Below are 57,671 nucleotides of genomic sequence, written 5' to 3'. Positions count from 1 at the left end.
CGCGTCGAGCGCACGGCCGACCGCGCGCAGGAGGTCCCAGCGGCGGGCGCCGTCGACGGGCAGTTCCGCCATCAGCTCACCCAGCACCTCCAGGTCCTGGACGAGCTGCCACACCGTCTCGTCGAAGACCGCCAGGTCCATCCGGGCCAGCTTGTACTGCGGTTCGGTGCCCGCCGTCTCCTTGTCGCCCAACCGGGTCGGCAGGAAGGGGTGGTAGTCGAGGATCACCGGGTTCGACGCGCCCTCGATGTGCAGCCGGACCTCTTCGCCGCCGCTGACGGGCGCCCCGATGCGGACCCACTGGTTGCGCGGGTTGAGCCCCTTCACGGGCGTGCCGTCGGGGCGGTAGACGAGCCCCTCGCACTGGAAGCCGGGCATGTTCTCGTCGAAGCCGAGGTCGAGGATCGCCTCGACGCTCTTCCCCGCCCACTCGGCGGGGACGGTGCCGGTGACGCGGAACCAGCTGGTCCCCCAGGGAGCCCCCCACGCGTCGCCGACCGCGATCGGTTCGGGCGTGGCGGCAAGCCCTTCGGCGACGGGGACGGGCTCGCCCGGTGCGTTCCACACCGCGACGTCCAGCGGTACGGACTCGGGGTACACGGCGGGGCGGATGCGCTCGTCGAGTACGCGCTTGAGGCGGCCTTCGACCAGGGCGCGGTCGTCATGCATGAGGGGGTACTCCGTTGTGAGTGGGGGTGCGGGTCGGTACTACCGGTGGTGCGAGGGCGGGGCAGGTCACCGGTCAGCGAACCTGGTCCGGGGTGAGGACCTCGGTGATGCCCCGGGCAGCCAGGTGCTCCTGGTCGGCGGCGAGGCTCGCGAGTACGGCGGTGGGGCGGACACCCTCCGCCGTGAGCCGGAAGAAGGCCTCGAAGAACTCTCCGCCGGGGGCGCAGGTCGAGCGCCGGGGGGCGGTCTCGTCGTCGCCCGCGTCGACGACGAGGGCGGTGGCGCGGGGCGCGGGACGGTTCTCCTTGCCGCGCCACTCCTCGACGATCCGGGCGATGGACCGTCCGGCGGGCTTGATCTGCCCGTCGTTGGTCAACAGGCCGAGGCTGTACTCCAGTTCGGGGAAGTCCGCCAGCGAGCGTGACACGTCGTGGGAGCACCACCAGGTGACACCCCAGACGTCCTCGCAGTCCAGCGCGTTCGCCACGGTCGCCTCGGTGAAGGCGGCGGCGTGCTCGGCCGGGACGAGCGGGGCGGGGGCGCCGACCTCCTGCAGCCACACCGGCCGGTGCGGGTCGAGCGCCCACGCCTTGGAGAGCTCGATCATGTACGCGCCGTGGTGCTCGGTGGGCACGGCGGTCCGGCCGTGCCGCTGCGCGGTGCCGTTGAAGACCCAGGAGTGCACGGTGGTGGCGGCGCCGAGGCGGGCCGAGTGCGCGGGGGTGAACGGCTGCTCGTTCTGGTACCAGGCGGCGTCGTACTCGGCGTGCAGATGCATCTTCCCGGGCGCGCCCTCCTCGCAGGCCTCCAGCATCCGGCGCAGCCAGCTCTCCGCCTGGCCGGTCGAGATGCGGTCCGGATCGGGGTGGGGGCCGCTCGCGAACTGGTTGATCTCGTTGCCGAGGGTCATGCCGATGAAGTTCGGCCGGTCGGCGAGGGCAGCCGCGAGCGTACGCAGGTACTCGGCCTGCCCGGACACGACATCCGGGTCGGTGAAGATGTTGCGCCGGTGCCAGGTCCGGGTCCAGGCGGGCAGGAAGTCGAAGCTCGACAGGTGGCCCTGCAGCCCGTCCACATCGACGTCGAGGCCGCGCTCCCCGGCCGCGTCCGCGAGCTGCACCAGCTGCTCGACGGCGCGTGGCCTGATCAGGGTGCGGTTCGGCTGGAAGAGCGGCCAGAGCGGGAACACCCGGATGTGGTCGAGGCCGAGGCCCGCGATCGCGTCGAGGTCGGCGCGTACGGCGTCGATGTCGAAGTCGAGCCAGTGGTGGAACCAGCCCTGGCTGGGGGTGTAGTTGGCGCCGAAGCGCGGAACGGAGGAGCTCATGGGGGAGGAAGTGTCCTGGTTCTGTGGTGCGGCACGGATGGGGTGGGGCTCAGCCCTTGACGGCGCCCTCGCCGACCCCGCGGAAGAAGAAGCGCTGCAGTCCGGCGAAGAGGATGATCAGCGGGAGTACGGCGATGATCGTGCCCGCGGCGACGAGGCGTTCGTCGTTGGCGAAGGTGCCGTGCAGATAGTTCAGGCCGATGGTCAGGGTGAAGTGGTCCGGATCGCTGAGGACGATCAGGGGCCACAGGAAGTCGTCCCACGAGCCCATGAACGCGAAGATCGCGACGACCGCGAGGGTCCCCTTCACCGCGGGCAGGGCGATGCGCAGGAACCGCTGCCAGACGTTCGCCCCGTCGACGAAGGCCGCTTCCTCCACCTCCTGCGGGAGGTTGAGGAAGGCGTTGCGCATCAGGAGGACGTTCATCGCGCCGATGCTGCCGGGCAGCAGCACGGCGATCAGGGTGTTGTTCAGGCCGAGGTCACGCATCGTCGTGAACTGGGCGATGATGATGCCCTCGACGGGGACGAGCATCGCGAGGATGAACGCCAGGGTGGCGGCCTTGCGCCCCCGGTAGCGCAGCCGGGCCAGCGCGTAGCCGGCCAGTGCGGCGCCGACGCAGTTGGTGACGACGTTGGCGGCGGCGACCTTGACGGAGTTCAGCGCGTAGTCCCACACGGGGATGGTGTCGGCGACGCGTGTGTAGTTGCCGAAAGTGGGGTGGCTGGGCAGGAACTTCGGCGGTGAGCTGAAGATGTCCTCGGTCGGGCCCTTGAGCGAGGTGGACAGCTGCCACACGAACGGGCCCACGGTCAGGGCGAGCACCGCGAGCAGCAGCACATAGCGGAGGACGAGTTGCCAGCCGGGGACGCGCTTCCCGTCCTTGTCCGTGATCGTCATGGTCTTCACGCGTCCTCCCTGCGGTCGGCGCGGAGCACCAGAAGCATCAGTACGACGGTGACGACGAACACCACGACCGAGATGGCCGAGGCGTAGCCGACGCGGCCGGAGAGTCCGGTGCCCACCCGCTGGACGAGCATCACCAGGGTGGTGTCCTCGCCTGCCGGGCCCCCGCTGGGTCCGGCCATCAGATAGACCTCGGAGAACACCTTGAAGGAGCTGACCGAGGCGAGCGCGGCCACCAGCACCATGGTGGAGCGGACCGCGGGAACGGTGACGGCGAAGAAGCGGCGTACGGCGCCCGCTCCGTCGACCGAGGCGGCTTCGTGCAGTTCGCGGGGGACGTTCGACAGCGCGGCGAGATAAATGATCATGTAGTAGCCGAGCCCCTTCCAGACCGTGACCGCCATCGCGCTGCCGAGCAGCAGCCACTGGTCGCTGAGGAAGCCGACCTTGCCGATCCCCACCGCTTCGAGGAGCGCGTTGATCAGTCCGCGGTCGTCGAGCATCCACACCCAGATCAGGCCGACGACGACGATGGACGCGACGACCGGGGTGTAGAACGCCGCGCGGAAGAAGGCGATTCCGGGGATGTGCCGCTGCACCAGCATCGCGAGGAGCAGCGGCAGGATCACCAGTGCGGGGACGACACCGACCATGTACAGGACGCTGTTGCGCAGCCCGATCCAGAACATGTCGTCGTGCAGCAGTTCCTGGAAGTTCGCGAGCCCCACGAAGTGGCCGGGCACGAGGGTCCGGCGGTCGGTGAAGGCGTTGACCAGGGTGCTGAAGAACGGATAGAGGATGAACACGCCGACGACCAGCAGTCCAGGCGCGGCGAACAGCCAGGGACTGAAGGGAAGTTGGCGCCTGATGCCACTGCGGGCCGCACGGCCGCCGGAGCCGTGGCTCCGGTCGGCCGGGCCCGCCGGCGTACTGACCGAGGAGATCACCTCGGGGGCGGTGGAGGAGTTCATCGCGGGCTCGGCTCAGCTCTGCTGCAGGAGGCGGTCACAGGCCTTGACAGCGTTGTCAAGGGCTTCCTTCGGGCTCTCCTTGCCCTGCAGCGCCCGCGCCACCGCGTTGCGCAGCTCGGTCTTCATCTGGTCACTGAACAGGACCGGCGTGTAATTGACCGCCGTCTTCAGCGACTTGGCGGCGGCGACGCGCACCCGGGTCACGTCGGTGCCGTCCTCCTTGGTGAAGTACGGGTCGTCCAGGGAGCCCTCGGTGCTCGGGAAGATGGCCACCTTCTTGGCGAACTCCATCTGCCGGGTCGCGTCGGTCACGAAGTGGGCGAAGGCGACGGCGGCGGGCTTCTTCTTGGTCCTGGAGTTCACCATCACGCCCATGACGTACATGTTGGCGTGGCCCGTGCTGCTGACCTGGTCGGTGATCCCGATGTTCTTGTAGAGGCTCGGGGCCTGCTTCTTGAAGTTGTCCAGGTCGAGCGCGCTGCCCGGGTTCATCGCGACGGACCCGGTCTGGAACTTGTGGCCCGTCGACTCGGGGGTAGCGGTCAGCGCCTCCGGGTCGAGCGCCTTCGCGTCGTACAACTCCTTGTAGTGGGTGAGGAGTTCGACACCCTTGGCGTCGTTGAAGGCGAAGCCGGTGCCCGCCTTGTTCATGAGCTGCCCGCCGTAGCGGCCGAAGTCCTCGATGGTGGGGATGTTCGCCAGGGTCGCGATCTTGCCCTTGCTGTTCTTGGCCATCTTCAGCCCTGCGGCGAAGACCTCGTCGTACGTCTTCGGCGGGTTCGCGGGGTCGAGGCCCGCCTCCTCGAAGAGGGTCTTGTTGTAGAAGAGCGGCCCGGTGTTGAGGTACCAGGGGAAGGCGTAGGTGCCCTGCATGCCCGGTATCTGATGGCTCTTCCAGGCGCCGGGCAGGTACTCCTTGGCGTACTTCGCCGCCGTCTTGTCCTTGTCGAGGTCCATCGCGATGCCGGCCTTGGCCAGCGGGGCCACCAGGTCGGGCGAGACGTTGACGACATCGGGGAGCGTGCCGCCCGCGGCGTCGGCGCTGATCTTGTCGGGGTACCCCTCGGCCGGACGGTCGACCCACTTCACATGGGTGCCCGGGTACTTCTTCTCGAAGTCCGCGACGACGCCGTTGAAGTAGTCCTTGAAGTTGGCCTGCAGGTTCCAGGTCTGGAAGGTGATGTTGCCCTCGATCTTGCCCGAGGAGTCGGCGGAGCCGGAGTCGGCCCCACCGCCACAGGCGCTGAGCGGCAGGACGGTGGCAAGAACGACGGCAGCGGCGACTGCTCTGCGGGAGATACGCACGGTGAACGGCTCCTTTGCTCGGACCAGGCGTGAAGGCGCAGGCCGACGCTGCGAGGCCGCCGGACGTCTACACCCAGCAGACATTGCAATGCCTGCTGCGGAAAAGTCAATACATTCGCCCGACCGAACTCGCTCCCGGGTCCAACTGTGCAGGTCAGGCAGGTGCACATCAAGGGTTGCGCTGAACTACTAATGCGCTTTAGGTTGCTTGCACTCAAGCGCATTAGTCCACGGAACGAACAGCGTCGGCCGACGCGTGCCAGGGGCCGTATGATGCGCGACAGAGCGCACACGCGGAGTAATCGGAACGCTGGGAAGGCGAGTACGGGTGACAACGAACCTCCCGTCGGGCGACGGCACTCCGCCGGCCAGACGCAGCGCGGCACGCCGTCCGACGATGAAGGACATCGCCCGCCGCGCCGGTGTCTCGGAGAGCGCCGTCTCGTTCGCGCTGAACGACCGGCCGGGCGTCTCGGAGATCACCCGCGACCGGGTGCGCCGGGTCGCCGAACAGCTGGGCTGGCGCCCGAACACCGCGGCCCGCGCGCTCTCCGGCGAGGGCTCCGCGACCGTGGGTCTGGTGCTGGCCAGGCCCGCGGCGATGCTGGGCGTCGACTCGTTCTTCCTTCAGCTGATCTCCGGCATCCAGGAAGTTCTGGCGGAGCGTCACCTGGGCCTGCTGTTCCAGGTGGTGGAGGACACGGCAGCCGAGTGCGCGGTCTACCGGCGCTGGTGGGCCGAGCGCCGCGTCGACGGCGTCCTGGTCGTCGATCTGCGGGTCGACGACCCCCGCCCGGAGTTGCTGGACGAACTCGGGCTGCCCGGGGTGGTCATCGGCGGACTGCCCGGTTCCCACCCGAATCTGTCGCAGATCCGGGCCGACGACGCAGGCGCGATGGCCTCCGTCGTCGGCCGTCTGCACGCACTCGGCCACCGGCGCATCGTGCACATCGCGGGCCTGCCCTCACTCGCCCACACCGAGCGCCGCATCCGCTCGCTGCGCGCCGAGGCCGACCGCCGGGGCCTGGCCGAGGTCCGCTCGGTACCGACGGACTACTCCGACACGGAGGGCGCTGCGGTCACCCGCCGGGTCCTGCTGGGCGACGCACCGCCCACCGCTCTCGTCTACGACAACGACGTGATGGCGGCGGCCGGGGCCGCGGTCACGACCGGCCTCGGCTTCGGCGTTCCCCGTGACGTGTCCATCGTCTCCTTCGAGGACTCGGCACTGTGCCGCATGGTCCATCCGTGGCTGACGGCGCTCTCCCGGGACACGGTCGCCTTCGGCCGGGCCGCGGCCCGGGAACTGACCGCACTGGTCGACGGGGGGCCCGCCCGCGCCGTGCAGGTACCGCTCCCCCAGTTACTGGAACGGGAGAGTACGGCCGTCGCATCGCGGTGAAGGCGCCCCCGGACCGCGGGCGGTGAAGGCGCCCCCCGGACCGCGCTTCCCGCCGGGGGCGTTCCTCAGCCGCCCGGAGTACCCGGACCGCCCGTCACTCGGTGGCGCCGGCGGTCCGCCGGGAGGTACCGGTGGGCCGGGGCCGCCCCGTCTCCGCCGGGGGCCAGGTGGGCCAGCCGTGCTCGGGCAGCGCGGCGACCGACCGCCACCACGGCGTCACCTCCGGCCGGTCCGCCGGTTCGAACGGCTCGCCCGGCCGTGGCGCGGCCGTGGCGACACCGGCCTTGTGTCCGGCCAGCATCGTCCGCTCGGCAGGTTCCGCCCACGGGTGGAACGCCAGATTGAACGTCCCCCAGTGGATCGGCATCATCACCCCGTGCGGGCCGCCCTGCAGGTCCAGGTGGGTACGGATGCCCTCATCAGGGGTCATGTGGATGTCGGGCCAGTACTCGCTGTACGCCCCGACCTGGATCATCGTGGCGTCGAACGGCCCGTGCTCCGCGCCGATGTCCTTGAAGCCGGGGAAATACCCCGTGTCGCCGCTGTGGTAGATCCGGTGGTCCGGACCCGCGACGGCCCAGGACGCCCAGAGCGTGTGCTGCTGATTGCGCAGGCCACGTCCGCAGAAGTGCCTGGCGGGGGTGGCGGTGAGCCGGAGCCCGGCCACCTCGGCGGTCTCGTTCCAGTCCAGCTCGTGCATCCGGTCCGGGGTCACGCCCCAGCGCTCCAGATGGGCGCCGACACCGAGCGGCACCACGAAGACCGTGTCCGTACGTGCCAGGGCCTTGATGGTGGGGAGGTCGAGATGGTCGTAGTGGTCGTGGGAGATCACCACGACGTCGACGGACCCGACCGTGGCGAGCGGCACCGGAACGGGGTGCAGCCGCTTCGGCCCGGCGAAGGAGAACGGGGAGCAGCGCTCGCCCCAGACCGGGTCGAACAGCACCCGCCGCCCGTCGATCTCGGCGAGCACGGTGGAGTGCCCCATCCAGGTGAGCCGCAGCCCCGAAACGGGCGGCTTGGCGAGGTCGGCGAGGGTCGTGGCGTGTACGGGCACGGTCCCGCCGGGAGACCTGAGGACCCGCTCCTCCTTGCGGAAGTAGACCTTCGCGAACTCCCCCATGGATCCGGCCGGTCGCGTCCTGGCCCCCACCGGGTTCTGGAACACCCCGTCGGCGAAGTTGGGCGAGCGGCGGATGCGCGCCATTCGCTCCCCGGCCGGGTCCGCACCGAAGCCCTCCGGCCGCAGTGCGCGGAGCCGTGGCCGCAGAGAACGGGAATCGGGCACAGGGACCTCCTGGTGTTCGATGTCGATCCATTATGTGCGGACGACGCGACGGAGGAGGGACGGGCCCGTGAACGATCCCCGAACCGGACGGCCCGTCGGCGCCCCGGCGCGGCCCCTCGGAGGCTGTCGGGTGACCTCTCGGCCGGGACCGCGCCGGAGGCCGGTCACAGCGGCAGCAGGTCGGGGCGCTTCGCCTCGACATGGTCCCCGGAGGACTCGCCGCGCAGCCGGCGGCCGATCCACGGGACGAGGTGCTCGCGCGCCCAGTGGATGTTGTCGCGGCGCACCTCGGCCGAGCCGCGCGGCGGCTCCGGCGGCCACGGCTGGTCCGGGTCCGCCGGTACGTCGAGTCCCAGCACCTGGGCGGCGCGGAGCGCGACCCGGGTGTGCCCCTCGGGCGAGAGGTGCAGCCGGTCGTCGTCCCAGGCCCGCCTGTCCTGGATGGTCTTGAGCGACCAGAGGTCGAGCACCGGGGCGCCGTGCCGTGCGGCGATGACCCGGACGTGTTCGTTGTACGTCGCTATCTTGCCGCGCAGATGGCGCAGGACCGGAACGCCCCGGGTGTCGAAGCCGGTGGTCACCATGACGGTGCGGACCGAACCGCACAGGTCGGCGAGGGCCCGCTCGAAGCGCTCGGCCGCGTCGTCCGGGTCGGAGCCCGGACGGATGATGTCGTTGCCGCCCGCGGAGAAACTGACCAGGTCGGGGGCGAGCTCCTTGGCGCGCGGGACCTGCTCCTCGACGATCTGGTCGAGGAGGCGTCCGCGCACGGCGAGGTTCGCGTACCGGAAGGTGTGCTCGGGGACGCGGTCGTCGAGAAGCACGGCGAGCCGGTCGGCCCAGCCCACGAAGGTTCCGTCGGGGCCGGGGTCGCCGACGCCCTCGGTGAAACTGTCGCCGATCGCCGCGTACGACCCGATGATGTCGCTGTTTTCTGTTGCCGAATCGTCTGCCACAACGGCTCATCCTGCACCGCGCGATGTGACCTACGCGACCGTAATAGGGGGGTGACAGGCCGTGAGATAGACCACCCGGTCAGTTTTGGTAAAGCTGGAATAAGACCGCCGCCCCCGCGGCACCGGGCGAGATGGTTGCATGAGGAACCGATGTCGTATCGTCGGAAATCGCAGGGCCGTAGGACGCGGCCCGGATCAGCAGGTCCATACCGCGCCGACGGCGGCCACCGGCCCTCGTCGGCAGACACGGAGGAGCCCCCGTGACACAGCAGCTGCCGCAGGTCCCGTCGACAGAACCCGAGCTGGCCGGGGTACGCAACTTCCGTGACGTGGGCGGGCTGCCGACCGTGGACGGGCGTCGGGTGCGGCAGGGAAGGCTGTTCCGCAGCGGTCACCTCGCGCACGCCACGGAGCAGGACGCGGCCTTCCTGTCCTCGCTCGGGCTGCACACGATCTTCGACTTCCGCAACGCGGCGGATCTGGCGCTCGACGGCCGGGACGTGGAGCTGCCCGGGGTGCGCCACGTGAACATCCCGCTGACCGACCCGGCGGACGGCTCCGAGTTCTGGAAGATGGTCCGCGACGGCAAGCTCGACAAGCTGCGGGAGGCCCTCGGGGACGGCCGCGCCGCGGACGGGATGGCCGACTCGTACCGGACCATCATCACCACCCGTACCGCCGAGCACAGCCAGGTTCTGCACGCCCTCGCCGAGGACAGTGTCCCCGCCCTGCTGCACTGTGCGGCGGGCAAGGACCGGGCCGGGCTGTCCATAGCGGTCTCGCTGCTCGCGGTGGGCGTGGAGCGGGACGCCATCAAGGCCGACTACCTCAAGTCGAACGAACCGCACCGGCGGTACAAGGTCAAGCGCGGCGACCAGTCGGCCGCCGCACGGTCCCCCGAAGTGATGAGCCTGCTGAGCCCGCTCTTCGAGGCCCGCGCCGAGTACCTGGACAGGGCATTCGCCACCATCGACGAGGTGTGGGGCACCACCGACCGCTATATCGCCGAGGGGCTGAAGGTCACCCCGCAGACGCGGGAGAAGCTGCGCGCCCGGCTGCTGGACGACGCGTCCTGAGCCGACCGCGCCCCGTTCCCCGCCTCCGCCCGCCGGGTGCGCCTACTGCTGGCCGCCCAGCGTGAACAGCAGGTAGATGAACCCGGCGAAGAGATGGCCCGCCACCAGGTAGGCGAACAGCCTTATGACGAGTCCCCGCGGGAACTTCTTCTCCTCGTTGTTCATGGCGGACATGGCAGGCCTCTCGTCGGAACTGATCTGGTTGCGGGGCATCAGTGCAGATCCGGGCTCTGCAACAGGGTGTGCACGAAGAGCAGTTCGGCCCCTTCGCGGGTGGCCGCGGCGATGCGGTGCGGGGTGAGCGAGTCGAAATGGGCGCTGTCCCCGGGGGCGAGTTCGTGCACGGCGTCCCCGAGGCTCAGCCGCAGCCTCCCGGTGAGGACGTACAGCCACTCCTCGCCGGGATGGACGCGGACGAGCTCGCCCTGCGCCCCGTACGGGACCTGCACCCGCAGGGCCTGCATCGCTCGCCCGGAGCCGCCCGCCGTGTGGTACGTCCAGCCGTCGGCCTCGACCGGCTCGCTCCTCCCGCCGCGGATGACGGGCTCCCGCTCGGGCGGCATTTCACCGAGCAGCTCGGAGACGGTGGTGCCGTAGATCCGGGCGAGGGAGAGCAGCATCGGCAGTGAAGGCTGCCGCGCGCCCGTCTCCAGCCTGGAGAGGTGCGCCGGGGAGAGACCGGCCCGGTGGGAGGCGGCCTCCAGCGTGAGACGTCCGCGGCGGCGCAGTTCACGCAGGCGCGGCGCGACGTCGGGGAGTTCCTCGGCGGGAGTGCTCATGTACCCATTGGGACAGCAAAATGCCTCAGAGGCAAATTTCTTGCCTCTGAGGCAAAATCCATGGGTCCAGCAGGACGGGTCAGCGGTTGGCTACGGCCTGCTTCACCAGTGTCCTCCCGAAGTCCCACATCAGACCGCCCCCGCCGTGTGCGTCTTCCATCACAGCGGTGAAGGCCTCGACGAAGCGGTCCACCTCGGGTTCACCGATGGTCAGCGGCGGGATGAGCTTGATCACTTCCAGATGGTCGCCGGAGACCTGGGTGAGGATGCGGTGCTTCTGCAGCAGCGGTACGACGACCATCTGCGCGAAGAGTCCCTTGCGGGCGGCCTGGAGCATCGTCCACCTGCTGCGGAGCTTCAGCGACGAAGGACGGCCGAACTCGATACCGATCATCAGCCCGCGCCCGCGGACGTCGTGCAGCAGCTCGTACTTCGGAATCAGCGCCGCCAGCCGCGACTTCAGCAGCTCCCCCGTCACCCGGGCGTTGGCGACGGTCTGCTCGTCCTCCATGACCGAGAGGACCGCGAGCCCGGCGGCCATCGCCTGGGCGTTGGATCCGAAGCTGGCCGAGTGCACGAGCACCCGGTCCATGGACGAGTAGACCTTCTTGAAGATCCAGTCCTTGCCGAGGGTCGCGCTGACGGGGACGTATCCGCCGGAGAGGGCCTTGGCCACACAGACCAGGTCCGGCTCGACGCCCTCCTCGTGCTGGTAGGCGTAGAAGTCCCCGGTCCGGCCGAGCCCCGTCTGCACCTCGTCGGCGATCAGCAGCGCCTTGCGACGGTGCAGCAGCTCCTGGGCGGCCCGCAGGAATCCGGGCGGCGACGCCAGGACGCCCTTGCCCTGGATCGGCTCGACGACGAAACCGGCCACGTCCCCGCGCTTCAACTCCCGCTCCAGCGCGGCGAGATCGCCCATCGCGATCGCGGTGTCGGGCAGCAGCGGCGCGAATCCGTCCCGGAAGCCGTCCTCCCCGTTGACCGAGAGCGAGCCGGTCGTCAGCCCGTGGAAGGCGTGGGAGCAGTAAAGGATCCTGGGCTTCCCGGTGGCGTACCGGGCGAACTTCAGCGCGGTCTCCACCGCTTCCGTGCCGCTGTTGCCGAAGAACACCCGGTCCAGGTGCGGCGAGTGCTCCAGCAGTTTCTCGGCGAGCAGGCCGGGCAGCGGCTGGCAGTCGAAGCGCGTCAGATCGGCGAGCGAGGCGTCCAGCACGTCGTGCAGTGCCTTGCGTACGACGGGGTGGTGGCGGCCGAGCCCCATCACGCCGAAGCCCGCGAGCATGTCCAGGTAGTCGTTGCCGTCCGCGTCCCAGAAGTGGGCTCCCTCGGCCCGTTCGTAGACACGGTCGAAGCCGATGGTGTGCAGCATCCGCGGCAGCTGGTGGTTCAGGTACCGCGCGTGCAGCTCGTAACGCTCACCGCCCCGCTCGGCCAGCAGGGTCGCCAGGTCGAACCCCTTGGGCGCGCCTTCCGTCATTCCGTCTTCTCCTTGGCTTTCAGGGCGGCGCTGATCCGTCCTGCGATCTCGACGGGCGTGAGCCCGATGTCGGCCAGTACCTCGCCTCGCTTGGCGTGCGGGAGGAACTGCTCGGGGATTCCGAAGGTCCGCAGCGGTACGTCCACGCCCGCGTCGCGCAGCGCCTGCCCGACGGCCGAACCCACACCGCCGCTGCGGCTGTTGTCCTCGACGACCGCGACCAGCCGGTGCCCGGCGGCGAGCGGGGGCAGCTGCTCGTCCACCGGCTTGACCCAGCGGGGGTCGACGACCGTACAGCCGATCCCCCGGCCCTCCAGGAGTTCGGCGGCCTGCAGGCAGACCGGCGCGAGTACGCCGACGGCCACCAGAAGCACCTGGGGGCGGTCGGCGCGGTGCAGTACGTCCATCCCGCCCACCCGGTCGATCGCCGGAACCGGCTCGCCCACGGATTCCTTGGGGAAGCGCAGCACGGTCGGCGCGTCGTCGACGTCGACGGCTTCCCGCAGCTGGGCCCGGAGCTGGTCGGCGTCGCGGGGCGCGGCTATCCGGAGGCCGGGCACGACCTGGAGGAGGGACATGTCCCACATGCCGTTGTGCGAGGCCCCGTCGACCCCGGTCACACCTGCCCGGTCGAGTACGAACGTCACCCCGCACCTGTGCAGCGCCACGTCCATCAGCAGCTGGTCGAAGGCCCGGTTGAGGAAGGTCGCGTACACCGCGACCACCGGATGGAGTCCGCCGGTGGCGAGTCCGGCGGCGGAGACCGTCGCATGCTGTTCGGCGATGCCCACGTCCCAGACCCGGTCGGGGAACCGTTCGGCGAATTCGGTGAGCCCGACCGGGTGCAGCATCGCCGCGGTGACCGCCACGACGTCGGGGCGTTCGGCGCCGATCTCGGCGATCTCCGCGCCGAACACCGAGGTCCAGGACGGGCCGCTGGACGCGGCGAGCGGCTCGCAGGTCAGCGGGTCCATGACGCCGACGGTGTGGAAACGGTCCGCGTCGTCCTCCAGGGCGGGCCGGTATCCGCGGCCCTTCTCGGTCAGACAGTGCACGAGCACCGGACCGTGGAAGCGTTTCGCGCGGACCAGCGCCGTCTGGACGGCTTCCAGGTCGTGCCCGTCGATCGGCCCGACGTACTTGAGCCCCAGGTCCTCGAACATCCCCTGGGGTGCGAAGGCGTCCTTGAACCCCTTCTTCGCGCCGTGCAGCGACTCGTAGAGCGGCTGCCCCACGACGGGGGTGTGGTGGAGCACGTCCTTGCCCCAGGCCAGGAAGCGCTCGTAGCCGTCGGTGGTCCGGAGCGTGGCGAAGTGGTGGGACAGGCCGCCGATCGTGGGCCCGTACGACCGTCCGTTGTCGTTGACGACGATGATCAGCGGGCGGTCACCGGCCGCCGCGATGTTGTTCAGCGCCTCCCACGCCATCCCGCCGGTGAGCGCTCCGTCGCCGGTCACCGCGATCACATGGCCGGTCCTGCCCCGCACCTCGTTGGCCTTGGCGAGGCCGTCGGCCCAGCCCAGGACCGTGGAGGCGTGCGAGTTCTCGATGACGTCGTGTTCCGACTCCGCGCGGGCGGGGTAGCCGGAGAGGCCCCCCTTGCTGCGCAGTTTGGAGAAGTCCTGCCGCCCGGTGAGCAGCTTGTGCACGTAGCTCTGGTGGCCGGTGTCCCACAGGATGCGGTCGGCGGGCGAGTCGAACACCCGGTGCAGGGCGATGGTGAGTTCGACGACCCCCAGGTTCGGTCCCAGATGTCCGCCGGTCCTGGCCACCGCCTGGATCAGGAACTCCCTTATTTCCTCGGCCAGTTCACCGAGTTCAGTGTCTTCCAGCGCCTTCAGGTCGCGCGGCCCCCGGATATTTTCCAAGATCGACACGCTTGGGCCCCCTCTCGGATTTCTTGTCGCTCACAGCGGCGTCGGGAACCCCGGCGCGACCGCCACCGGCCCGGCCTGGATGCGCCGCGAGGGGCGGCGCACCGCGACAGGCCGGGCCGGCGGCGCGGGGAGAGCCGGTGTCACCGGCTCCCCACCGGTCATCACGTCACCCGCGGTTTCCGGAGACCGTCTCGCGGGCGGCACGGATGGTCTCCTTGAGCGAGCCCATCGTGGCGAGTACGGCGGTCGGCTCGTAGCCGCAGTGCGCCATGCAGTTGGCGCAGCGGTCGTCCTTGCCGCGTCCGTACTTGTCCCAGTCGGTCTTCTCGACGAGCTCCTTGTACGTGGGGACGTACCCGTCGTTCATCAGGTAGCAGGGGCGCTGCCAGCCGAAGAGCGAGTAGTTGGGGATCGCCCACGCGGTGCACGGGAAGTCGACCTTGCCTTCCAGGAAATCCAGGAAGAGCGGCGAGTGGTTGAGACGCCACCGTCCCCTGTTCCCGCCGGCGAACGACTTCTTGAAGAGTTCCCGGGTCTGCTCGACACCCAGGAAGTGTTCCTGGTCCGGTGCCTTCTCGTAGGCGTAGGCGGGCGAGATCATCATCTCGTCCACTTCGAGATCGTCATTGAGGTAATTGAGTACCTCGATGATGTTCTGCGGAGTGTCGGTGTTGAAGAACGTGGAGTTGGTGGTGACCCGGAATCCGCGCTTCTTGGCTTCCTTGATGGCCTCCACGGCCTCGTCGAACACCCCCTCCTTCGCCACGGATTCGTCGTGCCGCTCGCGCAGCCCGTCGATGTGCACCGTGAACGCGAAATAGGGCGAGGGGGTGAACTTGTCCATCTTCTTGCGCATCAGCATCGCGTTGGTGCAGAGGAAGACGTACTTCTTCTTCGCCACCAGCTGCCGCACGATCTCATGGATCTGCGGGTGCATCAGGGGCTCGCCACCTGCGATGGAAACCATCGGGGCGCCCGATTCGAGCACCGCGCCCACGGCCTGTGCCACCGGCATGCGCTGCTTGAGAACTCCCGCCGGGTGCTGGATCTTCCCGCAGCCCTCGCACGCGAGGTTGCAGGCGAAGAGAGGCTCCAGCTCGACGATCAATGGGAACTTCTCGCGCTTGCGGAGTTTCTGTTCGAAGAGATACGTCCCGACCCTGATGGTCTGACGGAGCGGCATGGCCATCTAGCTCACCTCCTGGGGAGCAGCAAAGAACGGTGCCATTCATAGAAAGCTGGAAGGACGGCACGGAGAACGCGGAAGGCCGATATTCCACCGCGTACCGTCCCGATTCGGACGAGTTCATGTTCTGGAGCGTCCACGACCACTCGTACGGCCGCAACCGGGCGGGGCCCGGCCCTTACGGCGCTCCAGAGCGTCGCCGCGGATTCCATGTCCACGGCGATCGCCCCTGTGGCACGCAGCTCGGCCCTTTCGTGGCCGCGTACTACATGGTCTGAGCCGGTCATCGGACCGGTGTGCACGGTTCGGCCGGGCAGGGTGGCGGCCAACGCCTTGGCGAGGAGTTCGGTGCCCACACAGGGGGTGACCCCCGCGGCGTGCCTGGTCTCGTCCGCGACGATCACGTCGCCCGGGTTCATCCCGGGCAGCAGACCGGCGCAGAAGCCGGAGGCGATCACGGCGGAGTCCCGCGCGGGGGCCTCGCCGAGCGTGCGGGTGACGGCGTGTGCCGCCGCCTCGGGCCCCATGCCCGTACGGAGTACGGTCACCGGACCCGGTGCGCCGCCGCGCCCGCCGGTGCGCAGGGCGAACTTCTCGATGCCGAGCGCACAGGCGATCAGCAGCGGCGCACTGTCAGGGGCCTCCGCCATCAGCTCCCCTGCCGGGTCGCGGCGAAGGGCTCACCGTGGACGTACCGTCCCAGTGCGGTGAGCGGGAAGACCTGCCGGTAGAGGTTGTAGTTGATCGAGAAGTCCCAGGGGAAGCCGGTGCCGGTGAAGAACGGCTCGTCCCAGGCGCCGTCCGGACGCTGTGTCTCGGCGAGCCAGCTGACGCCCCGCTCCACGGCCTTGTTCTCCCGCTCCCCCGCCGCGAGCAGCGCCAGCAGTGCCCAGGCGGTCTGCGACGCGGTCGAGGCGCCGTGCCCGATCCACTCCTCCTCCTTGTAGGAGCGGAGGTCCTCGCCCCAGCCGCCGTCCTCGTTCTGTACGGACTCCAGCCAGGAGACCGCACGGCGGATGGCCGGATGGGAGGTGGGCAGCCCGGCCGCGGTGAGTGCCGGGATCACCGACCCGGTGCCGTAGATGTAGTTGACGCCCCAGCGCCCGAACCAGGCCCCGGTCGCCTCCTGTTCGGCGAGGAGCCACTCGATCCCGCGCCGGGTGCGCGGGTCGTGGGCCTTCCCCTCGATGGCGAGCATCTCCACGACGTGCCCGGTGACGTCGGCCGACGGCGGGTCGATGACCTCACCGAAGTCGCAGAACGGCAGCCGGTTCGGGAACGGACTGTCGTTGTCGGCGTCGAAGGCTCCCCAGGCGCCGTCCTTGGACTGCATACCGAGATTCCAGCGCACGCCCCGCGCGATGGCACCTTCCAGGCGCCCCCGGTCCGGCACCTGAACGCGACGCAGGGCCAGGACGACCTCGGCGGTGTCGTCGATGTCGGGGTAGTTGTCGTTGTGGAACTCGAACGCCCAGCCGCCGGGGGCCAGTTCGGGACGGCGTACGGACCAGTCGCCGGGCCGGTCGATCTCTTCGCCGAGCATCCACTCGGCGGCCTTGACGAGCGCCGGGTGATCGGGGCTCAGCCCCGCGTCCGCCAGCGCGATGGTGGCCAGGCAGGTGTCCCAGACCGGGGACTGGCACGCCTCGATCATGCGGGCGCCGTCCTCGCGCCAGATGGCGAACCGGTCCAGCGACGCGAGGCCCGCCCGCATCACGGGGTGGTCGATGTCGTATCCCAGCAGGTGCAGGGCGATCACCGAGTACACGGCGGGCGGCTGGATACCGCCCCAGCAGCCGTCGTTCTCCTGCCGCTCGATGATCCAGCGGGCCGCCGCGTTCATCGCCGCCTTGCGGAATCTTCGCGGTGCGATGCGGTGGTAGACGTGCAGCGCCTTGTCGAGACGCTGGAACGCCCCGTCCCAACTGGACACGGATGCAAGCGGTTTGGCCGGATTGGGGTCGCCGGGGTCGATGTGCAGCTCGTCCAGGGCGAAGGGGGCCGGGCGTACCGGGCGTTTCGCCGAGACGACGGTGAGCGGCACGATCGTCTGCCGGGCCCAGCAGCCGAAATCGTAGATGTTGAGCGGGAACCACTTCGGCAGGAAAATCATCTCAGGTGGTAGCTCGGGGAGGTCGTCCCATTTCCACCAGCCGAAGAGCGCGAGCCAGATCCTGGTGAACACCCGGCTCGCGGCGACCCCGCCGTGGGCGCGGATCCAGGAGGAGGCGAGTGCCATGTGCGGTGCGTCGGGTGCGTCCCCGGCGAGCCGCAGGGCCACGTACGCCTCGATGGTGGTGGAGAGTTCACCGGGGCCCTTGAAGAAGGTGGCCCAGGTGCCGTCCTCGCGCTGCTCGCCCCGGATGAACCGGCCCGCGGCCTCGGTGGTCCGCGCGTCCTGGATTCCGAGGAACTGTCTCAGCAGCAGATCCTCGGCGTCCATGGTGACGTTGGTTTCCAGATCGCCCTTCCACCAGCCTTGGGCGTCCTGGGCTCGGAGCAGGTACTCGACGGAGTTCGCTGCGGCCCGCTCGGCGGCGTCACGTACCGGATCGCCGACGGGGATAGTTTCGGTTGTTTCACTGGCCGAGGCTGCGCGGGGCTCCATGGCTCCGGGGCTTCCGTCGGTCGTCGCTGTCATGGCTTCCCCTTCGTGCAGTACTTCCTCTGCTGTGCTGGGGTCTCCGTCGGCCGGCGTCCACGGACGCCGGCCGGCGACTGCGAATTATGTGGCGATGGTGATCATCTCTTCCGTACTACGACGAAGTCGGCGAGCGCGATGAGCTGCGCCCGTACCCTTTCCGGCATTTCGACACCGGTGAGCGCGTCGATGGCGATCGCGTGCTGCCTGCGGGCTTCCTGGGAGGTCCACTCCCGGCCGCCCGCCTCTTCGATGAGAGCCGCCCGTGCGGCGAACTCCTCCTCGGAGAAGGTGTCGAAGTCATTGCTCTTGGCGTCGGCAGCGAGCAGTTCGCCCAGCTGTTCCGACGCCGGTCCGCCGGCCGCGAGTGCCGCGACGACCGGCAGGGACTTCTTGCGCTGGCGCAGGTCGCTCCAGGTCTGCTTGCCGGTCGCCTCCGGGTCGCCCCAGATGCCGAGCAGGTCGTCGACGGCCTGGAACGCCAGGCCGAGGTGGTAGCCGTACGCCTCCAGCGTGTCGGCCGTCCGGTCGTCGGCGCCGCCGAGCACCGCGCCGATGGAGACGGCGCAGGCGAGCAGGGCGCCCGTCTTGTTGCCCTCCATCTCCAGGCACTCCTCGACGGTGACCCGTTCGCGGTGCTCGTAGGAGATGTCCTGGGCCTGACCGTCGATCAGCTTGCGGGTGGCGGTGGTGAGCCGGCGCGTGGCGCGCCCGGCCTCCACGGTGCCGAGCTCCAGCAGGATCTCGTTCGCCAGTGCGAAGAGCGCGTCGCCGACGAGGATCGCCTGGGCGGGGCCGTGCACCTTCCAGACGGTGTCCCGGTGGCGGCGCTGCTCGTCCCCGTCCATCAGGTCGTCGTGCAGCAGCGAGAAGTTGTGGACGAGTTCCACGGCGACGGCGCCGGGAATGCCGACCTCCGCCGCGGCGCCCGCGGCCTCCGCCGAGAGCAGCGCGAGTGCCGGGCGCACGGCCTTGCCGCCGTCCCCGTCGGAGGGGCGGCCCTCGGCGTCGATCCAGCCGAAGTGGTAGGCGGCGACGGTGTCCATGGGTGGTGCGAGCCGGTCAACGGCAGCGCGCAGCACCGGTGAGGACAGGGCCCGTCCGCGCTCCAGAAGCGCGACGATGTCGACGGTGTCTGCGGCCGGGGTCACAGGCTCTCCTCTTGTTCCAGTAACAGTGCTCATGCCGCCTCCTGAAGCGGATGATCGTGGGGGCGGCCGAGTCCGGAGAGCGCGGCACCAGCGGCGCTGAAGCCGCTGCGCACTGCGCCTTCCATGGTCGCCGGCCAGCCGGTGGCGGTCCACGCACCCGCCAGATAGAGCCCGGGTGTCCTGGTACGTGCACCCGGGCGCAGTCGCCCGACACCCGGGGCGGGCGCGAACGTCGCGGTCCGTTCCCTGGTGACGAAGAAGTCCCGTACACCCGCGCCGCGCGCGGCGGGGAGCAGCCGTTCCAGCTCGGGAAGATAACGCTGCCGCAGCACGGACACAGGCTGGTCGATGTCGTCGTCCGCGACGGACTGGGAGAGCGCCAGGTACTGCCCGCCGCCCTTCAGCCCCGAGGCGTCCGTGCGGTCGAAGACCCACTGCACGGGGGTGCCGAGCGCGGCGAAGAAGGGCTTCCGGAGTACTTTGCGGTCGTACACGACATGGACGTTGAGGATCGGTGAGGTTCCGATCTCCAGCAGATTCCCAGGGGTTTCGAGCGCGCCTTCGGGGAGCAGGGCATGGGTCTCACGCTGCGGCACCGCGAGCACGACGGCGTCGGCCGTGAGCGTCCCGCCGTCCACCTCGACGCGCCAACTCTCCTCGCCCGCACCGGAGTTGTCGTCACGGGAGATGTCCGTGACACGGGTACGCAGTTCGGTGCGCACCCCCGCGGAGTCGAGCGCCTTGCGGGCGAGTGTGTCGTGCAGTTCGCCGAGCGGTACGTGGGCCCAGCCGATGTCGGCGGCCCCCGCCTCGGAGAGCAGCCCGGTCTTGAAGACCATCGCGGCGAGTCCCAGCGAGGCGTGGGGCGCGGTGGCGTTGAGCGTGGCGACGCCCACCAGGTCCCAGAGGGCCTCGATGGTGCGGTCCGACTGGCCGTGGCGGCGCAGCCAGCTCGCGAAGTCGACGGCATCGAGGGCCGGGTCGGCCAGGTCGAGTCCCTTGAGAGCCAGCGCGGCGCGGCCGACGCTCGCCCGCTCGGCGAGCGAGAGATGCGGATAGGTCGCGAGGCTCCTGGCGAGGTGCAGCGGCACGGGCAGCGCGCTGCGGCGCAACCGGCCCAGCCGCGGGCCACCGGCCGGTGCGACGTCGAGTACGGGAACGTCGAGCCGGTCCTGCAGCGGAGCCAGGGCCGTTCCGTCGACCCGGTCGAGGAACCAGCGGTAGGCGGTGCAGCAACGCAGGTAGACGTGCTGGCCGTTGTCCACGGTGAGCTCGCCGCGCTGGAAGGAGAAGGCGAGGCCGCCCAGCCGCGGCCGGCCTTCGAGCAGGGTCACCCGCACTCCGGCGTCGGCGAGTTCGAGCGCGGCCGTGACCCCGGCGAGGCCTCCGCCGATCACCACCGCGTGCGCGGAGCGCGTTCCTCCGGCTGTCATACGCCCTCCTTCTCGGCCCCGGCGGCCGGGTCCGGACAGCAGGGCATCGCAGTCAGGGACGCGCCGGTCCCCCGGGAGGTTGAGTGCCGCCGGACCGCGGTTCGCGGAGCGGGTCTGTCGAGGGGCATCAGGCGCGCCTCCGGGCGCTCTGCCGCGAGATGTGCCTGGTGTCGAGGCCGGAGAGGCCGCGCACCGCGACGTACGCCTTCTCCCGGCCGGGGAGCGAGACACGTCCGCGCAGGACCGCCTCGGGGTCCCTTTCGATGCGGTCCAGGAGACGGCGGTAGATGCCCGCCATCGCGGCGACACAGGCTCCGCTGCGGCGGTCGAGGTAGGGCAGCAGCCGGTACCCCTCGGCGAAGAGCGCGCGGGCGCGCCGCACTTCGAAGTGCACCAGACCCGCGAAGTCGGAGCCCTCGGGCGGCGTCGCGCTGTGGAAGCCCGCGGAGCAGCCGAACTTGGCGAGGTCGTCGGCAGGCAGGTACGTGCGTCCGTTGCCCGCGTCCTCCCGGACGTCGCGCAGGATGTTGGTGAGCTGGAGGGCGAGACCGAGCGTGTCGGCGTACTCGGAGGCCCGCTCGGCGTCGGCCGTGCCGGTGCCGCTGCCGAAGACGCCGAGCGAGAGCCGGCCGATCGCACCGGCCACACAACGGCAGTAGACCTCCAGGTCGTCCCAGGTCTCGTAGGTCTCGCCGCGCACGTCCATCAGTACGCCGTCGATGAGCTCGTCGAGCCCGCCGAGCGGAATCGGGAACCGTCGTGCCGCGTCGGCGAGGGCCACCGCGACCGGGTCGGTGTCGTCCTCGTCGACGGCTCCTTCACGGATCCGTCCGAGCAGTTCGCGGGTCGACTCCAGCCGCTCCTGCTTGACGTCGGGTGCCAGTTCGCCGTCGCCGATGTCGTCGACGCGGCGCGAGAAGGCGTACAGCGCGGACATCGCCTGCCGCTTGTCTGCGGGCAGCAGCCTGATGCCGTACGCGAAATTACGCGCCTGCTGCCCCGTGACTGCCTCGCAGTACGTGTATGCAGCCATTACGGGCCCGGAGACCAGCGTGTGTCCCTCCACTGTCCGGCTCACCCCTCTCTACGCGTTCCTCGCAAGACGGCTCCCACTTCGCGCAACAGCGTGAGCTTCGTGGGCTTGGGCGGTCCGGGAAGCACGTCGAATCCGGCGGCGGAGACCGCCTGGAGAGCGGCGCTTCCACCGGCGACGAACCCGGCGAGCAGCAGCTTGAGCCTGCCGTGGACGCTACCCACCAGCGGGGTGCCTTCATTCAGCAGACCCCGGGCGCGTTGGGCTTCGTAGGCGATGAGCGCCCGCACGGAAGCACCCGCGCTCGGCACGGCCAGATCCGCTTCCCGGACGTGGAATCGCTTCATGTCCAGGGCGGGGAGATAGATGCGGTCGCGGCCGAGGTCCTCGGCGACGTCCTGGAGGTGTTCGACGATCTGCAGCGCGGTGCAGATGGCGTCGGAGCGCCGGATGCGTTCCGGGCTGGCGGTACCGGTGATCTGCAGGACGAGGCGGCCGACGGGATTGGCCGAGAGTTCGCAGTACGCGAGGAGGTCCTCGTACGTCTCGTAGCGCCGCACCGTCTGGTCCTGGCGGTTGGCCCGGATCAGCCCGAGGAACGGCTCGGGTGTCAGGGCGCAGCGGCGGACGGTCGGCCGGAGCGTGCGCAGGATGGGGTGGCGCGGCTGTTCCTGCGCGTCCCCGAACACCCGGTGGAGGTCGGCCTCGAAGGCGTCGAGCATCGCGAGCCGGTCGTCGGCCAGCGCGGGATCGAGGCCCAGGAGGCGGGCGTCGGTGGCGGGTGAGGCGAGGTCGCCGTCGCCGATGTCGTCGACGAGGCGGGCGTACCCGTACACGGCCATCAGGTCGTCGCGCCAGGCACGTGGCAGGAAGAACGGGGCCACCGGGAAGTTCTCGCCGGAGGCCTTGTCGAGCGTGGTGCGCGCATGGCTGTCGGTGCCCGCGTCCCGGACGCCCGTCACCGCATGCTGCCAGGCGCGGGAACGGCGAGAACATCTCGGAGCTGGGACACGTCCGTTGCCATTGCCGTCACATCTCCCGTTCTACACTGCTGACTCAATACATCCCATTTCGGACACGCCGCGCGGACCTTCAGGCAAGGCGACGCCGGGATGGCGACGCGGGGTTATGGCCCCACTTGCCGTGAATCAGCACCGGTACAGCTTACGTTGTACAACGCCTGGCACGTCGGCGGGGTGCAGCGCACATCACAAGAACACTTCAATCGCCGACAACCTTCCCTGCGCGCACAGTACTTGACGATCACTTGACTCATCAGGAGCAGTGCGTGACGCGCCGCCGGACGCCCGGATCCCGCCGCGGCCGGCGGGTCCGTCCGGCGATCCGCAGACGAGAAGCCCCCCGCCGGAAAATCCGGCGGGGGGCTTCTGCGGTGGACCGGTTACTTGCCGGTCTCCTTCTCGTACGCCTTGACGACCTCTTCGGTCGGACCGTCCATCAGCAGCTCGCCCTTCTCCAGCCACAGGACGCGGTCGCAGGTGTCCCTGATCGACTTGTTGCTGTGGCTGACGAGGAAGACCGTGCCGGCCTCCTTGCGGAGTTCGCGGATGCGCTGTTCCGAACGGATCTGGAACTTGCGGTCGCCGGTCGCCAGCGCCTCGTCGATCATGAGGACGTCGTGGTTCTTGGCCGCCGCGATGGAGAACCTGAGCCTGGCCGCCATGCCGGAGGAGTACGTCCGCATCGGCAGGGTGATGAAGTCGCCCTTCTCGTTGATGCCGGAGAAGTCGACGATCCCCTGGTACCGCTCGCGGATCTCCTCGCGCGACATGCCCATGGCCAGGCCACCGAGGATGACGTTGCGCTCGCCGGTGAGGTCGTTCATCAGCGCGGCGTTGACCCCCAGCAGGGAGGGCTGGCCGTCGGTGTAGACCTTGCCGCTCTCGGTCGGCAGCAGTCCGGCGATGGCCCGCAGCAGGGTCGACTTGCCGGACCCGTTGGATCCGATGAGACCGATGGCCTCGCCCCGGTACGCCGTGAAGGTCACCCCGCGTACGGCGTGGACCTTGCGGACTCCGCGCGACGCGCTCTTGTCCTTGCCCACGATCCGGCTGAGCGCCGCGGTGGCCGCGCCCTTGCCGCCGCCACCGGCGTTGACGCGGTACACGATGTGCACATCGTCGGCGATGACCGTGGGGATGCGCGCCTGGTTCATTTCCTCAGCCACGGCCGTACCGCTCCTCAGCCTTCCAGAAGTACACGAAGCCCACGACGCCCAGCAGAACCGCCCAGCCCGCTGCGGCCACCCAGACGTGCGGAGGCAGATTCTCGGATCCGTACCCGTCGATCATGGCGAACCGGACCAGGTCCATGTAGACCGTGGCCGGATTCCACTGGAGCACGTGCGCGATCCACGGCGGCTTGCCCTTGAGCATCACCGAGATGGAGAACATCACGCCGGACGCGTACATCCAGGTGCGCATCACGAACGGCATCAGCTGCGCCAGGTCGGGGGTCTTGCTGCCGAGCCTCGCCATGATCAGCGCGAGTCCCGTGTTGAACACGAACTGGAGCGCGAGCACGGGGATGACGAGCAGCCAGGACAGCGACGGATAGCTGTGGAAGCCGACGGCCACCACCACGAGCACGATCATCGAGTACAGCAGCTGCTGGAGCTGCTGCAGGGCGAACGAGACGGGCAGCGAGGCGCGCGGGAAGTGCAGCGCCCTCACCAGCCCGAGGTTGCCCGAGATCGCGCGGACGCCGGCCATCACCGAACTCTGCGTGAAGGTGAAGACGAACACCCCGGTCACCAGGAAGGGGATGAAGACGTCGTGCGACAGCCCCCTCTTGGTGTTGAGGAGCAGGCCGAAGATGAAGTAGTAGACCGCCGCGTTGAGCAGGGGGGTGGCCACCTGCCACAGCTGCCCCAGCTTGGCCTGGCTGTACTGGGCCGACAGCTTCGCGGAGGAGAAGGCCAGGATGAAGTGGCGTCGGCCCCAGATCTGGCGGACGTACTCCAGGAGCCCAGGCCTGGCACCGCTCACCGACAGGCCGTACTTTCCGGCCAGCTCGGCCGAGGACAGACCGTCGTCGGGAGACGGGCGGTCGCTCAGCGCGACCGCACCGCCATGGGTTGTGTCACTCACAAGTTGAAACTTTCGTGTTCAAGATGCGCTGCCGGAATCGGGTGCAGGCGAGGCGCAGGGGCCAGGTCCCAAAAATACGCCCGATGCTCTCAGGGTGGAGCTTCTCAGATCACCGGGGGCCGACCCAGTCGGGTCAGCCGCCAGACGGTACGCCATTTCATGGGACGACGGGGTCCGCAGGGCGTCGTCCAGCCCTCCTTGAACCCCCCGAACCAGGCCTTGAGCGCGGCCCCGGAGGGCCGGCGGAGCAGCGTGAGCAGCATCCAGACGCCCAGATAGACCGGCACCAGTGGTGCGGGAAGGTTCCGGCGGGCCAGCCAGACCCGGTTGCGGGCCACCATGCGGTGGTAGACCGCGTGCCGGGAGGGGGCGGTCGTCGGGTGGTGGAGGACCATGTCGGCGCGGTAGTCGATCATCCAGCCCGCGTCGAGGGCCCGCCAGGCCAGGTCGGTCTCCTCGTGCGCGTAGAAGAACTCGCCGGGGAGCGGGCCGACCTCGCCGATGACCTTCGACCGTACCGCGTTGGCCCCGCCGAGGAACGTCGTCACGCGAGAGGAGTGCATCGGGTCGGAGGCGCGCAGCCGCGGGACGTGGCGGCGCTGGGTGACTCCGGTGTCCGGGTCGGCGATCCGGAAGCTGATGATGCCCAGCTCGGGGTCGGCGGTGAAGGCCTGGCGGCACAGCTCGGCCGTGTCGGTGTTCGGCAGCAGACCGTCGTCGTCGAGGAAGAGCAGGACGTCCATGTCACTGCCGCCCGGCCCGAAGGCCTCGATGCCGACGTTCCGGCCGCCGGGGATGCCCAAATTCTCGGGCAGCTCCACGGTGCGTACGCCGTCGGGGACGTCCGGCACCGGGGCGCCGTTGCCGACCACGACGACCTCGACGTGGTCGCCGTCCTGCTTGGCGACCGAGTCGAGCAGGGCGCGCAGCTCGTCGGGGCGGTTGCCCATGGTGATGATCACCGCGCCGACCTTCATCGGGGCGCTCACTTGAGCCTGCTCGAAGCCAGGATGGACACGAGGTGGAGCACGCTCTGCAGCAGCGCGATGCCGGCCAGTACCGCGACACCGAGCCGGGTGAAGAACAGGTCTCCCCTGATCTGGTCCACGATCGCCAGGACCAGGATCAGCAGGGACGCCTCGATCCCGAGGACGAGCCGGTGGAACTTCAGCGCCCCGGCCGCCCGGCGGGCCAGTGCCATGCCGGAGGAGCGCGGTTCGGACGCCGTCTCCTTGACCGGCGGCATCCCCTGCTGGTGACGGGCGACGCCGACGAGGTCGGTCTCGGACTTGATCATGACGGCGCCGAGGGCGGCGAGGGTGCCGAGGAAGGCCCACAGCCAGTCGATCCGCCCGGAGCCCCAGAGGTCGGCGGCGCGCAGACCGAAGCCGACCAGCACCGCGGCGTCGAGCACATAGGCGGCTACGCGGTCCACGTAGACGCCCACCATCGAGTACTGCTTCTTCCAGCGGGCGACCTCGCCGTCGACGCAGTCGAGAAGCAGATAGAGCTGAGCCATCAGCACGCCGAGCACCGCGCCCCAGATCCCCGGTACGAGGAGGGCGGGGGCGGCGAAGGCGGCGGCGACGGTCATCACATAGGTCAGCTGGTTGGGCGTGATGCGCGTGTTCACCAGGTGGCGGTCGATGCGCAGCGATACCTCGCGCATGTAGAACCGGCCGCCCCAGTGCTCGCCGCTCCGCCGGTCCTTGACGCCCGGAGGGTGAACGACCGGGCGGAGTTCAGCTACCGATGGCTTTTGCATAGTCGGCGTAAGCGTCCTTGATCTGGTCTGTGGACAGGTTGAGGTGTTCGAGGATGGTGAAGCGCCCGGGGCGGGTCTGCGGGGCGTACTCGACGGCCTGGACGAACTCGTCCACGCTGAAGCCGAGCTCCCCGGGCAGTACGGGCAGGGCGTGCCTGCGCAGGACGTCCGCGAAGAGTCCGGCCTCGTCGGCCGCGCCGCGCAGGTGCATCGCGAAGGCGGCACCGAGGCCCACCTGTTCGCCGTGGCTGCCCGCACGCTGGGGGAAGAGCAGGTCGAAGGCGTGGCTGATCTCGTGGCAGGCGCCGGACGAGGGCCTGGTGTCGCCGCTGATCGAGATCGCGATGCCGGAGAGGACGAGCCCCTCGGCGAGCACCATCAGGAACTCGTCGTCGCCGACCCCGCCGGGGTGGCGCAGGACCGCCTCGCCCGCGGTGCGGGCCATGGCCGCCGCAAGTCCGTCGACCGCTTCGCCGTTGACCTGGTGGGACAGTTCCCAGTCGGCGATGGCCGAGATGTTGGAGATCGCGTCGCCGACGCCGGAGCGGATGAAGCGGGGCGGCGCCTCCCGGATCACGTCGAGGTCGACGACGATCGCGATGGGGGTCGGTACCCCGTAGGAGCCGCGTCCGTTGTCGTTGTCCAGAGTCGATACCGGCGAGCAGATGCCGTCGTGCGAGAGGTTCGTCGCGACGGCCACCATCGGCAGACCTACCCGTGCCGCCGCGTACTTCGCCACATCGATGATCTTGCCGCCGCCGAGGCCGACCACCGCGTCGTACCGCTTGCCCTTGATGCCGTCGGCCAGCCGCACCGCCGAGTCGATGGTGCCGTCGGCGACCGAGTACCAGTCGGCGCCGGGCAGCACCGGCGCGAGCTTCTCGCGCAGCGCCTGGCCCGAGCCCTCGCTTATGGCGAAGGCGAGCTTCCCCGACGCGGAGATCCGCTGGTCGGCGAGGAGCCCGGCCAGCCCGTCCAGGGCGCCGCCGCTGATGTCGACGACGACCGGGGACGGGATGAGCCTCGTCAGTACTGGCACGCGATCTCACGGCCCTTCGCCAGGTCCTCGTGGTTGTCGATCTCGACCCACTTCAGGTCACCGATCGGGGCCACGTCGACGCGGAAGCCGCGGTTCACCAGCTCCTGGTAGCCGTCCTCGTAGTACAGGTCGGGGTCGCGCTCGAAGGTGACCTTGAGGGCGTCGGCGAGCTCGTCGGCCGCCTCGGGCTCGATGAGGGTGACGCCGATGTACTCGCCGGTGGCGGACGCCGGGTCCATCAGCTTGGTGATCTTCGAGACGGCGTCGTCGCCGTCCGTGATGACCTTCATCTCCTCGTCGGCGAGGTGCTTCACCGTGTCGAGGGCGAGGATGATCTTCTGGCCCTGTCCACGGGCGGCGAGCAGGGTCTTCTCGACGGAGACCGGGTGCACGGTGTCGCCGTTGGCGAGTATGACGCCCTGCTTCAGGACCTCACGGGCGCACCAGAGGGAGTAGGCGTTGTTCCACTCCTCGGCCTTGTCGTTGTCGATCAGGGTGATCGTGACGCCGTACGTGGCTTCGAGCTCCGCCCGGCGCGCGTACACGGCCTCCTTGCGGTAGCCGACCACGACCGCGACCTCGGTGAGTCCGACCTCCGCGAAGTTGCCCAGGGCGATGTCGAGGACGGTCTTCGCGCCGCCGTCCTGCTCGGGGCCGACGGGCACCAGGGCCTTGGGAAGCGTGTCGGTGTAGGGGCGCAGACGCCGGCCGGCGCCGGCCGCCAGTACGAGGCCGATCATGCGGGTTCTCCTTCGTCATGTACAGCGGGTGCTCCGGAGGACACCCAGAAACGGATGCTCTCCGCGAGCACCACCAGCGCTACGGCCACGGCGAGCACCGTGAGCGCGACGGTGAAGCGGGTGTTGTCGGTGTGCTGCGTCGTCAGTACGGCGGCGAGTACGGTCACCACCAGCGTCCGGCCCTCGTGGCCGCCGACCGTACGCACCAGCCACCGGGGCGGCGCGCCGGTGCCGCCGCGAATGCGGTACACCGTGTCGTAGTGATGGTAGGCGACGGCCGCCACCAGGCCGAAGGCCGCGGGCAGGGCCCCGGGTACGCCGGAGCGGTCGGCGAGAACGAGGACCGTGAGGTACTCGGCCGCCCGGAACACCGGCGGCACCAGCCAGTCGAGCGCGCCCTTGAGGGGGCGGGAGACGGCGATACCGGAGAGGACGCAGTACACGGCGGCGCCCACGACGGGCCACCAGCTGCCGACGGGGGCGAACAGCGAGGTACCCACGACCACCGCGCCGCCGACGAACGCGATCACCGGCAGGGCGTTGCGGGGGCCCTTCAGGACCTGGCCGAAGAACTGGGCGAGCGGGCCGGAGTCGGCGAGGTCGGCCAGTGCCTGGGCCGCGCGGTCGGTACGGGTGGCCTTGCGGGTCAGCGAGCGCAGGACCCGGCCCGCCGTGGTGTAGCAGGCGGCGAGTGCGCAGCCGATGAGCAGTGCGTAGAAGACGATGCGGGGGGTGGTCACCGCGGTGAGCACGGCGATCATCGCCCAGCGTTCACCGATCGGCAGCACGATCATGCGGCGGACCCAGACCGTCCAGCCGACGCTGTCGAGCTTGTCGGAGAGGGCCGCGGTGGGACTCGTGTTGGCAGAGGCGTCGTGGTTGGCCTCGTTGAAGGAGAAGTCCACGACATGGCGGCAGGTCTGGAGCACCATCGCGCCGAGCGCGAGGACCCAGATGTCGTCGCCGTTGCGGGCGGCTCCCAGGGCGAGGCCCGCGTAGTAGGCGTACTCCTTGGCCCGGTCGAAGGTCGCGTCCAGCCAGGCGCCGAGCGTGGAGTACTGGAGCGAGTAGCGGGCGAGCTGCCCGTCGGTGCAGTCGAGGACGAAGGAGCAGAGCAGCAGCAGGCCCGCGGCGATGTAGCCGCCGCGGGTGCCGGTCGCCGCGCAGGTCGCCGCTATGAGCGCGGTGATCAGCGAGGCGGTGGTGACCTGGTTGGGGGTCAGTCCCCGGCGGGCGCACCAGCGTGCGATGTACCGCGAGTAGGGGCTGATGCAGTACGTCGTGAAGAAGCCGTCGCGGGACTTCACCGCCGTACGCAGCCGTACCGCCTCGTCGTCGACCGCGGCGACGGCGGCCCTGGCTTCGTGCCGGGTCTGCGGGTCGGTGGGGACGGCGGCGACGAGCGTGCCCAGTTCGGGGCGCTGTACGGCGGTCCCCGCGTCGTCCAGTGCCGCGGCGAGGGTGTCGGGGCCCGGCTCGGCGGTGGCCAGCGCGCGGGTGAGCGCGGGGCGGGCCTCGGGCTGGACGGTGAGCGCCCCGGGGACGGCGGCAGCGGCGAAGCGCGGGTCGGTCAGCGCCAGGCGCAGCGCGTGGAGGTGACCGACGAAACGGGTGTCGACCACCGCCACCCGCTCGTCGGCGGGGGCCGCGGTGAGCAGCTTCACGGTTTCTTCGGCGTCGGCTGCGGTGCATACGTCAAAGCCCAGCGACCGCAGATCGCCGTCGAGCGACGATCCGGGTACCGGCACACCGGCGAGGATGGCGGTCGACAGACGAACTCACTCCTTGGAGCTGGCGTGACACACGCGGAGACGGCCCGTTCCCAGCAGGGGCGGGCGGCATGTCGGCAGAGGCTATCGGATGGACGGAAGCAGGAGTTCACGGGCCGTTTACGTCCCGAAAAGACCGGGCCGGGCTGTGCGCAACCTGCCGCGGTCATCATGATCGATCGATGCCTCGCCCCACAAACCGCGGCCCCCGGGGATCTATAGGGTGGCCGGTATGACATGGCTGATCACAGGTGGGGCGGGGTACATCGGGGCGCACGTGGTGCGCGCGATGGCGGCGGCCGGCGAGCGGGTGGTCGTCCTCGACGATCTCTCCAGCGGCCTGGCCGAGCGGCTCCCGGACGGTGTCCCCCTCGTCCGCGGATCGGTGCTGGACCGCGGCCTCCTCGATGCGGCGCTGGCCGGGTACGAGGTCAGTGGTGTGGTGCATCTCGCGGGCAGGAAGCAGGTCGGTGAGTCCGTCGAGCAGCCGCTGGGTTACTACCGGGACAATGTGTACGGCCTGACGGTGCTGCTGGAAGCCGTGGCCGCGGCGGGGGTACGGCGGTTCCTGTTCTCCTCCTCGGCCGCCGTCTACGGCGTGCCGGACGCGGAGCTGATCCCCGAGTCGACCGCCTGCGCCCCGATCAATCCGTACGGCGAGACGAAGCTGGCCGGCGAGTGGCTGGTCCGGGCGGCGGGCCGGGCGCACGGGCTGTCCACGGCCTGCCTCCGCTACTTCAACGTGGCGGGAGCGGCGGCTCCGGAGCTGGCCGACCTCGGGGTGTACAACGTCATCCCGATGTTCTTCGACCGGCTGACCCGCGGTGAGCACCCGCTGATCTTCGGCGACGACTACGCGACCCCCGACGGCACCTGCGTGCGTGACTACATCCATGTCGCCGATCTCGCCGACGCCCATCTCGCCGTGGCCCGCAAGCTGTCCGCCGACAGCCACTCCGGGGACCTGACGGTCAACATCGGCAGCGGCGAGGGCGTATCGGTACGCGAGCTGGCCGACCTGGTGGGCGAGGTCAGCGGGCGGGCGCTGCCCCCCGTGATCGGGCCGCGCCGCCCCGGCGACGCCGCGAAGGCCGTCGCGTCGGCCGAGCTGATCGGCGGCGAGCTGGGCTGGTCGGCGTCGCGCGGGGTGCGCGAGATGGTCGAGTCGGCCTGGCAGGGCTGGTGTCTGCGACACCCCGACGCGCGGGGCGAGCTGCCGGTCGCAAGGCTCTGACCTGCAATCATTTCCGCAGGTCAGAGCAGCTGACAACGGTGTTCAGTCCCGTGTTGCCCGATACCCCTACCCCGTAGTTAGCTGACCTCTCGGACAGGAACGCTCACGATCCGGAAGGTGGTTCCTCATGGGGGCTGGGCACGACCACGGGCATACGCACGGAGGGCCGCCCCTGACGGGCACCGCGGGGGCCGCCCACCGGGGGCGGCTGCGTATCGCGCTCTGCATCACGCTGGTCGTGATGGTGGTGGAGATCACCGGCGGCCTGCTGGCCGACTCGCTGGCACTGATCGCGGACGCCACGCACATGGCGACGGACGCCCTCGGGCTCGCCATGGCGCTCCTGGCGATCCACTTCGCCAACCGCCCGGCCGGCGGGAACCGCACCTTCGGCTACGCACGGGCGGAGATCCTCGCGGCGCTCGCCAACTGTCTGCTGCTACTGGGCGTCGGGGGGTACGTCCTCTACGAGGCGATCCAGCGGTTCATCACCCCGGCCGACACCGCGGGCGGCCTGACGATCGTCTTCGGTCTCATCGGGCTGGTCGCCAACATGATCTCGCTGTCCATTCTCGTCAGGGGGCAGAGCGAGAGCATCAATGTCCGGGGCGCCTATCTGGAGGTGCTGGCGGACGCGCTCGGTTCGGTCGCGGTACTGATCGCGGCCGGGCTGATCCTCACCACCGGCTGGCAGGCGGCCGACCCGGTCGCCTCGATCGTGATCGGTCTCATGATCGTCCCGCGTACGGTCAAGCTGCTGCGCGAGACGCTCGACGTCCTGCTGGAAGCGGCACCCAAGGACGTCGACATGGCAGAGGTACGGGCCCACATCCTGGCCCTGCCCGGTGTGGCCGACGTACATGATCTCCATGTGTGGACGATCACTTCGGGAATGCCGGTCCTGTCCGCGCACGTGGTGGTCAGTCCCGATGTCCTCGACTCGATCGGGCACGAGAAGATGCTCCACGAGCTGCAGGGCTGTCTCGGCCATCATTTCGATGTCGAGCACTGCACGTTCCAACTGGAGCCGGGCGGCCACGCGGAGCACGAGGCGAAGCTCTGTCACTGAGAGTGCACGGGTGAAACCCCTTGCGCGACAGGCTCGTTGCACCTGGTGGAAACGGCGGGGAATGTGGTTGCGCCGCTCCCGCACGGTGCTCCCGCAGCCGGACCGGTTTCCCGGCGACCGGCGAATTCTGATAGTCCGGTCGGTGCCCCTGCCGCACGGTGCGGCGGGGGCACCGACACGTCTTGCGCTCCGAAGTGCGGACAAGCCGCTTTTGTACGGCAGACTGAGGAGCCGGTGACGCCCGATGCGAAGGATGGTTATGTCGAACGGCGCAGCAGAAGCGATCATGCTCGAACTGGTCGATGAGAGCGGCAGGACCATCGGGACGGCGGAGAAACTCTCCGCCCACCAGGCCCCGGGTCAGCTGCACCGGGCTTTCTCGGTGTTCCTCTTCGACGAGTCGGGGCGGCTGCTGATCCAGCGTCGGGCGCTCGGCAAGTACCACTCCCCCGGAGTGTGGTCCAACACCTGTTGCGGGCACCCGTATCCGGGCGAGTCCCCCTTCGCGGCGGCGGCCCGTCGTACGTACGAGGAGCTGGGCATCTCGCCCGCGCTGCTCGCCGAGGCGGGCACGGTCCGCTACAACCACCCGGACCCCGATTCGGGCCTGGTGGAGCAGGAGTTCAACCACCTCTTCGTCGGGCTGGCGCAGGCGGCGCTGCGTCCGGACCCCGAGGAGGTCGACGACACGGCCTTCGTCACCGCCGCGGAGTTGGCCGAGCGGCACGCCTCGGCGCCGTTCTCCTCGTGGTTCATGACGGTGCTGGACGCGGCGCGCCCCGCGGTCAGAGAGCTGACGGGGTCGAACGGGGGCTGGTGACGGTGACGACGAGCGGCAGGGCGGCCCAGACGACCTTGCCGCCGTTCGCCGTCTGCTCGACCCCGCAGGTCCCGCCCGCTTCCCCGGTGATCTCCCGTACGAGCATCAGCCCCCGGCCGCCCGTCTGACCGTGGTCCGCCTCCAGCGCCTTCGGCCGGTAGGGGTGGTTGTCCTCGACGGACACCCGGATCCACGACGTCCCGACGGCCACCTCCACGGCGATCTCCGGTGAGAGCAGCGCGGCATGCCGTACGGCGTTGGTGACGAGTTCGGAGACGATCAGCAGCAGGCCCTGGACGGTGTCGCCGCCGACCGGGACCTGCTGGCGTTCCAGCAGATCGCGTACGGCGTGCCTCGCCTGCGGTACGGAGACGTCCACCGCGGGGGCGGTGAACCGCCAGACACCCTCGTACGGCAGGGGGCCGGCGACTGCCGGGTCGGGCGGGCTGTTGCTCCCGCGGCTCTCCATGTCCCGGCTCCCGCCCTCGCGCTCGATGGTGACCACACGACGAGTGTTGGGAATGACCGGGTCGGTGCCGGGCAGCTGAACAGAAGTCAGCGCCTATCGACGCAATTCGACTGGATTTGCTGCATCGTAGCGCGCGCATGACCGATGCCGGCCTCTCTCTGACGTCTACGGAGACGTCTACGGACAGCATCCAAGGACGACATCCACGAACGGCATCCTCGGGCGCTGCCTGCGGACAGCAGATGCCTGCGGACAGCATCCGCCGATGACGTCCGCGGATTCGGCCCCGATAGCATCCGGCCATGGAACCGCAGCTGGAGCACACCGTCGCCGACGGGGTCGCCACCGTCGTGATCAGCCACCCCGCCAAGCGCAACGCCATGACGGCCGGGATGTGGCGGGCCCTCCCCGGGCTGCTGGACACACTGGCCGCCGACCCGGCCGTACGGATGATGGTACTGACCGGCGCGGGGAACACGTTCTGCGCGGGCGCCGACATATCGACACTGCGTGGTCCCGGTGCGGCCGGGGAAGAACCTCAGCGGCTCGCGGTCGGAGCCGAGGAGGCACTCGCCGGATTCCCCAAGCCCACGATCGCCGCCGTGCGCGGGTACTGCGTGGGCGGCGGCTGCCAGTTGGCGGCTGCCTGCGATCTCCGGTTCGCGGAGGAGGGAGCCTCCTTCGGGGTGACCCCCGCGAAGCTCGGGATCGTCTACCCCGCTCCGTCCACCGCCCGGCTGGTGTCGCTGGTGGGCCCGGCGACCGCCAAGTACCTGCTGTTCTCGGCCGAGTTGATCGGAACCGACCGGGCGCTGCGCACCGGGCTGGTGGACGAGGTACTGCCTCCCGGTCAACTCGACCGGCGCATCGCCGAGTTCAGCCGGGTGCTGGTGTCCCGCTCGCAGCTGACCCAGACCGCGGCCAAGGAGTTCGCCGACGGGCGGGGCGACCGGGACGCGTACTGGCGGGCGCGGGCCCGCGCCGCCGACGACCCCGTGGAGGGGGTCACCGCCTTCCTGGAGCGGCGCGAGCCCCGGTTCACCTGGAGTCCGGCCGTCACTGAAGGATGAAACGGCTTCTGTTCCGGAGCTTCTCGACCAGCGCGGCGGGGGCCTTCTGCGGCGAGCCCGCGTCGTACGGGGGCTGCGGGTCGTACTCGGTGAGCAGCTGGACGGCCTGGGCGTGTTCGTCACCGGCGATCCGGCCGACCAGGGAGAGCCCCATGTCGATGCCGGACGACACCCCGGCCGCGGTGATGAACTTGCCGTCGGTGACGACGCGTTCGCCGGTCGGCTCGGCTCCGAACGTGCTGAGCGTGGGGAGCGCCAGCCAGTGCGAGGTGGCGCGGCGCCCCTTGAGCAGACCCGCCGCCGCCAGCAGCAGTGAGCCGGTGCACACCGAGGTCGTCCAGGTGCTGGTGCTGTCCGCCGTCCGCAGCCAGCCGAGCAGCGCCTCGTTCTCCATCTGGGCGGACTGCCCGGGGCCGCCCGGCACCACGACGATGTCGGGGTGCGGCACCTCGTCGAGCCTCTTGTCCGCGACGAGCGCGAGGGCGCCCCTCTCGTTGCGTACCGGCCCGGTCCGCTCGGCGACGAAGACCGTCTCGGCGCCCGGGATGCTGCTGAGCATTTCATAGGGGCCGACCGCGTCGAGTGCGGTGAAGCGGTCGAAGAGGACGATGGCGATCTGCACGGGGTGCCTTTCAGCCGACGGGACAGGGGACGACGGGTGGGGTGCTGCCGGACGGCGCGGCGCGGAAGCGGCGACGGTATTCGGCGGGTGCGGTGGCGAGCGCCCTGACGAAGGCGCGGCGCATGGCCTCGGGGGTGCCGTAGCCACAGGCGCGGGAGATCTCCGTGACGCCGGCCGCCGTGTCCTCCAGAAGGCGTCTGGCCTGTTCCAGGCGGACGCGTTCCACGTACCGGCCCGGCGTCGTGCCGGTCTCCGCGTGGAAGGCGCGGGCGAAGTGCCGGGGTGAGAGGCGTGCGCGGGCGGCGAGGGACTCGACCGACAGATCGCCGCCCGGGTGTTCGCTGATCCACTGCTGGACCTCACGGAGCGGTTCGCTCCGGGCTGTCTGGGCGGCCAGCTGCGCGCTGAACTGGGCCTGGTTGCCGGGGCGTCGGAGAAAGACGACGAGGTGCCGGGCGACGGTCAGTGCCGTGTCCCGGCCGTGGTCCTCCTCGACCAGGGCGAGCGCGAGATCGATGCCCGCGGTGACTCCGGCGGAGGTGGCGAGCTTCCCGTCCCGCACAAAGATCGGATCCGGGTCGACGTCCACGGAGGGGTACGACCTGGACAGGTGGTCGCAGACGGACCAGTGCGTGGTGACCCGATGGCCGTCCAGCAGTCCGGCCGCGGCGAGCAGCAGTGCCCCCGTGCAGACGGAGACGATGCGCTCGGCGCGCGGGGCGTGCTCGCGCAGCCAGTCGGTCAGCCGGGGGTCGGGGTGGCGGGTGCCCCGGCCGCCGGGGACCAGCAGGGTGTGCGGGTCGTCGGCATCGGCCAGGGAGCCGTCCGGGACGAGGGTGAGGCCGCTGGAGGTACGGACGGCGGAACCGTCGACGGAGGCCGTACGGATCCGGTACGGCTCCCCCCGCACCTGTCCGGCACCCGAGAACACTTCCACCGGGCCGGTCACATCCAGGCTCTGCAGATCGTCGAAGAGGACGACCAGCACGGATCGCTGAGGCATGCCTCTCATCATTCGCGGCCTTGGTGGTGGCCGCAATGACGAACTTCCCACCTTTCCTGCCATCGGCTCTCCACCCCGCGTACCGGCCCGACCCTTCCCCGTGCATCAACCCGTCAGTAACATGCGGCTCATGACCTCTCTCCCGCCCCGTGCCGGCCGTCGCTGCCACAACGTGCTCAACCCCCTGCACTCGACGGTGTTCTTCTCCCCCGAATTCACCGAGGAGCTCGCCGGAATCGGGGTCGACGACGCGGGCTCCGCCTACTTCGGCGCGCGGGGCGCCGCCATGGGGGCCGTGGGGCCCGGCACGATCGCCGCCGCGTTCTACAACTTCAACCCCGAGCTGATCGCCCGGTACGTCCCCGCGGTGTGGGAGACGGCCTCGCCCGAGGCCGTGCTCGGCGCCCGGCTGCGCGCCGCGGACCGCACGCTGCGCCGGGTGCTCGGCGAGGAGGCCGTAGCCTCCGCCGAAATGGCGGAGGCCGCGCGGCTCGCGCAGCGGGCCACCGAGGCCTGTACCCGACACGCCCGGCCGCTGTACTCCGCCCATGCCGATCTGCCGGTGCCCGAGCAGCCGCATCTGGCGCTCTGGCACGCGGCGACACTGCTGCGCGAACACCGCGGCGACGGGCATCTCGCGGTGCTGCTCACTGCCGGAATGGGCCCGCTGGAGGCGCTCGTGAGCCACACCGCGACCGGCAAGGGCATGGCCCGCAGCTGGCTCCTCACCACCCGGGGCTGGGGCCAGGAGGACTGGGACTCCGCCGCGGAACGACTGCGCGGACGTGGGCTCATGGACGCCGGGGACGGGCTCACCGAGGCGGGGATCCAGCTCCGCAAGGACATCGAGTCGCAGACGGACCGGCTCGACCTGGCACCGTACGCGCACCTGGGCGCCGAGGGCGTGGAACGGCTCACCGAGCTCGTCCACGACTTCGTGGTCACCGCGGCGGGCGCGGGGGCCTTCCCGTCGTACCTGCGAGACTGACGGACTCGCCGCGACCGGCCGCCGGACCGGCGCTCCGCCGCCTCCGCGGAGCGTGGCCCCCGGCCTGTCGGTGCCGCCTGCCACAATGCTGGTGCACTGTTTTCCCTCTCGTGACGGCGGTCCGGCCAGGACCGGCGGGCCGCCCGTCCGAAGGGGTTCCGGGGACTTCCCCGGAGGAATGCGGCAAGCCCAGCGAGAAGGCGGTACGGGATCGTGACCACGACCACCCCAGGTTCCATCGAAGGCAGGATCGCCGACGAACTCGGCGTCCGGGAACGGCAGGTGAAGGCCGCCGTCGAGCTGCTCGACGGCGGCTCGACCGTGCCGTTCATCGCTCGCTACCGCAAGGAAGCGACCGAGATGCTCGACGACGCGCAGCTGCGCACGCTGGAGGAGCGGCTGCGCTACCTGCGGGAGCTGGAGGATCGGCGGACGGCAGTTCTGGACTCCGTACGGGAGCAGGGCAAGCTCGATGCCGCGCTGGAGGCGCAGATCCGGGCAGCGGAGACCAAGGCGCGGCTGGAGGACATCTACCTGCCGTTCAAGCCGAAGCGCCGGACCAAGGCGCAGATCGCCCGCGAGGCCGGTCTCGAACCGCTCGCCGACGGGCTGCTGGGCGACCCCTCGGTGGAACCGCTCGTGGCCGCCGCCGCGTTCGTCGACGCGGACAGGGGCGTGGCGGATCCCGCCGCCGCTCTGGAGGGCGCGCGTTCCGTCCTCACCGAGCGGTTCGGCGAGGACGCCGACCTCATCGGTGAGCTGCGTGAACGCATGTGGTCGCGCGGGCGGCTGACGGCGAAGGTGCGGGAGGCCAAGGAAGAGGCCGGTGCCAAGTTCGCCGACTACTTCGACTTCGCGGAGCCGTTCACCGCGCTGCCCTCGCACCGGGTGCTGGCGATGCTCCGGGGCGAGAAGGAGGACGTACTCGACCTGGTCCTCGAACCGGAGGAGCCCGGGGACACCGCGGGACCGTCGACGTACGAGGCGATGATCGCCCGGCGCTTCGGAGTGGCCGACCGGGGCAGGCCAGGCGACAAGTGGCTTGCGGAGACGGTGCGTTGGTCGTGGCGCACCCGGATCCTGGTACATCTGGGGATCGACCTGAGGCTTCGGCTGCGGACCGCCGCGGAGGACGAGGCGGTGAAGGTCTTCGCCTCGAACCTGCGCGACCTGCTGCTGGCCGCACCGGCCGGGACCCGCGCCACGCTCGGCCTGGACCCCGGGTTCCGTACGGGCGTGAAGGTGGCCGTCGTCGACGCGACCGGCAAGGTCGTGGCGACCGATGTGATCCACCCGCACGTCCCGGCCAACCGGTGGGACGAGGCGCTCGCCAAGCTGGCCCGGCTGGCGAAGGAGCACGCGGTGGACCTGATCGCGATCGGCAACGGTACGGCGTCCCGGGAGACCGACAAGCTGGCGGGCGAACTGTGCGCCAAGCACCCCGAGTTGAACCTGACGAAGGTGATGGTCTCGGAGGCGGGCGCTTCCGTCTACTCGGCTTCCGCGTTCGCCTCGCAGGAGCTGCCGGACATGGATGTGACGCTGCGCGGCGCGGTGTCGATCGCCCGCAGGCTCCAGGACCCGCTCGCCGAGCTGGTCAAGATCGACCCCAAGTCGATCGGCGTGGGCCAGTACCAGCACGACCTGTCCGAGGTGAAGCTCTCCCGCTCGCTCGACGCGGTCGTCGAGGACTGTGTGAACGGCGTGGGGGTGGACGTCAACACCGCCTCGGCGCCGCTGCTCTCCCGGGTCTCGGGCATCGGGTCGGGGCTCGCCGAGAACATCGTGGCGCACCGCGACGCCAACGGCCCCTTCCGGTCCCGCAAGGCGCTCAAGGACGTGGCGAGGCTGGGCCCCAAGGCGTACGAGCAGTGCGCGGGCTTCCTGCGCATCAGGGACGGCGACGACCCGCTGGACGCGTCGAGCGTGCACCCGGAGTCCTATCCGGTGGTGCGGGCCATGACCAGGTCGGCGGGCGGAAGTTCACTGGTGGGCAACGCGCCGCTGCTGCGTTCGCTGGATCCGGCCGACTTCGTGAACGACAAGTTCGGGCTGCCGACGGTGTCGGACATTCTGCGCGAGCTGGAGAAACCGGGACGCGACCCGCGGCCCGCGTTCAAGACGGCCACCTTCAAGGAAGGTGTCGAGAAGCTGGGCGACCTGACGTCCGGGATGGTCCTGGAGGGCGTCGTCACGAATGTCGCGGCGTTCGGCGCGTTCGTCGACATCGGTGTCCATCAGGACGGGCTCGTGCATGTGTCCGCGCTGTCCAAGACCTTCGTCAAGGACCCGCGTGACGTGGTCAAGCCCGGCGACATCGTCAAGGTGAAGGTGATGGACGTCGACATCCCGCGCAAGCGCATCTCGCTGACGCTGCGGCTGGACGACGAGGCGGCGTCCAAGCCGGCCAGGTCGGGTGGTGGCGGGGAGCGCCGGGAGCGCGGGCAGGACGGCCGGCCCCCGCAGCAACGGCAGGGAGGCCGCGCGCAGCGTGGTGGTGGCGGCAGCGGCGGACGGCAGTCCTCGGCCCCGGCTCCCGCCAACAGCGCGATGGCTGACGCACTGCGGCGGGCCGGACTGAGCGGGCCGGAGCGCGGGCGCCGCTGAGCGGTGTCCCGGCCGGCGGACGGGACGGTGCGCGCGGGTAGCAGCGCGTACCGTCCCGTCCCGTCCGGCGGAGCGTTCGGCACCCCGCCCTCAGCACATCCGTCGGCCCGTCCGACGGGCCGACCGTCCGTCGGCCGGGGCTAGCGGGGCGTCCGCTCAGAGTTCGGTGAGCTTGCCCTCCGCCACCTCGATGCGACGCGTCGTGCGGACCGCGTCGAGCATCCGGCGGTCGTGGGTGACCAGCAGCAGCGTGCCCTCGTACGAGTCGAGGGCCGACTCCAGCTGCTCGATGGCCTCCAGGTCGAGGTGGTTCGTCGGCTCGTCCAGGACGAGGAGATTGACGCCACGACCCTGGAGCAGCGCGAGCGCGGCACGGGTGCGTTCGCCCGGCGACAGGGTGTTCGCGGGGCGCAGGACGTGGGCCGCCTTCAGGCCGAACTTGGCCAGGAGCGTGCGGACTTCGGCCGGCTCCGTGTCGGGGACGGCCGCGCAGAAAGCCTCCAGGAGCGTCTGCGTACCGTAGAAGAGGCCGCGCGCCTGGTCGACCTCGCCGACCACGACCCCCGGGCCGAGCGCCGCATGGCCTGTGTCGAGGGGGACCCGGCCGAGCAGCGCGCCGAGCAGGGTGGACTTGCCCGCGCCGTTGGCGCCGGTGATGGCGACCCGGTCCGCCCAGTCGATCTGGAGGTGCGCCGGCCCGAAGGAGAAGGCGCCCCGGGCGACCCTCGCGTCGCGCAGCGTGGCCACGACCGCGCCGGAGCGGGGGGCCGCCGCGATCTCCATGCGGAGTTCCCACTCCTTGCGGGGTTCCTCCACGACGTCGAGGCGCTCGATCATGCGCTGCGTCTGGCGGGCCTTCGCCGCCTGCTTCTCGCTCGCCTCGCTGCGGAACTTACGGCCGATCTTGTCGTTGTCGGTCGCCTTGCGGCGGGCGTTCTTGACGCCCTTGTCCATCCAGCCCCGCTGCATCTGGGCCCGCCCTTCGAGCGCCGACCGCTTGTCCGCGTACTCGTCGAAGTCCTCGCGGGCGTGCCGGCGGGCCGTCTCCCGCTCCTCCAGGTACCCGGCGTAGCCGCCGCCGTACAGCGTGATCTGCTGCTGGGCAAGATCCAGTTCGAGGACCTTGGTGACCGTGCGGGTCAGGAACTCACGGTCGTGGCTGATGACGACCGTGCCGGCGCGCAGCCCTGCGACGAATCGCTCCAGCCGTTCCAGGCCGTCCAGGTCGAGGTCGTTCGTCGGCTCGTCGAGCAGGAAGACGTCGTACCGGGAGAGCAGCAGCGAAGCGAGACCGGCGCGGGCCGCCTGGCCTCCGGAGAGGGAGGTCATCGGCTGGTCGAGCCCGACGGTCAGACCGAGGGATCCGGCCACTTCGTCGGCGCGCTCGTCCAGGTCGGCGCCGCCGAGATCGAGCCAGCGTTCGAGCGTGGTGGCGTACGCGTCGTCCGCGCCGGGGGTCCCGTCGACGAGGCCCTGGGTGGCTTCCTCCATGGCGCTCTGGGCGGCGGCGACGCCCGTACGGCGGGCCAGGAAGGCCCGTACGGTCTCGCCGTCGCGCCGCTCCGGCTCCTGCGGGAGATGGCCGACGGAGGCGGTGGGCGGCGACAGCTTCAGCTCGCCGTCCTCGGGGGTGTCGAGCCCGGCGAGGAGGCGCAGCAGCGTGGATTTTCCGGCGCCGTTGACTCCGACGAGACCGATCACGTCCCCCGGCGCGACGACGAGATCGAGGCCGGAGAAGAGCGAGCGGTCACCGTGGCCCGCGGCGAGGTCTTTGGCGACAAGGGTTGCAGTCATGAGGGGACCGATCTTAGACCGACCGGCAATTGGAGGGTGGGAGAGGAGGACGGCGCAGCGGGGACTCGGCTACGGTCCGCAGGATGAGCAGCGAAGTGATCGTGGTGGGCGGCGGGGTCATCGGTCTGACGACGGCCATCGTCCTCGCGGAGGGCGGCCACCCGGTGCGGGTGTGGAGCCGGGACCCGGCCGGGCGGACGACGTCGGCGGTCGCGGGGGCCCTGTGGTGGCCGTACCGCATCGAGCCCGAGGAGCTGGTGGGCCGCTGGTCGCTGGAGTCACTGCGGGAGTACGAAGCGCTGGCCGCGGACCCGCGACGGACCGGGGTCCGGCTGGTCGACGGGGTGCACGTCGGGGCGGGGATCGCCGAACTGGGCCCCTGGGCCGCGCAGCTGACCGGGCTGCGGGAGGTCGCGGAGGGCCTGCGGGCCCGGCTTCCGCTGATCGACATGCCGGCCCATCTGGGGTGGCTGCGCCGCAGGCTGGAAGCGGCGGGCGGCCGGGTGGAGGAGCGGACGGTGACGGAGCTCGCGGAGGTGCCGTCCCCGGTGGTGGTCAACTGCACCGGGCTCGGCGCGCACGGCCTGGTGCCGGACCCCGAGGTGCGGCCGGTGCGCGGGCAGCTGGTACTCGTCGAGAATCCGGGGATCGACGAGTGGTGCACGGTCGTCGACCACACGTCGAGCGATACGACGTACTACTTCCCGCAACCCGGCGGCCTGCTCCTGGGCGGCACGGCGCAGGAGGACGACTGGAACCTCCGGCCGGACCCGGCGACGGCGGAGGCGATCGTCGCCCGGTGCGCGCGGCTCAGGCCGGAGATCGCGGACGCGAAGGTCCTGGCCCACCGGGTCGGCCTCCGGCCTTCCCGGTCCGCGGTGCGTCTGGAGGCCGAGCGGCCGGCCCGTTCACTGCCGGGACGTGTCCGGCCGGTCCCCGCCGGGCCCGGAACGCCCGGCACGGCGCCTGACGACCCACCGCACCGGACGCCCCGGACCGATCCGACGGGACCGTCCGGCCAGGTCCTGGTGCACAACTACGGCCACGGCGGCGCGGGCGTCACCGTGGCCTGGGGCTGCGCCAGGGAGGCGGCCCGGCTGGTGGACGCGGGGGCAGCCGCGTAGGACCTGTCCGTTGCGGGCGCACGAGGGGACGGGTACCCGGCGGGCGGCACATGACGGCCGGATGGCGATCCTGTGACAGCAGTGACCGTGGACATGACCAGTGGTTCATGGGCTGAATAGGGTCGAAGGGATCCACGACTCCCACGACTTGGAGCATCCGTGCACCGCAGACTCATCGTCCCGAGCGTGCTCGCGGCCTCACTCATGCTGGCGATCCCGGCATCGGCCGCTGCCCGAGGGTCCGCGCCCAGCGACGCCACGCCCGGCGCCCCCGGCATCGGCGACCCCTACTACCCGGCGTACGGCAACGGCGGCTACGACGTCTCGCACTACGACCTGAAGCTGAAGTACGAGCCGTCGACCGACCGGCTGGACGGCACGGCGACGATCCTCGCCACCGCCACCCAGGACCTCTCGCGGTTCGATCTGGACTTCCTGCTCGATGTGAGCGAAGTACGGGTCAACGGCGCGAAGGCCACCTTCGCCACGTCCGGGCAGCACGAACTGGAGGTCACTCCGGCCCGGTCGCTGGCCAAGGGTTCCTCCGTCACCGTCGTCGTGCGCTACAGCGGCGTGCCGTCCACGAAATCGGCGTACGGCTTCTCGACCTGGCACCGGACCCCGGACGGCGCGGTCGCGGCGGACGAACCCGAGTCGGCCTGGTGGTGGTTCCCGAGCAACGACCACCCGCTCGACAAGGCCACCTTCGATGTGTCGGTCTCCGTGCCGGACGGTACCCAGGCCATCAGCAACGGTGTGCTCCAGTCGCAGCGCTCGAAGCTCGGCAGGACCACGTTCAACTGGCGGTCCAACAAGCCGCAGGCGACGTACCTGACCACGCTCGCGGTCGGCAAGTTCGACATCACCACGGACACGACGGCGGCGGGCGTGCCGATCGTCAACGCGTACAGCAAGGACCTGGGCGACAACTACGGGGCGGCCCGCGCCAGCGTGGAGCGGACCGGTGAGGTCGCCGACTGGCTGAGCGGCTACTTCGGCCCGTACCCGTTCAGCGCGCTGGGCGGCTACGTCCCCAACACCACCACGGGCTACGCGCTGGAGACCCAGACCCGGCCGTTCTACAGTCCCAAGCAGTTCGCGAACGGCGCCAACACCTCGGTGATCGTCCATGAGTTGGCGCACCAGTGGTACGGGGACAGTGTGTCCCTCAAGGGCTGGAAGGACATCTGGATCAACGAGGGTTTCGCCAGCTACGCCGAGTGGCTGTGGTCGGAGAGCGAGGGCCAGGGCACCACACAGCAGCTCGCGGACTACGTGTACGACTCGCACCCGGCCGACGACGCCTTCTGGACGGTGAAGCCGGGCGACCCGGGCGCGGACAACCAGTTCGACGCCGCCGTGTACGACCGGGGCGCGCTCGCCATTCAGGCACTGCGCAACAAGATCGGTGACACCGCGTTCTTCCGGATCCTGAAGGGGTGGCCCACCGAGCACGCCTACGGCAATGCCTCGGTGGCCGACTTCGAGAAGTACGCCGAGCGGATCTCGGGCAAGCCGCTGGCCGAGTTCTTCGACACCTGGCTGTTCACCACCGCCAAGCCGGCCGCGCCGGCGGCGGCGAAGGCGCGGATCGCCCGCCCGGACGCGAAGCCGGTCCGGCCCAGGTCCTGGGAGCAGATCGAGCGCACGCACCGCACCGTGCACGCGCACTGACCTGCTTGCAGCCCCTGCCGCGCCGCCCGTTCCCGAGGGCGGCGCGGCTTTCCGCGTCCGGCGACAGGTGGTGACAGTCTGATCAACCGCCTATCGTGCACCAGGTCGTTACGCTGCTCCCACCGCGAGCACCACCCGACCAGCAACTACGCCGACGAGGAGCTCCCGTGCCCGATCCGATCCCCGGCTCCCGTCCGACCCTGGAGGCCGTAGCGGCCCGCGCGGGTGTGTCCCGGGCGACCGCGTCGCGCGTCGTCAACGGCGGCGCCGGGGTGCGGCAGTTGCTGGTCGAACGGGTCCAGGAGGCCGTCGACGAGCTGGGCTACATCCCCAATCACGCGGCCAGGACACTGGTCACCCGGCGCAACGGCGCGGTGGCCGTGATCATCGCGGAGCCCGAGATCCGGATCTTCTCGGACCCGTTCTTCTCCCAGCAGCTGCGCGGCATAAGCCGCGAACTGACGGCGCACGACTCGCAGTTGGTTCTGCTCCTCGTGGAGGGAAGCGGCGACTACGACCGGGTCGCCCGCTATCTCGCCGGCGGCCATGTGGACGGCGCGCTGGCGTTCTCGCTGCACACCGAGGATCCGCTGCCCGCCGTCATCCACAAGGCCGGGATCCCGGCGGTGTTCGGCGGCCGTCCGGTGTGGAAGGGCCCGGAGTCGGACCTCGCCCTGCCGTACGCCGACTGCGACAACCGGGGCGGCGCCCGCCAGGCCGTACAGCACCTGGTCGGGCTCGGGCGCCGCAGCATCGCGCACATCGCGGGCCCCCAGGACCAGACCTCCGGCATCGACCGGCTGGACGGGTACCGGGACGTGCTGCTGGACGTCGATCCGGGGCTCACCGCCCAGGGCGCCTTCACCGAGGAGAGCGGAGCCGCGGCCATGGCCGAACTGCTGGCGCGCCGGCCGGAGCTGGACGCCGTGTTCGCGGCCAACGACCTGATGGCGTCCGGCGCGCTCCAGGTGCTGCGGAACCACGGCCGGCGGGTGCCGGAGGACGTGGCGGTGGTCGGCTTCGACAACATGGAGAAGGTCGCGGAACTCACCGACCCTCCGCTGACGACGATCCGTCAGGACATCGAGGGGATGGGGCAGTTGATGGTGCGGATGCTGATCCGCGGCCTGGACCGGGAGACCGTCACCCCGCCGGATTCAGTGATCATGCCGACGGATCTGGTGCGCCGGGCGTCCGCCTGACCCGGTGGCGGGCCCGCGCCGCGCGGGCCAGGGGGAGGTAGCGCAGCCGCTCGGGAAGCACCGGCACCACGGCTCCCACGAACCGGCCGAAGCGGCGCAGTGCGCGCTCCTGGGAGTCCGTCCATTCCAGCCCCATGGCCTCGCGGGCGTCCGGCGGCATCAGCCCGACGGTGACGAAGCGCCGGAAGCGCGCCAGGGGCGGCAGCAGTACGGGCCACAGCGCCCGTACGAGCAGCCGGACCACCCGGGGCCCCCGGTCGGGGGCGGGTACCGGGCTGCGGACATCGGTCAGTTCCCGCACCAGGGGGGTGGCCTCGATCTCGTCGGCCAGCATCCTGCGGTAGTACGGCCAGAACGCCTCGACGGTCTGCGGCATGTCCCGGTCGTCGATGCCGAGGACCCGGCCGACCTGGAGCCACTCCCCGTAGAGCTGCCGCTGCTGCGCCTCGGTGTAGGGGCGGCCGAGGTACGTCCGGCGCCGCAGGAAGACCGGGAAGCCGGTGGCGTGCACCCAGGCGTAGGTGTGCGGAGCGAGCGCGCGGTAGTGGCGGCCCCGGGTGTCGGTGCCCTCGATACCCCGGTGCAGCGCCCGGAGGCGGCTCCCCTCCTCGACGGCCGCGTCACCGCCGTACACCCAGAGCTGCAGCGACCACAGCGAGCGCTCGGCGCGGCCCCACGGGTCCGTACGGAAGTCGGAGAACTCGTCGACCCCGGCGCCGACGGCCGGGTGCGCGACCTGCATGGCCAGCGCCGCGGGCAGGGTGAGCAGCGTCCTGATGTCGCCGACCTCGCTCCACAGCACGCCGCCCGGCGGGGGCGGCGCCGGTTCGGCGGGCCTGCTGGGGCTGCTCATGGTGATGCTCCTGAAGGTCGTGGGACGGAGGCGTGCCGTCGGACCAGGCCCCGTCCCCCGGGCCACCGGGAAACAGTTCGCTATATGTCCGGTTTGTGCATTTTCCAGTATGCAGCCGGGCCGACCGCTCCGCCAGGACATCCACGAGCACCCGGCCGCACCACCTCAGCAGACCGATTCAGCCACATCCCTGAAGGTCCGTCAGGGGCGTTGACGTGCGCTGTGAAACAAGTCGATAGTTTCTGTAACATTGACTCTCCGGCATCGGGGGGGCTCGTCAACACGCTGCGTACCAGGGCAGGTTGAGCAGCGCGGGCCTTCACGCACCCTCCGTTCCGGGCACCCGAGGAGGCGAAGCCATGGGCCGCTACAGTCGCCTGCGCGAGATCCGCGCCATGGACCCCGCGCGGGATTTCGAACACATCCACCGGCTGATCTCGCAGTACGAGTTCCCCTGGGACTACGCCCAGGGGGTGAGCGTCGCCTTCCTGCGCGACTACGGCGTCCCCCGGATATCTCAACTGCTCGACCGCACACAGGAGTTCGAGAAGGCCGGGCAGAAGCGGTACGACGACACCGTGCTCATCGGCTACGAGATGGTCCGGGACGGGTTCGACAGCGCGCGCGGCCGGGCCGCCGCCCGCCATCTCAACCGCATCCACGGCAGGTACCGCATCCCCAACGAGGACTTCCTGTACGTCCTCGCCACGACCGTCGTCGGCCCGAAGCGCTGGATCGACCGCTTCGGCTGGCGAAAACTCTGCGCCAACGAGGCCGAGGCCCTGGCCCTGGTCGGCCACCGGACGGCGCTGATGATGGGCATCGACGGCGCCCCTTCCAGCTACGCCGGTTTCGAGAGATTCCTCGACGCCTACGAGGCGGAGATGTTCGCGTACCACCCGGCCAACCGCCGGGTCGCGAACGCCACCTTCCGGGTGATGGCGGGCTGGTATCCACGCTTCATGAGCCCCCTGGTGGCCCGGCTGGCGCTGGCGCTGCTCGACGAGCCACTGCTGCGGGCGCTCGGTTTCCGCCCGCAGCCGCAGTGGGTACGGTCGGCCGCCGTCCGGGCCGTGCGGGCCAGGTCGTACGTCGTACGGGCTCTGCCCGCGCGGCCGGGGCGGCGGCCCGCGCTGCCCAAGCCGCGCTCCTACCCCTTCGGCTGGACGCTGGACGACCTCGGTCCGCACTGGACGCAGAACCGCCCGCTGCATCCGCTCCCCGACGAGCAGGAGACGGACGGCCAGGAGACGGACGGCCAGGAGACGGACGGACGGCGGACGGGCGACGGTCCGCACGCGGTACGCCGGGTCAGCGCCCCAGCAGCGGAATGAGGTACCGGCGGGCGAAGTCCCGTACCTGGTCGTCGTCGTCGAGCTCGAAGCAGCTGACCGGGTTGAGCAGGAACGAGACGGTGATCCGCACCATCAGTTCGGCGACCGGCGTCGGATCGGTCACCGGCCTGCCCTCCAGCCGTTGCGCGTGCCGCAGCCGGTCGGCGAGATACGACCGGACGGCCAGGAAACCAGGGCCGCTCTCCACCGTCAGAAAGGGCAGCAGCGTCTCGGGCTCCAGCCGCAGCAGCCCGCCGATCAGCGGGTGTTGCCGGATGTGCTGGAGCACCACGAGGAACCCCTCGACCAGCCGGTCCTCCACGGTGGGCAGGCCGGCCACGGTCGCGTCGACGTCCATGACGAACCTGCGGTACTCGCGGATCAGGCAGGCGGAGACCAGCCCGTCCTTGTTGCCGAACCGCCGGTACACGGTGACGCGTGAGACCCCGGCCCGTTTCGCCACGTCGTCGACGGTCGACCGGCGCAGACCGAAGGTGGTGAACTGCTCACGTGCCGCGTCGAGTATCTGCTCGGTGAGCGGGTCCGCGGGCGCCGGCTCACCGTCCAGCGCGTGGGTCAGCAGCGCCGCATCGGCGGTACTCCGTGGAGCCATCAGGCCCTCCCCGTCCGTCCTTCGGCCACCCGGCCACAGCCCGACGACAGTAGCCCAACCAGGGCACTTTCACAGGAGTGGTGAGACAGCAATACTGTTGCACCGGACCGACCGCGTACCGGTCCGGGGAAGAGAGGCACCGCCATGTCGACGGAGACCGGGGAGACGGCCCTCACGGTCGACGAACTGGCCGCGCGTGCCGGGGTCACGGTGCGTACGGTCCGCTTCTACAGCACCCGCGGTCTGCTGCATCCACCGGTGATCGGTCCCCGCCGCGTCGGTCTGTACGGCCCCGCCCATCTCTCCCGCCTCGCGCTGATCGAGGAGCTTCAGCACCACGGGCTGACGCTGGCCGCGATCGAGCGCTACCTCCAGCAGCTGCCGGAGGACCTGAGCGCGCACGACCTCGCCATCCACCGTGCCGTGGTGGCCTCGTGGGCGCCGGAGGGCGCGGACGACGCCACCCGGGCCGAGCTGGAGCGGCGGGCCGGGCGGGCGTTGTCGGGAGGGGACATCGACCGGCTGGCCGCGATGAACGTGCTGGAGAGGGTGACCGGCGACCCGGATGCCTTCCGGGTCGACCCCGGGTTGCTCGCGCTCGGTGTCCAGCTGCTCGACGTGCCGATCGAGCACGAGACGATCCTGGCCGCCCGTACGGTGGTGCTGGAACACACCCGGGCCGCGGCGAAGGAACTGACCCGGCTCTTCCAGGACGAGGTGTGGGGGCCCTACCGGGAGCGCGAGCGCGATCCGGCGGCCGTGGAGGCGATGAAGTCGCTCTCCGCCTCCATGCAGCCGATGGTCGTGCAGGCGCTGGTGACCGCGTTCCAGCGGTCACTGAAGGAGGAGCTGCGGGCCCGTTACGTGGACGGACCCGCAGCGACCGGCGCCCCCCGCTGACCGGTCCGACCGGCGGCACGGCGGGCCGAGCGGGTCAGCTGTCGCTGAACTGCTCGCCCTTCTCGGCCTTCTCGACCAGCAGGGCGGGCGGGGCGAACCGCTCCCCGTACCGCTCGGCGAGCGCACGCGCCCGTGCCACGAAGCCGGGCAGACCGCCCGGGTATCCGTTGATGTACTGGATGACGCCCCCCGTCCAGCCCGGGAACCCGATGCCGAAGATCGAGCCGATGTTGGCGTCGGCGACCGAGGTCAGTACGCCTTCCTCGAAGCAGCGGACGGTGTCCAGCGCCTCCGAGAAGAGCATCCGCTCCTTCATGTCGGTGAACGGGATGTCCACCCCGGCCTCGGTGAAGTGCTCGCGCAGACCGGGCCAGAGACCGTCCCGCTTCCCGTCGGTGTACTCGTAGAAGCCCGCTCCCCCGCTGCGGCCCGTGCGGCCGAACTCGTCGACCATCCGGTCGATGACCTCGTCCGACGGGTGCCCGGCCCAGGTGCCGCCCGCCTCCTCGACGGCCCGCTTCGCCTCGTTGCGGATCTTGCGCGGCAGGGTGAGTGTCAGCTCGTCCATCAGGGAGAGCACCTTGGCCGGGTAGCCGGCCTGCGCCGCCGCCTGCTCCACCGACGCGGGGTCGACGCCCTCGCCGACCATCGCCACGCCCTCGTTGATGAACTGTCCGATGACCCGCGACGTGAAGAAGCCGCGTGAGTCGTTGACGACGATCGGGGTCTTCCTGATCTGGCGTACCAGGTCGAAGGCGCGTGCCAGGGCCTCGTCGCCGGTCCGCTCGCCCTTGATGATCTCGACGAGCGGCATCTTGTCGACGGGCGAGAAGAAGTGCAGACCGATGAAGTCGGCGGGCCGTGTCACGCCCTCGGCGAGCAGCGTGATGGGCAGGGTCGAGGTGTTGGAACAGAGCAGCGCGCCGGGCTCGATGATGCCTTCGATCTCCTGGAACACCTTGCTCTTCAGCGCCGGGTCCTCGAAGACCGCTTCGATCACCGCGTCGCAGCCCGCCAGGTCGGCGGGGTCACCGGTCGGGGTGATGAGAGCGAGCAGCGCGTCGCGCTTCGACTCGGTGGTGCGGCCCCGGGAGAGCGCCTTCGCGAGGAGCTTCTCCGCGTACGCCTTGCCCTGCTGCGCCGCCTCGGACGACACGTCCTTGAGGACGACCTCGATGCCTGCGCGGGCGCACGCGTACGCGATGCCCGCCCCCATCATTCCGGCGCCGAGGACGGCGACCTTGCGGACCGGGCGTGGCTCGATGTCCCGGGGGCGGTTGGCGCCGGAGTTGACGGCCTGGAGGTCGAAGAAGAACGCCTGGGTCATGTTCTTCGAGATCTGGCCGGTGACCAGCTCCACGAAGTACCGCGCCTCGATGGTCTGCGCGGTCTCGAAGTCGACCTGGGAGCCCTCTACGGCCGCCGCGAGGATGTTGCGCGGGGCGGGGTAGGGGGCGCCGTTGATCTGCTTCTTCAGATTGGCGGGAAAGGCGGGGAGGTTGGCGGCGAAGCGCGGGTCGGACGGGGTACCGCCGGGGATCTTGTAGCCCTTGACGTCCCACGGCTGCTGCGACTCGGGGTTCGCGTCGATGAACGCGTGGGCCTTGGCGAGCATCTCGTCGGGGGTGGCGGCGATCTCGTGGACCAGGCCGTTGTCCAGGGCGCGCCGGGGGGTGTACCGGGTGCCCTGGAGCAGCACCTTGAGCAGCGCGTCGGCGATGCCCAGCAGCCGTACGGTACGGGTGACGCCGCCACCGGCGGGCAGCAGGCCCAGGGTGACCTCGGGCAGGCCGATCCTGGAGCCGGGGGCGTCGAGGGCGACCCGGTGGTGGCAGGCCAGCGCGATCTCGTAACCGCCGCCCAGGGCGGCGCCGTTGACGGCCGCGACGACCGGTTTGCCGAGGGTTTCGATCCGGCGCAGGGCGTGCTTGATGTCCATGCCCGTGTCGAAGGCCTGCTGGGCCTGTGCGGGCCCGATCCTGATCAGGTCCTTGAGGTCGCCGCCCGCGAAGAAGGTCTTCTTGGCGGAGGTGACGATGATGCCGCGGATGCTGTCGCGCTCGGCCTCGGCACGGTCGGCGACGGCCGCGATCGACTCCTTGAACGCCTGGTTCATGGTGTTCGCGGACTGGTGGGGGTCGTCGAGTACCAGGGTGACCACGCCGGTCCCGTCCTGTTCCCAGCGGATGGTGGTGTTCTCGCTCATGGTGTGGCTGCTCCGTTTGCGGGCCGTGAGGGAAGGGACGCGGTCAGAGACGCTCGATGACGGTGGCGACGCCCATGCCGCCGCCGACGCAGAGCGTGACCAGGCCGTACCGCTGGTCGCGGCGCTCCAGTTCGTCGATGAGAGTGCCGAGGATCATCGCGCCGGTGGCGCCGAGCGGGTGGCCCAGCGCGATGGCCCCGCCATTGACGTTGATCTTGTCGAGCGGGAGCTCCATGTCCCTGGCGAAGCGCAGGACGACGCCCGCGAACGCTTCGTTGATCTCCACGAGGTCGATGTCGGCGATGGTCAGACCCGCCTTGGCGAGGGCCTTGCGGGTGGCGGGCGCGGGCCCGGTCAGCATGATGGTCGGCTCGGACCCCGACACGGCGGCCGAGACGATACGGGCCCGTGGGGTCAGCCCGTAGCGCTCGCCGATCTGGCCGGAGCCGATGGCGACCAGTGAGGCCCCGTCCACGATGCCGGAGGAATTGCCCGCGTGGTGGACGTGGTCGATCTTCTCGACCCAGTGGTACTTCTGCAGTGCGACCGCGTCGAAGCCGCCCATCTCGCCGATCGTGGCGAAGGAGGGCTTGAGCGCGGCGAGCGACTCCGCGGTCGTGCCGGGGCGCAGATGTTCGTCGTGGTCCAGGACTACCAGGCCGTTGCGGTCCGTGACGGGAACGACGGAGCGCGCGAAGCGGCCGTCCTTCCATGCCTCGGCCGCCCGCTCCTGGGACAGCGCGGCGTAGGAGTCGACGTCGTGCCGGGTGAATCCCCCGATGGTCGCGATGAGGTCGGCGCCGACGCCCTGGGGGGCGAAGCCGGTGTCCCAGTTGGTCATCGGGTCCATGGCCCAGGCCCCGCCGTCGGAGGCCATCGGGACCCGGGACATCGACTCGACCCCACCGGCCAGGACCAGGTCCTCCCAGCCGGAACGGACCTTGGCGGCGGCGAGGTTGACGGCTTCGAGGCCCGAGGCGCAGAAGCGGTTCTCCTGCACCCCGGCGACGGTGTCGGGCAGTCCGGCGGCGACGGCCGCGATACGGGCGATGTCGGAGCCCTGGTCGCCCACCGGGCTGACCACGCCGAGCACGATGTCGTCGATGGCGGCCGGGTCGAGGCCGGGGAACCTGCGGCGCATTTCGTGGATCAGGCCGACGACCAGGTCGATCGGCTTGGTGCCGTGCAGGGCGCCATTGGCCTTGCCGCGCCCGCGCGGGGTGCGGATCGCGTCGTAGACGAATGCTTCGGTACTCAAGACAGCAGCCTTTCGAGGAGGGTCAGGCAAGGAAGGGGCGGCCGGTGTTCTCCATCATGATCTCGGTCGTGCCGCCGCAGATCGTCCGTATACGGCCGCCGGTGCACGCCTTCGATATCTGACACTCAGTCACGTACGCATATTCATGAAGCAGTTGGTCAGGAACGTCGGCCATCCGCTTCTGGAGTCGTCGCTTCAACGGTCTCCCGCCCCCGCTGTCCGCCGCGCGTCCCGTTCCGGCGGGCCGGTCTCCGCCGCGATACCGGGCACGCCCCAGTCGCGGGCCACCTCCACGGTGTCGGCGCCCGGCCTCGCGGGCCCCCTGCGTACGGAACCGGGCGTCACGGAGAAGCGCGGGGCGGGCGCGGGCTGGGTCATGCCGCTGTGTTCGACGAACGTTCCGCGCGCGGCGACGTGCGGGTGCGCGGGGGCCTCGCGCAGCGAGAGGACCGGCGCCACGCAGGCGTCCGAGTCCTCGAAGACCGCTGTCCACTCCGCGCGCGTCCGGGTCAGGAAACGGGCGGCGATGGTGTCGCGCAGCGCGTCCCACCGGGCGACGTCCTTGCGTGCGGGCGCTTCGGCGGCGATCCCGAGCAGCCGGACGAACTCGTCGTAGAACTGCGGCTCCAGGGCTCCCACAGCCATGTACTCGCCGTCCGATGTGGCGTAGCTGCCGTAGAACGGGCAGCCGCCGTCGAGCAGATTGGCGCCGCGCCGGTCCTGCCAGCCGCCGGCCGCGAGCATGCCGTGGATCATCGTGGTCAGATGCGCGGTGCCGTCCACGATCGCGGCGTCGACGACCTGGCCCGCTCCCCCGTCCGTACGGGCGTGCTGGAGCGCGGCGAGGACGCCGACGACCAGGTAGAGCGAGCCTCCCGCGTAGTCGCCGACCAGGTTCGCCGGAACGGCGGGCGGCTCGCCGGGGTTGCCGATCATGCCGAGCGTGCCGGTGACGGCGATGTACGCGATGTCGTGCCCGGCGCGCCGGGCGAGCGGTCCGTCCTGTCCCCAGCCGGTCATCCGCCCGTACACCAGCTTCGGGTTGCGGGCGTGGCACTGCTCGGGGCCGACGCCGAGCCGCTCGGCGACGCCCGGCCGGTAGCCCTCGATGAGGATGTCGGCGCGCTCCACGAGGTCGAGGACCCGGGCGGGGCCGTCCTCGGCCTTGAGGTCGACGAGCACCGAGCGTTTGTTGCGGTTGGTGAGGTCGTACTCCGGGTTGACCGCGAGCCCCGCACCGCCGGGCCGGTCGACGCGTACGACATCGGCTCCGAGGTCCGCGAGGAGCATCGCGGCGAACGGGCCCGGCCCGATGCCCGCCAGCTCGACCACGCGCACCCCGGCCAGCGGGCCGTTCCCTGTCGCTGCCATCAAGCCCCCAGCACTGTGACACAACTGATGTGACATCGATGATGTTAAGAACGTGTTCCACTCCGCACAAGGCTTCGGACCGAGCGGTCACCCGGACCCCGTCACCGGCCGCTCCCGGTCGGCGCTCGCCTGCGGGGTCCGTACGGATCAGCGGTTCCCACGCTAACCTCGGCCACCGGCAACGGCGCGGTACCCACGACGGCGCCCGCCGGGGCCGGCGGGCGGAACCCCGGCGAACGGGGCCGGGAAGTAGGCTCGCGGCGATATGGAGAAGAACCTGACCCCGCTCGGGCCCAAGGCCGACAAGGACACCGTGCGGCGGCACAATCTCAGCCTCGTGCTGCGGGCCGTCCGGGACCAGGGCGAGGCGACCCGGGCCGGAGTCGCCGGACGGGTGGGCCTGACGCGGGCGGCCGTGTCCTCGCTGGTGGAACAGCTGCTGGAGAGCGGGTTCCTCGCCGAGTCGGGAAAGACGTTCAGCGGGCAGGCGGGACGCCCCGGCACGGTGCTCAAGCCCGCCAGGACCGGGGCCGCGGGGGTGGGCGTCGAGGTCAACATCGACTACGTGTCGGTGTGTGTGGTGGATCTGGCGGGCGCCGACCGGGTGCGTGTGACCGAGCACCTCGACAACCGGGGCGCGCCGCCCGCCGATGTGCTGGTCCGCGCCGCCCGGGTCGCCGCCCGCGCGCTGGAGTCGGCCGCGGAGCAGGAACTGGGACCGGTCGGCGTACAGCTGGCGCTGCCCGGCCTGGTTTCCGGGGGGACCGTCCGCCAGGCGCCCAACCTCGGCTGGAACGGGGTCGCCGCCGAGGAACTGTTCGCGCAGGCGCTCGCCGCGGTGCGCCCCGCCCACCGGGCCCTGCCGGTGAGTTCGGAGAACGAGGCCAATCTGGCCGCGCTGGCCGAGCTGTGGTTCGGCGGTCTCGGCGAGGTCCGCAGCTTCCTCTATCTGACGGGCGAGATCGGCGTCGGCGGCGCCCTGGTGCTCGACGGTGAACTGTTGCGCGGCGCCCATGGGTTCGCCGGTGAGATCGGCCATGTGGTGGCGGACGTGGCGGGTCCCGCGTGCCGTTGCGGCGCACGAGGCTGTCTGGAGCAGTACGCGGGCCAGTCCGCGCTGCTGCGGGCCGCCGGTATCGACGAGAGCACCGGGGTGTCCGGGGTCGCGGAGCTGGAGCGGCGGGCCCGCTCCGGTGACGAGCGCGCGGTGGCGGCCGTCGGGGAGGCCGGACTGATGCTCGGGCGGGTGCTGTCCGGCGCGGTCAATCTCTTCGATCCGGACGCGGTGGTGCTCGGCGGTATCTACCGGGGTCTGATGCCGTGGCTGTCGCCGGGCGCCGACCGGGAGCTGACCGGCCGGGTGGTGTCGGGGCTCTGGTCGCACGGGAGTGGCCGGCTGCGCGCCTCGTCGGTCGCGGGTGACGCGGCCCGGGGAGCTGCCGCGCAGATCGTCCAGGAGGTACTCGCCGATCCGGTGGCGTACGCGGAACTCGGGACGGCGTGAACCCCGTACGGCGTGACACCCAATACCGCGTGACACCCCGCACGGCGTGACGGAGCGGCCGGGAACCGTTCGGGACCGCGAGGACAACTCCCCCACGGTCCCGGACAGTTGAGAGGGGCCGAGCGGCTCGTGGCCGCCCGGCCCCCATCAGTACGCGGTGTTCCCGCGGTTATCGCACGACCACTTCGCTGATCTGCGGAGCCGCCGAGCCGTCGGCCCACAGCAGACGGACCGCGTCGGCCGCGTCGGCACTCACCTTGATCTGGGTGAACGCGCCGGCCGTCGTTCCGACCGTCCGCCACGTTCCGCCCGACCGTACCTGCACGGACGCCTTGACGCCCGTCACCCCGTCAGGGGCCAGGACGGTCACGGTGTGCACCGGCTGCGCCTGCGGCAGGGTCACGTCCAGCGACTCTCCGGCCTTCGGGGCGCGCGATGCCCGGTAGACACTCTCCGCGTTCCCGTCCGCCGCGCCGGCCAGGGTGCTGCCGTCCGCCGCGGGCGGGTTGCCCGTCACGGCCGGTGCTTCGGCGCCGCCCACGTGGAACTCCCGTACGACCACCCAGTTGGTCTGGTCGGCCGTCGAACGGGCGCGGACGTAGCGGGCCGTGGTGCCGGCCGGGGCCTTCGCCGTGGCGGTCGGCTCGTCCTTGAACGAACCGAGCTCGTGCCACGTCTTGTTGTCCGACGAGTACTCCAGAACACCCTGGTGGATGTAGTCGCTGTCGCTGCCGGACTTCGCCATCGCGACGCTGACGTCACTGATGCTCCGCTCGGAGCCGAGGTCGACGCCGACCCAGTCCCCGTTGTTCGCGGCCTCGCTGCTCCAGAAGTACGTGGAGTCGTCACCGTCGGTCATCCGGTCCGCGGCGTTCCCGGAGTAGACACCGAGATTTGTCTGGCCCACCGCCTTCGACGGCAGTCCGAGCAGCTTCCCCTGCTCGGTGAGCGCCCGGGTCACGAAGGTGTCGAGCACCCCGTCGCCCACCACGACCGGGATCTTCCCGCCGTTCATGTCGACGTACACCGGCGCCTTGGCCTTGGCGACCAGCCCGGCCAGCTTCTGCCGGGCGGTCCACGCGGCTGCGCCGTGGCCTGCCTTCGCGTCCTCGATCATGGTCAGCGCCGTCTGCGTCGCGGTGCCCCAGGCCCCGGCCGAGTCCAGCCACGGCGCGGCGTCGGTGAGGAAACCCTTGTCGGACAGCTTCGCCCGCAGTACGGCGGGGGCGTCCTGCAGCTCCCGCAGCGCCGCCGACAGCGTGCGGGCCGACACCTTGCCGTCCCAGTAGCCGGAGATCGCGGCGGACAGCTCGGGCGCCTGCTGCTTGTTCAGCGAGGAGCTGTAGTTGACGTCGGTGAACGCCCGCAGCGCGCGCTCCACGTCGGCCTTCCCGCCCGCCATCTCGTCGACCGCTTCCCCGTACGACCGGTCCGGGTCGTACGCGGTGTCGTTCCACGTGTAGTCGGCGACCGTGGACAGCGCGAGCTTCGAGGCGTACGGCTGGATCATCGGGTTGGCGGTGATGCCCGCGAGCTGGTCGGCGAGCCCCTTCTCGCGCCCGCTGAACGGCCCGAGCAGCAGCCGGTTGGTGACGTAGTCGTTGACCGGGTAGTTGTCCCAGGTCAGGATCGAGTGGCCGAACACCTTCTTGGCGGACTGCGCCTGAGCGACCGTCATGGTCGGGGCGACGACGCCGACTCCGGTCCACTCGACCAGTACGTCCTTGTCCAGCTGCTCGGCGATGGCCGTCTTGTACGGCGACGGGGTGACGTCGTAGTACTCCGTCGGCACCATTTCGAGCGGCTGCGCGCCCTCGTGGGTCTTGATGAACTGCTCGTTGACCCGGTTGAGGAGGTAGGCCTGAGCGGCGCCCGCCGCCCCGCCGCCGGTGCCGAACTTGGTCTTGTCGGCGTCACAGTTCCAGTTGGTGTAACTGATGTCGTCCAGCGGGATGGCGAACTGCCGCACGCCGATGTCCCAGATGGTCTGGAGCTTGTCCATCAGCGCCTTGAGGTCCGCGTCGGAGCTGTAGCAGGCGCTCAGACCCGGGGAGA

Annotated in this window: 49 protein-coding genes (2 of these 49 only partly in view); 14 read left to right on the top strand and 35 right to left on the bottom strand. The window is 70.5% G+C overall.

Features of this window, described 5'->3' with window-relative positions:
- The 5 genes from OG709_RS31995 to OG709_RS31975 form a co-directional block, all read right to left on the bottom strand.
- Positions 1–669: the beginning of an alpha-mannosidase gene (locus OG709_RS31995; protein WP_266645803.1), read on the bottom strand. Its footprint begins 2,361 nt before the window's first position; the window shows 669 of its 3,030 coding nt (coding positions 1–669); it begins with the start codon at positions 667–669; its stop codon lies beyond the left edge, outside the window.
- A 73-nt stretch (positions 670–742) separates the two neighbouring features.
- Positions 743–1,996, bottom strand: a complete 1,254-nt coding sequence (locus OG709_RS31990) for a glycoside hydrolase 5 family protein (protein ID WP_266645805.1) — start codon at positions 1,994–1,996, stop codon at positions 743–745.
- A gap of 49 nt (positions 1,997–2,045) precedes the next feature.
- Positions 2,046–2,897 (bottom strand): carbohydrate ABC transporter permease, encoded by an 852-nt coding sequence (locus tag OG709_RS31985; RefSeq protein WP_250303144.1) that lies wholly within the window; start codon positions 2,895–2,897, stop codon positions 2,046–2,048.
- Between the two features lie 5 nt (positions 2,898–2,902).
- Positions 2,903–3,874, bottom strand: a complete 972-nt coding sequence (locus OG709_RS31980) for a carbohydrate ABC transporter permease (protein WP_250302952.1) — start codon at positions 3,872–3,874, stop codon at positions 2,903–2,905.
- 12 nt (positions 3,875–3,886) lie between these two features.
- Positions 3,887–5,179 (bottom strand): ABC transporter substrate-binding protein, encoded by a 1,293-nt coding sequence (locus tag OG709_RS31975; RefSeq protein WP_250302950.1) that lies wholly within the window; start codon positions 5,177–5,179, stop codon positions 3,887–3,889.
- Between the two features lie 397 nt (positions 5,180–5,576).
- Here OG709_RS31975 and OG709_RS31970 point away from each other — a divergent pair, with 397 nt between their 5' ends.
- Positions 5,577–6,581: a LacI family DNA-binding transcriptional regulator gene (locus OG709_RS31970; RefSeq protein WP_250303143.1), complete on the top strand. Its 1,005-nt coding sequence runs from the start codon at positions 5,577–5,579 to the stop codon at positions 6,579–6,581.
- A gap of 94 nt (positions 6,582–6,675) precedes the next feature.
- Here the strand turns inward: OG709_RS31970 and OG709_RS31965 are convergent, their stop codons facing one another.
- Positions 6,676–7,869, bottom strand: coding sequence for an MBL fold metallo-hydrolase (locus OG709_RS31965; protein WP_250302948.1), 1,194 nt, complete (start codon positions 7,867–7,869; stop codon positions 6,676–6,678).
- 164 nt (positions 7,870–8,033) lie between these two features.
- Positions 8,034–8,825: an SGNH/GDSL hydrolase family protein gene (locus OG709_RS31960; RefSeq protein ID WP_250302946.1), complete on the bottom strand. Its 792-nt coding sequence runs from the start codon at positions 8,823–8,825 to the stop codon at positions 8,034–8,036.
- Between the two features lie 260 nt (positions 8,826–9,085).
- On the opposite strand from OG709_RS31960, the gene OG709_RS31955 reads away from it, so the two are divergent.
- A complete protein-coding gene (locus OG709_RS31955) occupies positions 9,086–9,901 on the top strand; it encodes a tyrosine-protein phosphatase (RefSeq protein WP_329168621.1) in 816 nt (271 codons plus the stop codon).
- 42 nt (positions 9,902–9,943) lie between these two features.
- On the opposite strand, the gene OG709_RS31950 is transcribed toward OG709_RS31955, so the two are convergent.
- The 18 genes from OG709_RS31950 to OG709_RS31865 form a co-directional block, all read right to left on the bottom strand.
- Positions 9,944–10,075: a DUF6126 family protein gene (locus tag OG709_RS31950; RefSeq protein WP_250303142.1), complete on the bottom strand. Its 132-nt coding sequence runs from the start codon at positions 10,073–10,075 to the stop codon at positions 9,944–9,946.
- A gap of 38 nt (positions 10,076–10,113) precedes the next feature.
- A complete protein-coding gene (locus OG709_RS31945; RefSeq protein WP_250302943.1) occupies positions 10,114–10,680 on the bottom strand; it encodes a helix-turn-helix domain-containing protein in 567 nt (188 codons plus the stop codon).
- A gap of 79 nt (positions 10,681–10,759) precedes the next feature.
- Entirely contained in the window at positions 10,760–12,157 is a 1,398-nt protein-coding gene (locus tag OG709_RS31940; RefSeq protein ID WP_329168620.1) for an aspartate aminotransferase family protein, read from the bottom strand.
- A complete protein-coding gene (gene dxs, locus OG709_RS31935; protein ID WP_266645814.1) occupies positions 12,154–14,034 on the bottom strand; it encodes a 1-deoxy-D-xylulose-5-phosphate synthase in 1,881 nt (626 codons plus the stop codon). The genes OG709_RS31940 and dxs overlap by 4 nt, the downstream gene beginning before the upstream one ends.
- 166 nt (positions 14,035–14,200) lie before the next feature.
- Entirely contained in the window at positions 14,201–15,223 is a 1,023-nt protein-coding gene (gene hpnH / locus OG709_RS31930; protein ID WP_250302938.1) for an adenosyl-hopene transferase HpnH, read from the bottom strand.
- A 5-nt stretch (positions 15,224–15,228) separates the two neighbouring features.
- Positions 15,229–15,870, bottom strand: a complete 642-nt coding sequence (locus OG709_RS31925) for a phosphorylase family protein (RefSeq protein ID WP_329168618.1) — start codon at positions 15,868–15,870, stop codon at positions 15,229–15,231.
- Positions 15,870–17,861, bottom strand: coding sequence for a squalene--hopene cyclase (gene shc, locus OG709_RS31920; RefSeq protein ID WP_329168616.1), 1,992 nt, complete (start codon positions 17,859–17,861; stop codon positions 15,870–15,872). Before shc ends, OG709_RS31925 begins: the two co-directional genes overlap by 1 nt.
- 101 nt (positions 17,862–17,962) lie before the next feature.
- Positions 17,963–19,045, bottom strand: coding sequence for a polyprenyl synthetase family protein (locus OG709_RS31915; protein ID WP_266645818.1), 1,083 nt, complete (start codon positions 19,043–19,045; stop codon positions 17,963–17,965).
- Complete coding sequence (gene hpnE / locus OG709_RS31910) at positions 19,042–20,484, bottom strand: hydroxysqualene dehydroxylase HpnE (protein WP_323136673.1); 1,443 nt, start codon at positions 20,482–20,484, stop codon at positions 19,042–19,044. Before hpnE ends, OG709_RS31915 begins: the two co-directional genes overlap by 4 nt.
- 88 nt (positions 20,485–20,572) lie before the next feature.
- A complete protein-coding gene (gene hpnD, locus OG709_RS31905) occupies positions 20,573–21,523 on the bottom strand; it encodes a presqualene diphosphate synthase HpnD (RefSeq protein ID WP_250302928.1) in 951 nt (316 codons plus the stop codon).
- A complete protein-coding gene (gene hpnC / locus OG709_RS31900; protein ID WP_266645823.1) occupies positions 21,520–22,440 on the bottom strand; it encodes a squalene synthase HpnC in 921 nt (306 codons plus the stop codon). The genes hpnD and hpnC overlap by 4 nt, the downstream gene beginning before the upstream one ends.
- 440 nt (positions 22,441–22,880) lie before the next feature.
- Positions 22,881–23,654, bottom strand: coding sequence for an ABC transporter ATP-binding protein (locus OG709_RS31895; protein ID WP_374211320.1), 774 nt, complete (start codon positions 23,652–23,654; stop codon positions 22,881–22,883).
- 4 nt (positions 23,655–23,658) lie between these two features.
- A complete protein-coding gene (locus OG709_RS31890) occupies positions 23,659–24,588 on the bottom strand; it encodes an ABC transporter permease (RefSeq protein ID WP_250302924.1) in 930 nt (309 codons plus the stop codon).
- A gap of 104 nt (positions 24,589–24,692) precedes the next feature.
- Positions 24,693–25,577 carry a glycosyltransferase family 2 protein gene (locus tag OG709_RS31885; protein ID WP_266645825.1) on the bottom strand — a complete coding sequence of 295 codons (885 nt, stop codon included), beginning with the start codon at positions 25,575–25,577 and terminating at the stop codon, positions 24,693–24,695.
- Positions 25,574–26,353, bottom strand: a complete 780-nt coding sequence (locus OG709_RS31880) for a CDP-alcohol phosphatidyltransferase family protein (RefSeq protein WP_250302921.1) — start codon at positions 26,351–26,353, stop codon at positions 25,574–25,576. The genes OG709_RS31885 and OG709_RS31880 overlap by 4 nt, the downstream gene beginning before the upstream one ends.
- Positions 26,331–27,392, bottom strand: coding sequence for an iron-containing alcohol dehydrogenase family protein (locus OG709_RS31875; protein ID WP_250302919.1), 1,062 nt, complete (start codon positions 27,390–27,392; stop codon positions 26,331–26,333). Before OG709_RS31875 ends, OG709_RS31880 begins: the two co-directional genes overlap by 23 nt.
- Positions 27,380–28,132, bottom strand: coding sequence for a phosphocholine cytidylyltransferase family protein (locus OG709_RS31870; RefSeq protein ID WP_250302917.1), 753 nt, complete (start codon positions 28,130–28,132; stop codon positions 27,380–27,382). Before OG709_RS31870 ends, OG709_RS31875 begins: the two co-directional genes overlap by 13 nt.
- Positions 28,129–29,904 (bottom strand): DUF5941 domain-containing protein, encoded by a 1,776-nt coding sequence (locus tag OG709_RS31865; RefSeq protein WP_266646232.1) that lies wholly within the window; start codon positions 29,902–29,904, stop codon positions 28,129–28,131. Before OG709_RS31865 ends, OG709_RS31870 begins: the two co-directional genes overlap by 4 nt.
- A 229-nt stretch (positions 29,905–30,133) precedes the next feature.
- On the opposite strand from OG709_RS31865, the gene galE reads away from it, so the two are divergent.
- The 3 genes from galE (at position 30,134) to idi (ending at position 33,024) form a co-directional block, all read left to right on the top strand.
- Positions 30,134–31,135: a UDP-glucose 4-epimerase GalE gene (gene galE / locus OG709_RS31860; protein WP_266645828.1), complete on the top strand. Its 1,002-nt coding sequence runs from the start codon at positions 30,134–30,136 to the stop codon at positions 31,133–31,135.
- 127 nt (positions 31,136–31,262) lie between these two features.
- Positions 31,263–32,204 (top strand): cation diffusion facilitator family transporter, encoded by a 942-nt coding sequence (locus tag OG709_RS31855; protein ID WP_266645829.1) that lies wholly within the window; start codon positions 31,263–31,265, stop codon positions 32,202–32,204.
- Positions 32,205–32,463: 259 nt separating this feature from the next.
- Positions 32,464–33,024, top strand: a complete 561-nt coding sequence (gene idi, locus OG709_RS31850; protein WP_250302911.1) for an isopentenyl-diphosphate Delta-isomerase — start codon at positions 32,464–32,466, stop codon at positions 33,022–33,024.
- Here the strand turns inward: idi and OG709_RS31845 are convergent.
- Positions 32,990–33,529: an ATP-binding protein gene (locus tag OG709_RS31845; protein ID WP_266645830.1), complete on the bottom strand. Its 540-nt coding sequence runs from the start codon at positions 33,527–33,529 to the stop codon at positions 32,990–32,992. The genes idi and OG709_RS31845 overlap by 35 nt on opposite strands.
- A gap of 266 nt (positions 33,530–33,795) precedes the next feature.
- On the opposite strand from OG709_RS31845, the gene OG709_RS31840 reads away from it, so the two are divergent.
- On the top strand, positions 33,796–34,563 hold the full coding sequence (locus OG709_RS31840) for an enoyl-CoA hydratase/isomerase family protein (protein WP_329168612.1): 768 nt from the start codon (positions 33,796–33,798) through the stop codon (positions 34,561–34,563).
- Here OG709_RS31840 and OG709_RS31835 read toward each other — a convergent pair.
- Together OG709_RS31835 and OG709_RS31830 are read right to left on the bottom strand one after the other, a co-directional pair.
- Positions 34,550–35,185: a DJ-1/PfpI family protein gene (locus OG709_RS31835; RefSeq protein ID WP_329168610.1), complete on the bottom strand. Its 636-nt coding sequence runs from the start codon at positions 35,183–35,185 to the stop codon at positions 34,550–34,552. The genes OG709_RS31840 and OG709_RS31835 overlap by 14 nt on opposite strands.
- A gap of 10 nt (positions 35,186–35,195) precedes the next feature.
- Positions 35,196–36,188, bottom strand: coding sequence for a GlxA family transcriptional regulator (locus tag OG709_RS31830; RefSeq protein ID WP_250302903.1), 993 nt, complete (start codon positions 36,186–36,188; stop codon positions 35,196–35,198).
- A 130-nt stretch (positions 36,189–36,318) separates the two neighbouring features.
- On the opposite strand from OG709_RS31830, the gene OG709_RS31825 reads away from it, so the two are divergent.
- The gene (locus OG709_RS31825; RefSeq protein ID WP_266645833.1) at positions 36,319–37,176 is read left to right on the top strand and encodes an SCO6745 family protein; all 858 of its coding nucleotides are present in this window, start codon (positions 36,319–36,321) and stop codon (positions 37,174–37,176) included.
- A gap of 213 nt (positions 37,177–37,389) precedes the next feature.
- The gene (locus OG709_RS31820) at positions 37,390–39,783 is read left to right on the top strand and encodes a Tex family protein (RefSeq protein ID WP_250302900.1); all 2,394 of its coding nucleotides are present in this window, start codon (positions 37,390–37,392) and stop codon (positions 39,781–39,783) included.
- A gap of 156 nt (positions 39,784–39,939) precedes the next feature.
- Here OG709_RS31820 and OG709_RS31815 read toward each other — a convergent pair whose 3' ends face one another.
- Positions 39,940–41,577: an ABC-F family ATP-binding cassette domain-containing protein gene (locus OG709_RS31815; protein WP_250302898.1), complete on the bottom strand. Its 1,638-nt coding sequence runs from the start codon at positions 41,575–41,577 to the stop codon at positions 39,940–39,942.
- 83 nt (positions 41,578–41,660) lie between these two features.
- On the opposite strand from OG709_RS31815, the gene OG709_RS31810 reads away from it, so the two are divergent.
- The 3 genes from OG709_RS31810 (at position 41,661) to OG709_RS31800 (ending at position 45,577) form a co-directional block, all read left to right on the top strand.
- The gene (locus OG709_RS31810) at positions 41,661–42,701 is read left to right on the top strand and encodes an FAD-dependent oxidoreductase (RefSeq protein WP_326693631.1); all 1,041 of its coding nucleotides are present in this window, start codon (positions 41,661–41,663) and stop codon (positions 42,699–42,701) included.
- A gap of 159 nt (positions 42,702–42,860) precedes the next feature.
- The gene (locus OG709_RS31805) at positions 42,861–44,375 is read left to right on the top strand and encodes a M1 family metallopeptidase (RefSeq protein WP_250302894.1); all 1,515 of its coding nucleotides are present in this window, start codon (positions 42,861–42,863) and stop codon (positions 44,373–44,375) included.
- Between the two features lie 167 nt (positions 44,376–44,542).
- The gene (locus tag OG709_RS31800) at positions 44,543–45,577 is read left to right on the top strand and encodes a LacI family DNA-binding transcriptional regulator (protein WP_250302893.1); all 1,035 of its coding nucleotides are present in this window, start codon (positions 44,543–44,545) and stop codon (positions 45,575–45,577) included.
- Here the strand turns inward: OG709_RS31800 and OG709_RS31795 are convergent.
- Entirely contained in the window at positions 45,540–46,430 is an 891-nt protein-coding gene (locus tag OG709_RS31795; RefSeq protein WP_250302891.1) for an oxygenase MpaB family protein, read from the bottom strand. The genes OG709_RS31800 and OG709_RS31795 overlap by 38 nt on opposite strands.
- A 359-nt stretch (positions 46,431–46,789) precedes the next feature.
- On the opposite strand from OG709_RS31795, the gene OG709_RS31790 reads away from it, so the two are divergent.
- Complete coding sequence (locus tag OG709_RS31790) at positions 46,790–47,764, top strand: oxygenase MpaB family protein (RefSeq protein ID WP_329168607.1); 975 nt, start codon at positions 46,790–46,792, stop codon at positions 47,762–47,764.
- Here OG709_RS31790 and OG709_RS31785 read toward each other — a convergent pair.
- On the bottom strand, positions 47,742–48,377 hold the full coding sequence (locus OG709_RS31785; RefSeq protein ID WP_250302889.1) for a TetR/AcrR family transcriptional regulator: 636 nt from the start codon (positions 48,375–48,377) through the stop codon (positions 47,742–47,744). The genes OG709_RS31790 and OG709_RS31785 overlap by 23 nt on opposite strands.
- Positions 48,378–48,521: 144 nt before the next feature.
- On the opposite strand from OG709_RS31785, the gene OG709_RS31780 reads away from it, so the two are divergent.
- The gene (locus tag OG709_RS31780; protein ID WP_250302887.1) at positions 48,522–49,277 is read left to right on the top strand and encodes a MerR family transcriptional regulator; all 756 of its coding nucleotides are present in this window, start codon (positions 48,522–48,524) and stop codon (positions 49,275–49,277) included.
- Between the two features lie 34 nt (positions 49,278–49,311).
- Here OG709_RS31780 and OG709_RS31775 read toward each other — a convergent pair whose 3' ends face one another.
- The 3 genes from OG709_RS31775 to OG709_RS31765 all read right to left on the bottom strand — a co-directional run bounded on the left by OG709_RS31775 (position 49,312) and on the right by OG709_RS31765 (position 54,112).
- Positions 49,312–51,483: a 3-hydroxyacyl-CoA dehydrogenase NAD-binding domain-containing protein gene (locus OG709_RS31775; protein WP_266645842.1), complete on the bottom strand. Its 2,172-nt coding sequence runs from the start codon at positions 51,481–51,483 to the stop codon at positions 49,312–49,314.
- A gap of 43 nt (positions 51,484–51,526) precedes the next feature.
- Positions 51,527–52,741: an acetyl-CoA C-acetyltransferase gene (locus OG709_RS31770; protein WP_250302883.1), complete on the bottom strand. Its 1,215-nt coding sequence runs from the start codon at positions 52,739–52,741 to the stop codon at positions 51,527–51,529.
- A gap of 195 nt (positions 52,742–52,936) precedes the next feature.
- Complete coding sequence (locus OG709_RS31765; RefSeq protein ID WP_250302881.1) at positions 52,937–54,112, bottom strand: CaiB/BaiF CoA transferase family protein; 1,176 nt, start codon at positions 54,110–54,112, stop codon at positions 52,937–52,939.
- Between the two features lie 265 nt (positions 54,113–54,377).
- Here OG709_RS31765 and OG709_RS31760 point away from each other — a divergent pair, with 265 nt between their 5' ends.
- A complete protein-coding gene (locus OG709_RS31760) occupies positions 54,378–55,616 on the top strand; it encodes an ROK family protein (protein ID WP_266645844.1) in 1,239 nt (412 codons plus the stop codon).
- A 169-nt stretch (positions 55,617–55,785) separates the two neighbouring features.
- Here OG709_RS31760 and OG709_RS31755 read toward each other — a convergent pair whose 3' ends face one another.
- On the bottom strand, positions 55,786–57,671 hold the 3' portion of the coding sequence (locus OG709_RS31755; RefSeq protein ID WP_250302878.1) for a beta-N-acetylglucosaminidase domain-containing protein. 844 nt of this gene lie beyond the right edge of the window; 1,886 of the gene's 2,730 nt are visible here — the last part of the coding sequence; its start codon lies off the right edge, out of view; its stop codon occupies positions 55,786–55,788.

The organism is Streptomyces sp. NBC_01267, from assembly GCF_036241575.1.
GTDB lineage: Bacteria > Actinomycetota > Actinomycetes > Streptomycetales > Streptomycetaceae > Streptomyces.
The sequence above is the reverse complement of the archived record's forward strand: the minus strand, read 5'-3'. Positions and strand labels throughout refer to the sequence as shown.

What these genes read in the sequence shown, in the direction of transcription:
- OG709_RS31990 (WP_266645805.1), bottom strand. Translation starts at nt 1,996, where the DNA reads ATGAGCTCCTCCGTTCCGCGCTTCGGCGCCAACTACACCCCCAGCCAG.
- OG709_RS31985 (WP_250303144.1), bottom strand. Translation starts at nt 2,897, where the DNA reads ATGACGATCACGGACAAGGACGGGAAGCGCGTCCCCGGCTGGCAACTC.
- OG709_RS31980 (WP_250302952.1), bottom strand. Translation starts at nt 3,874, where the DNA reads ATGAACTCCTCCACCGCCCCCGAGGTGATCTCCTCGGTCAGTACGCCG.
- OG709_RS31970 (WP_250303143.1), top strand. Translation starts at nt 5,577, where the DNA reads ATGAAGGACATCGCCCGCCGCGCCGGTGTCTCGGAGAGCGCCGTCTCG.
- OG709_RS31950 (WP_250303142.1), bottom strand. Translation starts at nt 10,075, where the DNA reads ATGTCCGCCATGAACAACGAGGAGAAGAAGTTCCCGCGGGGACTCGTC.
- OG709_RS31945 (WP_250302943.1), bottom strand. Translation starts at nt 10,680, where the DNA reads ATGAGCACTCCCGCCGAGGAACTCCCCGACGTCGCGCCGCGCCTGCGT.
- OG709_RS31940 (WP_329168620.1), bottom strand. Translation starts at nt 12,157, where the DNA reads ATGACGGAAGGCGCGCCCAAGGGGTTCGACCTGGCGACCCTGCTGGCC.
- hpnH (WP_250302938.1), bottom strand. Translation starts at nt 15,223, where the DNA reads ATGGCCATGCCGCTCCGTCAGACCATCAGGGTCGGGACGTATCTCTTC.
- OG709_RS31925 (WP_329168618.1), bottom strand. Translation starts at nt 15,870, where the DNA reads ATGGCGGAGGCCCCTGACAGTGCGCCGCTGCTGATCGCCTGTGCGCTC.
- shc (WP_329168616.1), bottom strand. Translation starts at nt 17,861, where the DNA reads ATGACAGCGACGACCGACGGAAGCCCCGGAGCCATGGAGCCCCGCGCA.
- OG709_RS31915 (WP_266645818.1), bottom strand. Translation starts at nt 19,045, where the DNA reads ATGAGCACTGTTACTGGAACAAGAGGAGAGCCTGTGACCCCGGCCGCA.
- OG709_RS31895 (WP_374211320.1), bottom strand. Translation starts at nt 23,654, where the DNA reads ATGAACCAGGCGCGCATCCCCACGGTCATCGCCGACGATGTGCACATC.
- OG709_RS31880 (WP_250302921.1), bottom strand. Translation starts at nt 26,353, where the DNA reads ATGCAAAAGCCATCGGTAGCTGAACTCCGCCCGGTCGTTCACCCTCCG.
- OG709_RS31870 (WP_250302917.1), bottom strand. Translation starts at nt 28,132, where the DNA reads ATGATCGGCCTCGTACTGGCGGCCGGCGCCGGCCGGCGTCTGCGCCCC.
- galE (WP_266645828.1), top strand. Translation starts at nt 30,134, where the DNA reads ATGACATGGCTGATCACAGGTGGGGCGGGGTACATCGGGGCGCACGTG.
- OG709_RS31855 (WP_266645829.1), top strand. Translation starts at nt 31,263, where the DNA reads ATGGGGGCTGGGCACGACCACGGGCATACGCACGGAGGGCCGCCCCTG.
- idi (WP_250302911.1), top strand. Translation starts at nt 32,464, where the DNA reads ATGTCGAACGGCGCAGCAGAAGCGATCATGCTCGAACTGGTCGATGAG.
- OG709_RS31840 (WP_329168612.1), top strand. Translation starts at nt 33,796, where the DNA reads ATGGAACCGCAGCTGGAGCACACCGTCGCCGACGGGGTCGCCACCGTC.
- OG709_RS31830 (WP_250302903.1), bottom strand. Translation starts at nt 36,188, where the DNA reads ATGCCTCAGCGATCCGTGCTGGTCGTCCTCTTCGACGATCTGCAGAGC.
- OG709_RS31825 (WP_266645833.1), top strand. Translation starts at nt 36,319, where the DNA reads ATGACCTCTCTCCCGCCCCGTGCCGGCCGTCGCTGCCACAACGTGCTC.
- OG709_RS31815 (WP_250302898.1), bottom strand. Translation starts at nt 41,577, where the DNA reads ATGACTGCAACCCTTGTCGCCAAAGACCTCGCCGCGGGCCACGGTGAC.
- OG709_RS31810 (WP_326693631.1), top strand. Translation starts at nt 41,661, where the DNA reads ATGAGCAGCGAAGTGATCGTGGTGGGCGGCGGGGTCATCGGTCTGACG.
- OG709_RS31795 (WP_250302891.1), bottom strand. Translation starts at nt 46,430, where the DNA reads ATGAGCAGCCCCAGCAGGCCCGCCGAACCGGCGCCGCCCCCGCCGGGC.
- OG709_RS31790 (WP_329168607.1), top strand. Translation starts at nt 46,790, where the DNA reads ATGGGCCGCTACAGTCGCCTGCGCGAGATCCGCGCCATGGACCCCGCG.
- OG709_RS31785 (WP_250302889.1), bottom strand. Translation starts at nt 48,377, where the DNA reads ATGGCTCCACGGAGTACCGCCGATGCGGCGCTGCTGACCCACGCGCTG.
- OG709_RS31780 (WP_250302887.1), top strand. Translation starts at nt 48,522, where the DNA reads ATGTCGACGGAGACCGGGGAGACGGCCCTCACGGTCGACGAACTGGCC.
- OG709_RS31775 (WP_266645842.1), bottom strand. Translation starts at nt 51,483, where the DNA reads ATGAGCGAGAACACCACCATCCGCTGGGAACAGGACGGGACCGGCGTG.
- OG709_RS31765 (WP_250302881.1), bottom strand. Translation starts at nt 54,112, where the DNA reads ATGGCAGCGACAGGGAACGGCCCGCTGGCCGGGGTGCGCGTGGTCGAG.
- OG709_RS31760 (WP_266645844.1), top strand. Translation starts at nt 54,378, where the DNA reads ATGGAGAAGAACCTGACCCCGCTCGGGCCCAAGGCCGACAAGGACACC.